This window comes from Chloroflexia bacterium SDU3-3 (genome assembly GCA_009268125.1).
Lineage (GTDB): Bacteria > Chloroflexota > Chloroflexia > Chloroflexales > Roseiflexaceae > SDU3-3.
In genome coordinates this window covers 115,343-171,299 of sequence record WBOU01000014.1, presented here as the reverse complement: position 1 = coordinate 171,299, position 55,957 = coordinate 115,343, and the positions used below count along the sequence as shown (strand labels likewise).

Annotated in this window: 54 protein-coding genes (2 of these 54 cut by a window edge); 39 read left to right on the top strand and 15 right to left on the bottom strand. The window is 66.7% G+C overall.

Annotation, left to right across the window (positions count from 1 at the left end; all coding sequences use genetic code 11):
• Positions 1 to 460, bottom strand: partial view of a MarR family transcriptional regulator gene (locus F8S13_20685; protein KAB8141219.1) — the 5' portion only. Its footprint begins 14 nt before the window's first position; 460 of the gene's 474 nt are visible here — the first part of the coding sequence; the start codon lies at positions 458 to 460; its stop codon lies beyond the left edge, outside the window.
• A 139-nt stretch (positions 461 to 599) separates the two neighbouring features.
• Between F8S13_20685 and F8S13_20680 the strand changes: the two genes are divergently transcribed.
• The 3 genes from F8S13_20680 (at position 600) to F8S13_20670 (ending at position 2,631) form a co-directional block, all read left to right on the top strand.
• Positions 600 to 1,247 (top strand): hypothetical protein, encoded by a 648-nt coding sequence (locus tag F8S13_20680; GenBank protein KAB8141218.1) that lies wholly within the window; start codon positions 600 to 602, stop codon positions 1,245 to 1,247.
• Complete coding sequence (locus F8S13_20675) at positions 1,244 to 1,531, top strand: N-acetyltransferase (protein KAB8141217.1); 288 nt, start codon at positions 1,244 to 1,246, stop codon at positions 1,529 to 1,531. Before F8S13_20680 ends, F8S13_20675 begins: the two co-directional genes overlap by 4 nt.
• A gap of 281 nt (positions 1,532 to 1,812) precedes the next feature.
• Entirely contained in the window at positions 1,813 to 2,631 is an 819-nt protein-coding gene (locus F8S13_20670; GenBank protein KAB8141216.1) for a tetratricopeptide repeat protein, read from the top strand.
• On the opposite strand, the gene F8S13_20665 is transcribed toward F8S13_20670, so the two are convergent.
• Complete coding sequence (locus F8S13_20665) at positions 2,628 to 4,592, bottom strand: hypothetical protein (GenBank protein KAB8141215.1); 1,965 nt, start codon at positions 4,590 to 4,592, stop codon at positions 2,628 to 2,630. The genes F8S13_20670 and F8S13_20665 overlap by 4 nt on opposite strands.
• Before the next feature lie 161 nt (positions 4,593 to 4,753).
• Between F8S13_20665 and F8S13_20660 the strand changes: the two genes are divergently transcribed.
• From F8S13_20660 to F8S13_20645, 4 genes are all read left to right on the top strand, one after another.
• Positions 4,754 to 5,191, top strand: a complete 438-nt coding sequence (locus tag F8S13_20660) for a DUF1810 domain-containing protein (protein ID KAB8141214.1) — start codon at positions 4,754 to 4,756, stop codon at positions 5,189 to 5,191.
• A gap of 192 nt (positions 5,192 to 5,383) precedes the next feature.
• A complete protein-coding gene (locus tag F8S13_20655; GenBank protein KAB8141213.1) occupies positions 5,384 to 5,737 on the top strand; it encodes a TfoX/Sxy family protein in 354 nt (117 codons plus the stop codon).
• 38 nt (positions 5,738 to 5,775) lie between these two features.
• The gene (locus F8S13_20650; protein ID KAB8141212.1) at positions 5,776 to 6,168 is read left to right on the top strand and encodes a nuclear transport factor 2 family protein; all 393 of its coding nucleotides are present in this window, start codon (positions 5,776 to 5,778) and stop codon (positions 6,166 to 6,168) included.
• A gap of 411 nt (positions 6,169 to 6,579) precedes the next feature.
• The gene (locus tag F8S13_20645) at positions 6,580 to 7,053 is read left to right on the top strand and encodes a hypothetical protein (GenBank protein ID KAB8141211.1); all 474 of its coding nucleotides are present in this window, start codon (positions 6,580 to 6,582) and stop codon (positions 7,051 to 7,053) included.
• A gap of 203 nt (positions 7,054 to 7,256) precedes the next feature.
• Here F8S13_20645 and F8S13_20640 read toward each other — a convergent pair whose 3' ends face one another.
• Positions 7,257 to 7,724 (bottom strand): GNAT family N-acetyltransferase, encoded by a 468-nt coding sequence (locus F8S13_20640; GenBank protein KAB8141210.1) that lies wholly within the window; start codon positions 7,722 to 7,724, stop codon positions 7,257 to 7,259.
• 357 nt (positions 7,725 to 8,081) lie between these two features.
• Here F8S13_20640 and F8S13_20635 point away from each other — a divergent pair, with 357 nt between their 5' ends.
• The 19 genes from F8S13_20635 (at position 8,082) to F8S13_20545 (ending at position 24,345) form a co-directional block, all read left to right on the top strand.
• The gene (locus F8S13_20635) at positions 8,082 to 9,641 is read left to right on the top strand and encodes a family 43 glycosylhydrolase (protein ID KAB8141209.1); all 1,560 of its coding nucleotides are present in this window, start codon (positions 8,082 to 8,084) and stop codon (positions 9,639 to 9,641) included.
• A 75-nt stretch (positions 9,642 to 9,716) separates the two neighbouring features.
• A complete protein-coding gene (locus F8S13_20630) occupies positions 9,717 to 10,007 on the top strand; it encodes a hypothetical protein (protein KAB8141208.1) in 291 nt (96 codons plus the stop codon).
• A gap of 173 nt (positions 10,008 to 10,180) precedes the next feature.
• Complete coding sequence (locus F8S13_20625) at positions 10,181 to 10,576, top strand: hypothetical protein (GenBank protein ID KAB8141207.1); 396 nt, start codon at positions 10,181 to 10,183, stop codon at positions 10,574 to 10,576.
• Positions 10,577 to 10,808: 232 nt separating this feature from the next.
• A complete protein-coding gene (locus tag F8S13_20620) occupies positions 10,809 to 11,186 on the top strand; it encodes a hypothetical protein (protein ID KAB8141206.1) in 378 nt (125 codons plus the stop codon).
• Positions 11,187 to 11,401: 215 nt separating this feature from the next.
• Complete coding sequence (gene map, locus F8S13_20615) at positions 11,402 to 12,145, top strand: type I methionyl aminopeptidase (GenBank protein KAB8141205.1); 744 nt, start codon at positions 11,402 to 11,404, stop codon at positions 12,143 to 12,145.
• A 94-nt stretch (positions 12,146 to 12,239) separates the two neighbouring features.
• Positions 12,240 to 12,572, top strand: a complete 333-nt coding sequence (locus F8S13_20610; protein KAB8141204.1) for a hypothetical protein — start codon at positions 12,240 to 12,242, stop codon at positions 12,570 to 12,572.
• Positions 12,573 to 12,588: 16 nt separating this feature from the next.
• Entirely contained in the window at positions 12,589 to 13,332 is a 744-nt protein-coding gene (locus F8S13_20605) for a hypothetical protein (protein ID KAB8141203.1), read from the top strand.
• Positions 13,333 to 13,388: 56 nt separating this feature from the next.
• Positions 13,389 to 13,826, top strand: coding sequence for a hypothetical protein (locus tag F8S13_20600; GenBank protein KAB8141202.1), 438 nt, complete (start codon positions 13,389 to 13,391; stop codon positions 13,824 to 13,826).
• Between the two features lie 48 nt (positions 13,827 to 13,874).
• The gene (locus tag F8S13_20595; protein ID KAB8141201.1) at positions 13,875 to 15,440 is read left to right on the top strand and encodes a hypothetical protein; all 1,566 of its coding nucleotides are present in this window, start codon (positions 13,875 to 13,877) and stop codon (positions 15,438 to 15,440) included.
• A 75-nt stretch (positions 15,441 to 15,515) separates the two neighbouring features.
• The gene (locus F8S13_20590; GenBank protein KAB8141200.1) at positions 15,516 to 16,055 is read left to right on the top strand and encodes a DinB family protein; all 540 of its coding nucleotides are present in this window, start codon (positions 15,516 to 15,518) and stop codon (positions 16,053 to 16,055) included.
• Between the two features lie 120 nt (positions 16,056 to 16,175).
• A complete protein-coding gene (locus F8S13_20585; GenBank protein KAB8141199.1) occupies positions 16,176 to 16,991 on the top strand; it encodes a MerR family transcriptional regulator in 816 nt (271 codons plus the stop codon).
• Between the two features lie 35 nt (positions 16,992 to 17,026).
• On the top strand, positions 17,027 to 17,629 hold the full coding sequence (locus tag F8S13_20580) for a ClbS/DfsB family four-helix bundle protein (protein KAB8141198.1): 603 nt from the start codon (positions 17,027 to 17,029) through the stop codon (positions 17,627 to 17,629).
• 129 nt (positions 17,630 to 17,758) lie between these two features.
• Positions 17,759 to 18,493 carry a hypothetical protein gene (locus tag F8S13_20575; GenBank protein KAB8141197.1) on the top strand — a complete coding sequence of 245 codons (735 nt, stop codon included), beginning with the start codon at positions 17,759 to 17,761 and terminating at the stop codon, positions 18,491 to 18,493.
• Positions 18,494 to 18,532: 39 nt separating this feature from the next.
• Entirely contained in the window at positions 18,533 to 19,429 is an 897-nt protein-coding gene (locus tag F8S13_20570; GenBank protein KAB8141196.1) for an ADP-ribosylglycohydrolase family protein, read from the top strand.
• 153 nt (positions 19,430 to 19,582) lie between these two features.
• Positions 19,583 to 20,110 (top strand): hypothetical protein, encoded by a 528-nt coding sequence (locus F8S13_20565; GenBank protein KAB8141195.1) that lies wholly within the window; start codon positions 19,583 to 19,585, stop codon positions 20,108 to 20,110.
• A gap of 40 nt (positions 20,111 to 20,150) precedes the next feature.
• Complete coding sequence (locus F8S13_20560; protein KAB8141194.1) at positions 20,151 to 20,666, top strand: hypothetical protein; 516 nt, start codon at positions 20,151 to 20,153, stop codon at positions 20,664 to 20,666.
• A 53-nt stretch (positions 20,667 to 20,719) separates the two neighbouring features.
• Entirely contained in the window at positions 20,720 to 21,211 is a 492-nt protein-coding gene (locus F8S13_20555; GenBank protein KAB8141193.1) for a DinB family protein, read from the top strand.
• A gap of 232 nt (positions 21,212 to 21,443) precedes the next feature.
• A complete protein-coding gene (aadA, locus tag F8S13_20550; GenBank protein ID KAB8141192.1) occupies positions 21,444 to 22,289 on the top strand; it encodes an AadA family aminoglycoside 3''-O-nucleotidyltransferase in 846 nt (281 codons plus the stop codon).
• Positions 22,290 to 23,238: 949 nt separating this feature from the next.
• On the top strand, positions 23,239 to 24,345 hold the full coding sequence (locus tag F8S13_20545; protein KAB8141191.1) for a phosphotransferase: 1,107 nt from the start codon (positions 23,239 to 23,241) through the stop codon (positions 24,343 to 24,345).
• A gap of 45 nt (positions 24,346 to 24,390) precedes the next feature.
• Here the strand turns inward: F8S13_20545 and F8S13_20540 are convergent, their stop codons facing one another.
• The 5 genes from F8S13_20540 to F8S13_20520 all read right to left on the bottom strand — a co-directional run bounded on the left by F8S13_20540 (position 24,391) and on the right by F8S13_20520 (position 29,727).
• Positions 24,391 to 24,618, bottom strand: a complete 228-nt coding sequence (locus F8S13_20540) for a hypothetical protein (protein KAB8141190.1) — start codon at positions 24,616 to 24,618, stop codon at positions 24,391 to 24,393.
• A 465-nt stretch (positions 24,619 to 25,083) separates the two neighbouring features.
• On the bottom strand, positions 25,084 to 26,403 hold the full coding sequence (locus tag F8S13_20535) for a Gfo/Idh/MocA family oxidoreductase (protein KAB8141189.1): 1,320 nt from the start codon (positions 26,401 to 26,403) through the stop codon (positions 25,084 to 25,086).
• 54 nt (positions 26,404 to 26,457) lie between these two features.
• The gene (locus tag F8S13_20530; GenBank protein ID KAB8141236.1) at positions 26,458 to 27,285 is read right to left on the bottom strand and encodes a carbohydrate ABC transporter permease; all 828 of its coding nucleotides are present in this window, start codon (positions 27,283 to 27,285) and stop codon (positions 26,458 to 26,460) included.
• Positions 27,286 to 27,332: 47 nt separating this feature from the next.
• Positions 27,333 to 28,199, bottom strand: a complete 867-nt coding sequence (locus F8S13_20525; GenBank protein KAB8141235.1) for a sugar ABC transporter permease — start codon at positions 28,197 to 28,199, stop codon at positions 27,333 to 27,335.
• A 154-nt stretch (positions 28,200 to 28,353) separates the two neighbouring features.
• Complete coding sequence (locus tag F8S13_20520; GenBank protein KAB8141188.1) at positions 28,354 to 29,727, bottom strand: extracellular solute-binding protein; 1,374 nt, start codon at positions 29,725 to 29,727, stop codon at positions 28,354 to 28,356.
• Positions 29,728 to 29,980: 253 nt separating this feature from the next.
• Between F8S13_20520 and F8S13_20515 the strand changes: the two genes are divergently transcribed.
• The gene (locus tag F8S13_20515; GenBank protein KAB8141187.1) at positions 29,981 to 31,252 is read left to right on the top strand and encodes a response regulator; all 1,272 of its coding nucleotides are present in this window, start codon (positions 29,981 to 29,983) and stop codon (positions 31,250 to 31,252) included.
• On the opposite strand, the gene F8S13_20510 is transcribed toward F8S13_20515, so the two are convergent.
• A complete protein-coding gene (locus F8S13_20510; protein ID KAB8141186.1) occupies positions 31,179 to 33,386 on the bottom strand; it encodes a response regulator in 2,208 nt (735 codons plus the stop codon). The genes F8S13_20515 and F8S13_20510 overlap by 74 nt on opposite strands.
• 1,195 nt (positions 33,387 to 34,581) lie before the next feature.
• On the opposite strand from F8S13_20510, the gene F8S13_20505 reads away from it, so the two are divergent.
• From F8S13_20505 to F8S13_20470, 8 genes are all read left to right on the top strand, one after another.
• Complete coding sequence (locus F8S13_20505; GenBank protein ID KAB8141185.1) at positions 34,582 to 35,658, top strand: Gfo/Idh/MocA family oxidoreductase; 1,077 nt, start codon at positions 34,582 to 34,584, stop codon at positions 35,656 to 35,658.
• A 17-nt stretch (positions 35,659 to 35,675) separates the two neighbouring features.
• A complete protein-coding gene (locus F8S13_20500; GenBank protein KAB8141184.1) occupies positions 35,676 to 36,827 on the top strand; it encodes a Gfo/Idh/MocA family oxidoreductase in 1,152 nt (383 codons plus the stop codon).
• 9 nt (positions 36,828 to 36,836) lie between these two features.
• Entirely contained in the window at positions 36,837 to 38,003 is a 1,167-nt protein-coding gene (locus F8S13_20495) for a dihydrodipicolinate synthase family protein (GenBank protein ID KAB8141183.1), read from the top strand.
• Complete coding sequence (locus F8S13_20490; GenBank protein ID KAB8141182.1) at positions 38,000 to 38,821, top strand: sugar phosphate isomerase/epimerase; 822 nt, start codon at positions 38,000 to 38,002, stop codon at positions 38,819 to 38,821. Before F8S13_20495 ends, F8S13_20490 begins: the two co-directional genes overlap by 4 nt.
• Before the next feature lie 243 nt (positions 38,822 to 39,064).
• Positions 39,065 to 39,769, top strand: a complete 705-nt coding sequence (locus tag F8S13_20485; protein ID KAB8141181.1) for a TetR/AcrR family transcriptional regulator — start codon at positions 39,065 to 39,067, stop codon at positions 39,767 to 39,769.
• Positions 39,762 to 42,320: a pyruvate, phosphate dikinase gene (locus F8S13_20480; protein KAB8141180.1), complete on the top strand. Its 2,559-nt coding sequence runs from the start codon at positions 39,762 to 39,764 to the stop codon at positions 42,318 to 42,320. Before F8S13_20485 ends, F8S13_20480 begins: the two co-directional genes overlap by 8 nt.
• A gap of 598 nt (positions 42,321 to 42,918) precedes the next feature.
• The gene (locus tag F8S13_20475; GenBank protein ID KAB8141179.1) at positions 42,919 to 44,151 is read left to right on the top strand and encodes an ABC transporter substrate-binding protein; all 1,233 of its coding nucleotides are present in this window, start codon (positions 42,919 to 42,921) and stop codon (positions 44,149 to 44,151) included.
• Positions 44,152 to 44,164: 13 nt separating this feature from the next.
• The gene (locus F8S13_20470) at positions 44,165 to 45,847 is read left to right on the top strand and encodes a VWA domain-containing protein (GenBank protein KAB8141178.1); all 1,683 of its coding nucleotides are present in this window, start codon (positions 44,165 to 44,167) and stop codon (positions 45,845 to 45,847) included.
• Positions 45,848 to 45,912: 65 nt separating this feature from the next.
• Here F8S13_20470 and F8S13_20465 read toward each other — a convergent pair whose 3' ends face one another.
• Positions 45,913 to 46,095, bottom strand: coding sequence for a hypothetical protein (locus F8S13_20465; protein KAB8141177.1), 183 nt, complete (start codon positions 46,093 to 46,095; stop codon positions 45,913 to 45,915).
• 496 nt (positions 46,096 to 46,591) lie between these two features.
• Here F8S13_20465 and F8S13_20460 point away from each other — a divergent pair, with 496 nt between their 5' ends.
• Both F8S13_20460 and F8S13_20455 read left to right on the top strand, forming a co-directional pair.
• On the top strand, positions 46,592 to 47,443 hold the full coding sequence (locus tag F8S13_20460) for a hypothetical protein (protein ID KAB8141176.1): 852 nt from the start codon (positions 46,592 to 46,594) through the stop codon (positions 47,441 to 47,443).
• Between the two features lie 84 nt (positions 47,444 to 47,527).
• Positions 47,528 to 48,037 (top strand): hypothetical protein, encoded by a 510-nt coding sequence (locus F8S13_20455; protein ID KAB8141175.1) that lies wholly within the window; start codon positions 47,528 to 47,530, stop codon positions 48,035 to 48,037.
• Positions 48,038 to 48,088: 51 nt separating this feature from the next.
• Here F8S13_20455 and F8S13_20450 read toward each other — a convergent pair whose 3' ends face one another.
• Both F8S13_20450 and F8S13_20445 read right to left on the bottom strand, forming a co-directional pair.
• Positions 48,089 to 48,442 carry a hypothetical protein gene (locus tag F8S13_20450; GenBank protein KAB8141174.1) on the bottom strand — a complete coding sequence of 118 codons (354 nt, stop codon included), beginning with the start codon at positions 48,440 to 48,442 and terminating at the stop codon, positions 48,089 to 48,091.
• A gap of 54 nt (positions 48,443 to 48,496) precedes the next feature.
• Positions 48,497 to 49,744 carry a cation:proton antiporter gene (locus F8S13_20445; protein KAB8141173.1) on the bottom strand — a complete coding sequence of 416 codons (1,248 nt, stop codon included), beginning with the start codon at positions 49,742 to 49,744 and terminating at the stop codon, positions 48,497 to 48,499.
• 788 nt (positions 49,745 to 50,532) lie between these two features.
• Here F8S13_20445 and F8S13_20440 point away from each other — a divergent pair.
• Positions 50,533 to 51,741, top strand: coding sequence for a cytochrome P450 (locus F8S13_20440; GenBank protein KAB8141172.1), 1,209 nt, complete (start codon positions 50,533 to 50,535; stop codon positions 51,739 to 51,741).
• 38 nt (positions 51,742 to 51,779) lie between these two features.
• Here the strand turns inward: F8S13_20440 and F8S13_20435 are convergent, their stop codons facing one another.
• A complete protein-coding gene (locus F8S13_20435) occupies positions 51,780 to 52,622 on the bottom strand; it encodes an ADP-ribosylglycohydrolase family protein (protein ID KAB8141234.1) in 843 nt (280 codons plus the stop codon).
• A 140-nt stretch (positions 52,623 to 52,762) separates the two neighbouring features.
• Here F8S13_20435 and F8S13_20430 point away from each other — a divergent pair, with 140 nt between their 5' ends.
• Entirely contained in the window at positions 52,763 to 53,866 is a 1,104-nt protein-coding gene (locus F8S13_20430; GenBank protein KAB8141171.1) for an aminopeptidase, read from the top strand.
• On the opposite strand, the gene F8S13_20425 is transcribed toward F8S13_20430, so the two are convergent.
• The gene (locus tag F8S13_20425) at positions 53,863 to 55,227 is read right to left on the bottom strand and encodes a PAS domain-containing protein (GenBank protein KAB8141170.1); all 1,365 of its coding nucleotides are present in this window, start codon (positions 55,225 to 55,227) and stop codon (positions 53,863 to 53,865) included. The genes F8S13_20430 and F8S13_20425 overlap by 4 nt on opposite strands.
• 116 nt (positions 55,228 to 55,343) lie before the next feature.
• Positions 55,344 to 55,957, bottom strand: partial view of a LacI family transcriptional regulator gene (locus F8S13_20420; protein ID KAB8141169.1) — the 3' portion only. Its footprint extends 436 nt past the window's final position; 614 of the gene's 1,050 nt are visible here — the last part of the coding sequence; its start codon lies beyond the right edge, outside the window; its stop codon occupies positions 55,344 to 55,346.

Here is a 55,957-nt window from a genome sequence, read left to right as displayed (position 1 = left end):
GCTCGCTCTCGGGCAGCGGGGCCAGCGCTAGGCTCTCGCAGAGGGTGTGAAGCAGGGCTGCGGCGTCGTGCAGGCGCTCGGCGCTGTGGGCCGCGCCGAGCTGGTTGGCCCAGGCAGCGTGCTGCCGTGCCACATAGGCGAGAGCATCCTGGCCCTTGGCGGTGATGCGCATCAGCTTGGAGCGGCGGTGGTGGGGGTTTTCCTCGAAGGTGATAAAGCCCTCCTGCGCCAGCGCGTCGGCGGTCTGCTGCACGCTTTGGCGGGCCAGCCCCATGGTGCGCGCCACATGCGGCACGGCAACCGGGCCGTGCTCGACCACGCCCAGCACCTGCCAGCGCGCGCTGCTCAGGCCCACGGGGCGGGTCAGCCGGTCGCCCGCATCGAGAATAGCGCCGTTGATGCGGAAGATCTCAAGCACGAGCGCGCTGAAGGCCTGGCCTTCGGAGGTGAGTGTTTGCATATGACAGTATCCTACCAAATTGACAGGTAGCTGTCAATACATCTCCAGACCTATTTTCCTAACGAAAGCACAGCTTGCGCGATTCCGCTATACTGAGGGCGATGCGCAACCCTTGCGCCAGGGAAGAGAGGATATTTGGATGGACGAGCAAGGAAAGCGCTACCCAGGCGAGGGCGTGGTGGTGCGCTACAACGCCCAGCGCTGCATCCACTTCGCAGCGTGCGTGCGCGGGCTGCCGCAGGTGTTCGACCCACAGCGCCGCCCGTGGATCATGGCCAGCAACGCCGAGGCCGACGCGCTGGCCGAGGTGGTGCGCCAGTGCCCCACCGGCGCGCTGCATATCGAGCGGCTGGATGGCGGCCAGGGCGAGCTGCCCGCCGCCCACGCCACCGCCCACGTGACCGCCGACGGCCCGCTGCATATGCGCGGCACGATCTCGGTGCGCCACGAGGACGGCACCGCGCTAGCCAGCGACACCCGCGTGGCGCTGTGCCGCTGCGGCATGTCGGCCAGCAAGCCCTTCTGCGATGGCTCGCACCGCCAGGGCTTCCGCGACCCGGGCGGCGTGGCCACCCGCCCCCAGGCCGCCCCAGCCGAGGGGCCGCTGGAGGTGACGGTGTGCGCCCATGGCCCCTACCGCACCGCTGGCACCCTGGCCATCCACAGCGCCGATGGCGGCGAGCCACAGATCTGCCGCAACGCCGCGCTGTGTCGCTGCGGCCTATCGGCCAGCAAGCCCTTCTGCGACGGTTCACATACCGCACTAGACCCGGAGGAACTCCCATGAGCAGCGATGAGATCACGATCACCAACAACCCCGAGAAGGGCCGCTACGAGACAACGGTCGATGGCAAGCTGGCCCTGCTGGAATACCGCGACGCAGGCGGCCAACGCTACTACACCCACACCGAGGTGCCGCCCGCGCTGGAGGGGCGCGGCATCGGCAGCAGGCTGGCCTGCGCCGCACTGGATGAGGCCCAGGCGCAGCAGCTCTCAATCGTGCCGCTGTGCCCGTTTGTGCGCAGCTACATCGATCGGCACCCCGAGTACAAGCCGCTGGTGAAGTTCTAGCACTCGCCCAAGGATAGGCGACAGACTATCGTTGGGCGCTATCAGGGCCGATATGCGCAGGGGAGAACGGGCAACGCTGGAGGTATTGCCTGTTCTCCCTGCACAGCATGCTGCCTAGGGAAGCGGTTGCCTTGTTCCCTTCGGGCCTTCGCGTCTTCGTGGTAGAAACCTTCTGGCGAACGAGAACACCTAAATCCTGTGGGTATCATCTTCCCTCTTGACGCGCCTGAACATATGTTCTATGATCGTACGAATATTGGTCGCAAAGAGGGAGACTCGCGGTGAGCCTAGATCTAGCTACGCTCTGGAATTTCGCCAGCCCCGCCGCCAGCGAGGCGCGCTTTCGCGCCGCACTGGCGCAGGCCAACGCCGACGACACGATCATCCTGCAGACCCAGATCGCCCGCACCTACGGCCTGCGCCAGCAGTTTAGCCAGGCCCAGCGCATCCTCGACGCCATCGAGCCACAGGTGGCCGACGCCAGCCCCGAGGCCCGCGCGCGCTACCATCTGGAGCGAGGCCGCACCTTCTGCTCGGCCACCCACCCGCCCGCGCTGCCGACCGCCGAGGCCCGCGACTTCGCCACATCCGATTATGTCCAGTCGTTCAAAATCGCCCAGCAGGCCGCGCTCGACAGCATCGCCATCGACGCGCTGCACATGCTGGCCTTCGCCGCCGCCACGCCCGAGGCCCAGCTCGATTGGGGGCGCAAGGCGATCGCCTACATGCGTGGCTCGGCACAGCCCGAGGCCCAGCGCTGGGCCGGGGCGCTGCACAACAACCTAGGCTGCACGCTCCACCAGCAGGGCCGCTACGCCGAGGCGCTCGACGCCTTCGAGCAGGCGCTGGCCGCGCACCAGCAGCGCGGCAGCCCGCAGCAGGTGCGCGTCGCCCGCTGGATGGTGGCCTGGGCGCTGCGCTCGCTCGGGCGGCTGCCCGAGGCGCTGGCCATGCAGCTGCAGCTGGAGCGCGACTGCGACGCGGCGGGCGCGCCAGACCCGTACGTGTTTGAGGAGCTAGAGCAGATCTACCGCGCCTTGGGCGACGCCGCACAAGCCGACCGCTACCAGGGCCTGCGCGGCATTGAGCGTACCGCCTAACCATCAACCGACCACACGCCCAGGCTGCCGTCGCGGGAGGCACTGACCAGCCGCGCCCCGTCGGCGGTGAAATGCAGCGCCGTGACCGCGTCGCCGTGGCCGCTGACGCTGGCCAGCACTGCCCCATCGGCGGCGCGCAGCAGCACAACCCTGCCCGCCCCATCACCCGCCGCGATCAGCTGGCCGTCGGGCGACCACGCGACGGCGCTGAGTCCCGCCGCCTCCAGCGGTAGCTCGCGCCATCCCTGAGTGGCGATCTCGCACACGAACACACGCGCCCGCCGGTCCTCGTACGCATCGCGCAGAGAGGGCAGGCCGCCCGCCACGGCCAGCGCCGACCCATCGGGCGAGAAGGCCAGAGCCGTGAGGCGGCGGGCAGGCCCCGGCGGGCGCAGCCCCACCAAGCCCTGGGCGAACCTCGCGCCCCACACCACGCTCAGCGTGCCATCCCACGAGCAGAAGCCAAACTTCCCATCGGATGAGGCAGCCGCGCCCACCGCACGGTCGGCAAACGACAGCTTGCGCACCGCGCTCTTCCGCCCGGTCTTCCAGATCGTAGCCGCCGCGCCACACGCCGCCATCTGCTGGCCGTCGGGGTGCCAGGCCAGCGCCTCCACCTGCTTCTGCGGCAGGTCGAGCAGCTCGCCCACTGCGCCGCTGGCCAGATCGACCGCGCCCGCCTCGCCGCTGTGCGAGCGCCACGAGACCAGCGCGGCGTGCTCGTCGGGCGACAGGGCGACGTGGCGCAGCGCTGTGAGGCGGTCGGTGTTCCACTTGGCGCGGCTGCGCACCCTCGGGCGCAGCAGGGTCGGCTGGCCGCCCTCGGCGCTAGGGTAGATGCGCAGGCCGTCGTCGCAGGCGGCGTAGATGCGCCCGCCCGTGCCCAGCGCCAGGCCGCCGACCGCGCCCGTGAAGTCATCCAGCCGCGCCGCCAGCCGCCAGCCATCGGTCGCCCACACCTCCAGCCCGAAGCGGCGCTCCTCCGCCCCACGGTTCACATTGGTGGCCACCGTGGCCAGCAGCTGCGCACCATCGGGCGAAAAAGCCAGGCTATGCAGGTAGCGCATGCGCGGCGGCTCCACCACATCCGGCGGCGCGGCGAGCTGCGCCGCCAGCTGCCAGGTGGCAGTGTCAAACACGTGGATCACCTCACCGTCGCCACCCGCCGCGCACAGCTGGCGCGACGGCTCGTGGGCCAGCGCGCGCATATCGCCGACGCGGTGCCCCGCTTCATTCGGCGTCTCCAACAGATGCACGACCTCGCCGCACGCAGGGTCGACCACGGCCAGAAAGCACTCGGTGTGCGTGATCGTGCCGCCCCCGAAGGCCATGGCCGCCAGCAGCATGCCGTCGGGCATCCACAGCAGGCCCCTGGCCCCGAAGGGCAGCGCCCACTCGCCCATCATCGCGCCGGATGCCACATCCCACACCCACAGCTTGTGGTCGCGGCTGGCGCTGGCCAGCCTGGCCCCATCGGGCGACCACGCCAGCACCTCGGGCTGGCCATCGAACGATGAGGAGGTCTCGGGGTGGGTGAGGCAGGCCCGCCGCTCGCCACTGCGCACATCCCACAGCGTCACCTGGTGGCTGCCCAGGCCCACCGCCAGCGCCTCGGCGGCGGGCGAGAGCGCGGCGGCGTAGATAAGCGACCGCTCGCCAGTGTGAAAGCGCTGCACCATCGCGCCGTCGGCCAGCGACACCAGCCGCACCTCACGTATGGGGGCCTCGGCCACCAGCGCAGCTAGGCCAGCACGCTGGCGCAGGTCCATCCCGCGCGTGCCTGCCTGTACCAGCGGCTTCAGCGTGCCGCCGCGCACATCCCACACCCACAGCTCGGCGGCGGTGGCCACCACCACTCGCCCGTCGTCCAGCCAGCCAGCCTCGCAGAGCCGCCCGCAGCCTAGACGGCGCTCCAGGTTCAGAGCGCTGCCAGGGTCAGCTGATACAGAATAAGCGGTCATAGGAATAGGAGCGCTCCTCTTTTCTGAGAAAACGGCAGAGACGTGGTATAAAATCTGCCCATCAAGAGTATCACAGGCGGGCAAGGCCCTCCATAAAATAATCGACAAGACAAAAGCGCCGACCCAACCTCAGGCGGCATAGCTAGAAAGGAACGAATCCCATGGCCACAGCAGAACCTTTCAACCTCGAACGTTTCGTGAGCGCCCAGGAGCCGATCTACCGCACCGCGCTGGGCGAGATACGAGCCGGGCGCAAGCGCTCGCACTGGATGTGGTTCATCTTTCCGCAGATCGCAGGCCTGGGATTCAGCCCAACATCAAAGCTCTACGCCATCTCCGGCGCGGAGGAGGCCCGCAGCTACCTTGCCCACCCGCTACTAGGGCCACGCCTGCGCGAGTGCGCCGATGCGCTGCTGGCAGTGCAGGGGCGCTCGGCATCGGCCATCTTCGGCTCGCCCGATGACATGAAGCTGCGCTCCTCGATGACGCTCTTCGCGGCGGTGGCAGAGCACGATCCGCGCTTCGAGCAGGTGCTTGAGCGCTACTACGGCGGCCAGCGCGACCCGCAGACCCTGGATCGGCTTGGCGCGAAGCGATAGCGCGTAGGGCATCGCGGTCAAAAAACACCGGCCTGCGACGGAGCCAGCGGGGCCAATCCTGCAAACTCTGCGGGCTGCTGGCCACTGCATTGCGAACGCCTATAACGCAATCCCGTAGGCTTCCGCTCGCGGAACAGCTGTGCTACACTACAGCGAAATCAGAGATGCGACAGGCGGAAGGGAGCGTGTGCCATGGAAAATGCTACCCCAGCGACCACCGACCAGCGGTTCAGCCAGCTTGCCGAGCTATTCAGCGCCTACCCCGAGGTGCGCGGCCCCGCCGAGGCACTGATGCGGCCCATGTTTGGCTGCACCGCCCAGCTGCGCGTGGGCGACAAGATCTTCGCGATGCTGGTGGACGGGCGGCTGGTGCTGAAGCTGCCGCGCGATCAGGTCGCGGCCCTGGTCGCAGCAGGCGAGGCCGAGCCGTTCCGCAACGGGCGCGGCCAGCCCATGAAGGAGTGGGCATCGATCACGCCGCACGCCCAGGCCGACTGGGCCGCGCTCGCGCACCAGGCCATGGCGTTCGTCGCACCCGGGGCCTAGGCCGCCCCCGAGGCAAAAGAGAGGGAGACCACAGAGCAATGTCCACCGCATCCGAGCAGAGCAGGCAGGCCGTCGAGGCCTTCTGGGCGGCCATGAACACCAACGACTTCGCCGCCGCGGCGCTGCACCTCTCCGAGGACTTCGTGCTGGAGTGGCCGCAGTCGCGCGAGCGCATCCGTGGGCGTGCGAACTTCGCTGCCATCAACCAGAGCTACCCCGCCAATGGCCGCTGGCAGTTCACCATCCACCGGCTGGTGGCCGAGGGGGCCGAGGTCGTCAGCGACGTGGGCGTCACCGATGGCAGCGTGCACGCCCGCGCCATCACCTTCTCCACCGTGCGCGACGGCCAGATCGTCCGCCAGATCGAGTACTGGCCCGACGCCTACGAGGCCCCCGCCTGGCGCGCCCAGTGGGTTGAGCGCATGGGCTAGGCCGTGTGCGATCACGCGCGCGGCCTAGCCCTAGCTAGACAAAATGAATGCGCCCGCTAAGCAGAAGGTATGCCCATGAGCGCGTGGCGGCGGTACGCCCTCACGCAGTGGTGCTGGCGGCAGAAGCGGCGGACGCACAGAAATTGTCACCCTCGCGCGGCATCGGCAACGATACGCTGGCGCGAGGAGCACCGTCACTACCACACACTGGCCCAAGCGCCACAGCAAGGGATGGGATAGGGGTCTCGCACGTCATTTTGGAGAAGCAGACCGTAGGGGAGGCGCATTGACGCTGTAGCACCATTGCGATCCGGGCCAAGCCCTCAGCCACTAGTATAAAGTGGCTGAGGGCAGCATCAAGATGATCACACCCGTGAGCTACCCAACGCCACACCCTGATGGGCGCGTGTTATGACCATACAGAACCTCACCAAACTTGTCGCCCTCTTCAGCCAAGCCGACTCTCACAATGCGGAGTATGCGGCTGTGCGCCGCCTCGCCCGCGCCCACAAGCCTATCGCGGCAGGCGCGGAAGATATCGCCATCGGCATTATCTACTATATGCTCGACCCCATGATATGCATGGGCGTGGAGAACGTAGCACATGTCGAGTCATTTCTGCGCCACCCCGCGCTCAGGGAGCAGCTTGACAAGGCCGAGATCCATCTGATCCAATGCTTCATCGCGGCGCACGCGGCAGATATCACGCACATGATCAGGTTCATAGGCGAGATCAACGAGCTAGACCCAAAGACCACCCTTGAAAGCGAGGCGAAGACCATGATCGGCGCGGCGCTGCTGCGCCACTGCGCCGCCATCGGCGATGATTTGGCGAAGATCATCGTGGATGATGTGTACACAAAAAACAGCTGGCTCTGGGGCTAGCAGTCTCGCTCTCGGCCTTCGATCGGATGTATTGATAACCCTCTAGCTACGAGCCTCGCCGACTATCGAAGCATGCTGATCGACGCCGCGAGTACAACTACTACTTCGAGTCGATCGGCTCCGACCAGAACCTGATCGGCCTCTTCCGAGGCATCGGCTAGAGGCGCAGCCTCTCCATATGAAAGTAGTAATGGCGGGCGCGCTCACATCGCGCGCTGATAGTGCGGCTCGCCGTGGATCTGCTGGCCAGCTGGCGCGAAGCCCAGCCGCCTGTAGAGCCGCTGGGCGGAGTGGTTATCGGGGTGAACGGTGAGGTGCAGCCTGCGGCACAGCGGGTGCTCGCGGCGGATGTGCGCGAACAGCGCGCCGAGCGCCGCCGCCCCATAGCCCTGGCCCTGGTGGCGCTGATCGATAAAAAAGTGGTAGAGCCAGTAGGTTTCGCTGCTGCCCGGCTCGTAGGCGAGTGCCAGCATCCCAACGAACACCTGATCGGTCGCTATCGCGTAGGGCACCCAGCGCAGCCCGCCGGGGCGCACATAGGCTTTGGCCAGCACCAGCGCAGCGATTGGGGTGTGGCCGGCGATAAACGCCTGCTGCTGGGGGTGGACCGCCAGATCCAGCGTCGCGCGCCAGTTGTCCGCATTAATTTCCTGCAGTGCGACATGGGGCATGGGCTATCCTTCAGGTGCTACGCGCCAAGAGCTGGCCGCAATAGCACCTTGATATCACAAACGAAAGCAGGGCAGATCTGCCGCCATACTATAGCATCCACCGTCAAACGCTGTTTGGGTACTATCCTTCTCGGCCGGAGCTCACGCGATCGATCTGTCTGTTGTATCTGTAAAGCGTTCTCTCTTATCCCCTTCGCGCCTTCGCGTCTTCGTGGTAAAGAATGCTGACCGCAAACACATCATGGCCGCACTTCCGGTATAATCGCCCTGTCATCTGCACGAGGGTGGCGGCTGAACAAAAAAGTTTAGCATTAAAATACGGCGCAAAGCAGCGCTTTTCTCTCTGGCCAGGGCGGGATGCACCGCAAGGGATCAACTTTTATGTCCAGCGACACACACAGCGAGCACACGGCGGATAGCCACCCGTGGGGGGTAGGCATCGAGGGCCAGCGCAGGGCCGACCTGGGCGACGGGCGCTTTCTCAACCCCATCGTGCCCGGCGACCACGCCGACCCGACCATCCTGCGGGATGGCGACGACTACTACATGACCTTCTCCTCGTTCCTCACCTACCCTGGGATCGTGATCTGGCACTCAACCGACCTAGTGAACTGGCAGCCGATCTGCACCGCGCTGCACCAAAACATCGGCTCGGTCTGGGCGCTCGATCTGGTGAAGCACGAAGGCCGCTACTACATCTACATCCCGGCGGTCGGCGACGCGACCAACATCTACGTGATCTATGCCGACGACATCCGCGGGCCGTGGAGCGACCCGATCGACCTGCGCATGCCGGGCTGCATCGACCCCAACCACGTGGTGGGCGAGGATGGCAGGCGCTACCTGTTCGTGAACGGCATCCGCTCGATCGCGCTGAGCGACGACGGCCTGGCAACGGCGGGCGAGCTGAAGCAGGCCTACGATCCGTGGCGCTACCCCGAGAACTGGGATGTGGAGATGTTCGCGCCCGAGGGGCCGAAGATCTTCCGGCGCGGCGAGTATTTCTACCTGGTCTCCGCCGTGGGCGGCACCGCCGGTCCGGCCACCAGCCACATGGTGATCGTGGCGCGCTCGCGCTCGATCCACGGCCCCTGGGAGGACTGCCCGCACAACCCGATCGTGCACACCGCCTCGGCGGCGGAGCCGTGGTGGTCGCGCGGCCACGCCTCGCTGGTGGAGGCCCCCGACGGCGGCTGGTGGATGGTCTACCACGGCTACGAGAACGGCTTCCGTACGCTGGGCCGCCAGACGCTGCTAGAGCCGCTGGCATGGAGCGACGACGGCTGGCCGGTGGCCCAGGGCGGCACGCTGGCCCAGCCGATGGCCAAGCCGGGCGGCGGGCGCGCTGGCCCCGCTGGCATGGCGCTTTCCGACGACTTCTCGACCGACAAGTTTGGCATCCAGTGGAGCTTCTTCAACCCGCAGCAAGGCGAGATGGGCCGCGTGCGCTACGACGATAGGCGGCTGCACGTGGCGGGCAAAAACGCCACGCCCGAGGTCTCCTCGCCGCTCACCTGCGTGGTGGGCGATAGGCGCTACCAGGTGGAGGTGACGGTAGACACAGAGGGGGCGGCGCAGGGCGGCCTGCTGCTGTTCTACAGCGAGAAGATGTACTGCGGCCTGGGGCTGGGCGCGGGCGAGCTACGCACCTACAACTACGGCGAGGAGCACCGCTGGATGCGCATGGGGCTGGGCGCGCAGAGCATCCGGCTGCGGCTCACCAACATCGACCACGTGGTGACTTACCACTACTCGACCGACGGCGGCACGACCTGGCTGCGCCACCCCTGGCAGATGGAGACCTCGGGCATCCACCACAATGTCTTCGGCGGCTTTACCAGCCTGAAGCTGGCGCTGTTCTCCTGCGGCGACGGCTCCTGCACCTTCCGCGACTTCACCTACCGAGGCCTTCGCTAGCCCTCCTTGGGCGCACCCGCCCAGATTGTACGGCGGGTGCGCTCAGGCAGGCACCGAGATTATTTTGGCGGATGTATGGCCCAGCAATCAGCACCGCATCGCGATATTGACATGGTAATCGCCGCCGTACGAGCGGCGTTGCCCGAAATCCGCGTGCGTCAGCACCACAGGATACACCCCGCCGACGACGATGGGATCTGGTGGTTCTCGCTCCCCGCTACGAGCGAAATCCATGTGGAAAACTCTTATGGCATGTGCCCCTTTCTCATCGAGACAGACGAGTATTCTTCCCACAATGCGCGAGAAACCGCGACCGTTGAAACGACAGTCCAGATCGTGGTCGACTATCTGCGAGCGCAGCGCTAAGTTTTACCCGGCTCGCTAATTCGTTGGGCAACGTATAAGCCAGTAGCTCACCAGTCAGCTATAATAATCAAACGCACAAGCCCGCCGCCCGCCGTGGTCGGCGGGCGGCGGCGCGGGTGAGCCGTATGCTTTATCATGCCATCTGACACATCAACCGGGAAAGTACTAAACCCATGGGGAACCAGCGTGAAATCCAGCAAGTATCGCCCGCCCAACGGCTGGGTGTGGTGATCCCGATCCGCGAGGGCTGCGCGGCCTCGGTCGCGGCTATCCTCGCACCTCATGATCGGGGTCGCTTCTACACCTACCTGATCGAGCCAAACACAGCTGACTCAATCCCCAATCTAGATGGCGATGACATCCATGTAGGCGCACAGCAGGCGGCTCAGCTCGTCATCCAGAGCGGCGGCAAGATGTGGTGCGGCTACGAGGCGTTTGGCCAGCACATCGCCCAGCTCGCACCATATCTGAGCGATGCGCTGTTCTTTGTGGGCGATGATACGGGAGAGATCGATAGATTCCAGATCGCGCAGGGCAAGCTAAGCATCTGCCGCGTGCACACAGGGTGATGGATAAGCGTTGAAGAGTATCTAGAACAGGCCACAGCTGACGGCTCGCTCTCCACATGCCTTAGCTCGCCAACGCATCATGCGTAAGGCCAAACGGCATACCATGATCCGGCAGGCCCTTGGGGCGATCATGATACGCGGCTTGGCAATCCTGCTAGTGCAGAAGATCGCACGGTAGCACTCCTCGGGCCGCACCATTTCTACGCGCAGCCTATGCGCAGGAGCAACACCTATGAGCATCACCCTCACCGACGCCGACGGCGCATCGCTGGATGTCAACGCCTGGAACTGGGGCGTGCTCCACTACACGCTGGCATGCTGCACGCCCCCGCTGCTCCCCGACGAGGAGCTGCTCGACCAGCTGCGCTTCGGCGGGGTCGAGCTGGCAGCCGCCGAGGCGGCGGAGATCCGCCAGTATCTGCTGGCGGTGGTGCTGCCGAGGATCGGGCCAGGGGAGCGCATGCTCGCCGACCTGAGCGTCACCAATGTACCGGATGACGGCACTTTCTACCGCGATGATCCGGCCAAAAACTACAGCCTCAGCCACGAGGTGCTGGTCAGCGTGATCGAGTTCCTCGGGCGCGCCAGGCCGCCGATCCGGGTGGGCTAGATTATGGCTTTCAGATGATGCCTGCATTTGCCCTTGGCGTCTTGGAGCCTTGGTGGTAGAGGCTGCTACGCGCAGCCCGCGAGCGAATCGGCCCTTCTTGTTGTGATCTCGCCGCCCTGCCACCGCCGCGCTATAATACCCGCAGCCCCAGCCACCCCCTGTCGGCTTCGGCGCAGCCGCCCGCGTGTGCACGGGCATTCAGAGAGGAAAACCTTATGACCGTCGAGACCGAAGAGGACATCATCGCGCTGCGGCGCATCGGCAAGATCGTGGCGCTGGTGCTGCGGGAGATGCTGGCCGCCGCCGAGCCGGGCATGACCACCCGCGAGCTAGACGCCATCGGCGCGCGGCTGCTGGAGCAGCACGGCGCGCGATCCGCCCCCAAGATCACCTACGACTTCCCGGGCGCAACCTGCATCAGCATCAACGAGCAAATCGCCCACGGCATCCCGGGCGACCGCGTCATCCAGCCCGGCGATGTGCTGAACGTCGATGTCTCCGCCGAGCTGGGCGGCTACTTCGCCGACACCGGCGGCACCACCGTGGTGCCGCCGACCAGCGCGCAGAAGACCCGGCTGTGCCAGGCAGCGCAGAGCGCCCTGGCCCAGGCCATGCGGCAGGCCCGCGCAGGCCAGCCGATCAACGGCATCGGCGCGGCCATCCAGCGAACCGCAAACGCCCACGGCCTCAGGGTGATCGAGAACCTGGGTAGCCACGGCATCGGCCACGCGCTGCACGAGGCCCCCGAGTACATCGCCGGCACCTTTCGCCCTGCGGACAAGCGCACCCTGCGCAACGGCATGGTGATCACCATCGAGCCGTTCCTCTCCACCAAGAGCCGCATGGCGATGGAGACGGCAGATGGCTGGACCTTGGTGGGGGCGCAGGGCAGCCTCTCGGCGCAGTTCGAGCACACGATGATCATCACCAAGGGCGAGCCGATCGTGCTCACCCAGTAGCGGTGGATAGCGATGTGGGCGGCGGGCGCAGGGCCTGCCGCCCGCTGGCGGCACCACATCCCTCATAAGCTCCCATTTCTACAAAAGAGGCTGGATGGCACCTATCGAGCAGGCAATCACCAAAGGCTGCGTGGCCTACTTCAACGCCATTGAACATGACGCCGAGCGGCGCGAACGAACGCTGCGCTGCCTACCTAACCCACCTGGGCCGACGGTCACGCGCTCGGTCATCTTTCACGCTTTGGCTGACCTACATACCGAATGGCTCAACGGCGCAGCCCCCGATCCCGCTGTCATCAAGACGCTGATTGGCGCAGACTCGTACAGCAGCGAGGATGCGGGGCTGGTTCGCTATGGGATCCAGACCGATCTGCGGTGCCTGATCTTCGCATCTTGGCAGCCACCCGAGGTTGTCAAGTATACCTAGCACCACAAAACTCCTTATGACAAAGACAATGAACACCGACACCAGCCCCATCGCCGCGCTGTACGCCGCATTCGCCCGCTACCCGCTGCACGCGCGCGTGGCGGGCTGCCCCTGCTGCGTGGGCGACGCCGACCAGCGGCGCATCCGCAGCCGCTCGCTGCGCGCGCTCTCCGGCGCAGACCTGGGCCGCTACGCCTTCAAGGCCATGACCACCTGGGGCGACGCCGACGATCTGCGCCACTTCCTGCCGCGCATGATCGAGCTGCTGGCCACGGGCGACCCCGACATGCCCCTCGCCGAGATCGTGCTGAGCAAGCTGGCGATGGCGGAGTGGGGCGCGTGGCCCCCCGCCGAGCGCGACGCGGTGCGCAGCAGCCTCATGTGGCAGTGGGGGCAGGCACTGGCGGGCGGGGATGTCGACACATGGCTGTGCGCCATCGCGCAGGCCGAGGATGTGCTGCGGCCCTACCTGGCGCGCTGGGAGAAGGGCTTAGGCGGCGAGGCGACCCTAGCGCTGCACGGCTACATCGCGCAGAACATGGCCGCAATCCTGCGGGGCAGGCTGGCCAACGCGTTCTGGGCTGGCAGCCCCCGCCAGCAGGCCGAGGTGATCGCGTGGCTGCGCGGGCAGGGCCTGCGGGGGCGGCTCTACGCCGCGTTCGCCGCCGACATCGCCGCGCCCCAGGCCGACACCATCGCAGAGTGCGTGGACATGCTTGACATGCTGGACACCATGGCACCGCTGGGCGAGGCCAAATAGCAAGGAAAGACACACCCATAAACAGCGAAGAGACCGTCACAACCTACCTGGGCCTGATGGGCGTACCATGCGCTGCGCCCCATGCGCCGACCATCTATCTTGAGCAGACCAATCTTCAGGAGATTTGGGCCGCATTCCAGATCTTCGCGCGCATCCCACTTGTGTGCGAACATCAGATCTTTGGCTTTGAGTATCACTACAGCGCCGATCAGCAGTGCCTATCGATCTGCTTCCGGCGCAATTTCTACATCCTATTCGAGGAATATGAGGATGAGCCTGAGATCGAGGGTTCTGAGGGCGCGCTTCTCCCGCTCTGCTTCGAGGTGGCGGCGATGTACCGCATCCCCAGGCCCGAAGCGTATGAATACCGCTTCTTCCTCACCGAGGTGGCGGGCGATCTCGCGCAGGCATACCAGGATGAGGTCGAGCGCTACCGCCCGATCTGGGGACCGCTGCTGGATGAGGAGCCGTCGGATGTGTGGGTATTCCAGTAGGGGTCGCAACCAACAACTGAGCATGCGCCCGTTGGGAAGAACACACATATGCGGTTGACAGCAGCCAGCGGCTGTGAAACAATGCCTACATCCATTTTGATGGAGAATACAGCGATAACCAACATACAGGTGGCGCGCGTGCAGCGCATCCTCAAAAAATTAGCACAAGTCAAAGCAACTCATATCCCAGATAAGAAGTCCAGCCCCGACCAGTTTCAGCTCGTGCCGCCCCTGAGCGAAGCTGAGGTGCAGGCCTTTGAGGCCGAGCACCGCATCCGGCTGCCAGAAGACTACCGCGCCTTCCTCATCCACGCGGGCAACGGCGGCGCGGGGCCGATCTACGGCCTCTATAGCCTCGACAAGTACAATGACTTTGCCGATTGGGTAGAAGATGAGATCCCAGATGACTTCCTCGCCCGCCCATGCCCGCTCTCCCCAGGCATGCCACAGACGCCCGATTGGCGCGAACCTTTCGGAGACACATCGCCCTATCAGGGCACGCTAACGCTAGGGTCACGCGGCTGCACCTTCGAGACTCAGCTTATTGTCGCTGGCCCCTACGCTGGGCGAGTCATCTACGTCGATGCGGATGAACATGCGCCGCCCTATTTCGTTCGCGAGCCAGATTTTCTGGCCTGGTACGAGCGCTGGCTCGATGAGCTGATGCTGGGCTACAATCAGCTCCAGTTCGGCTATGGCCCAGGCGGCGGCGAGCTAGAGCTGTGGCAGATCTTGGATGACCCGCAGGCCGACGGCGAGCTCAAGGGCGAGGCGGCGGCGGCCTTCTGGCGGCTGCCGCGCCTTTCCGATGAGACCATCCGGCGTTTCCCAACGCTCTTAGAAAGCTCCTCTGCAGAGGTACGGTCGAACACGCTCATAGTGGCGAGGAAATTCAAGCTCAAAAGCCTCGCGCCCCACGCCATAGTGGTGCTCGACGACGTATCGGCAGACGTGCGAAAACAGGCGGTTTACACCATGGAAATGCTCGCCCCCCAGCGCTGGGTCGAGCCAGTTCGCAAGCTGCTCTGGGAAGACCCCGATAGGCATGTCGCATCCACAGCATTCTATCAACTTAAAAAAGCACGTGCGCTCATCAAGCCAGATCTGCTGCGCATTGTCACCACAGCGCCCCCGCACCTGTGCCGCGCCCACGCAATCGACGCAGGCTGGTGGGGAGCTGCAGATGCACCAATGCTCATCAAGCACCTGGAAGATGAGGAGCAGCATGTGCAATACAGGGCGCTTGTTGCGCTACAGCGGCTACACATCCGCAGCCGATTGCCCGCTATCATCAATCTGCTCTCGCATGAAGCAGTCAATGACATCACGAACATCATCCTAAAGCTGCAGGGAAAGAGCGGCCAAGCAGCGACCGTGCCTGTGCTGCTGAAATGGGCACGATGCGGCGATGATCTCAGTCGGCTCGCGGCGATGGATGCGCTGGCCAAGATCGGCGATGAGCGCGCCATACCCATCGCGCAGCGCATGCTGAGGGAAGAGCGCCCACCCATGCAAAAAAAAGAAAAAAGCACCCACGGCAAGACCATCGCGGCGCTGGTGCGCGCCAGCCTAGAGCAGTCGCCGAACCCCAGGCTGCGCGCGCTGGCCCGCTAGGGCGGTGCGGGCGGCTCGCCCGCAGCGCGCTTTTCACCCCGCAGGCCATATGCTATACTCCTCTCCTCACCCGCCATGCAAAGGAGCGCGCCCATGTTCTCGCTTTCGGATCGCCCCTCCGCCGAGGAGGCATCGCCCTACTTCTTCCGCTACATCCAGCTGGTCCCCGACGGCGACATCCTGCACACGCTGCGCACGCAGCACGGCGACATCCACGCCATGCTGCGCGGCATCGCCGACGACCGCGCATCCGCCGCGCCCGCCCCTGGCGAGTGGAGCATCAAAGAGGTGATCGCGCACGTGAGCGATACCGAGCGGCTGTTCGCCTTCCGCGCGCTGTGGTTTGCGCGCGGCGAGCAGGCCGCGCTGCCGGGGATGGAGCCGGACCCGTGGGTGGCGCTGGGCAACGCCAACGCGCGGTCGGTGCCCGACCTGCTGGCCGAGTTCGACCAGGTGCGGGCGGCCAGCCTCTGGCTGCTGGACAACCTGGACGCCGCAGCCTGGCAGCGCCAGGGCGTCGCAAGCAGTTCGGTGCTGAGCGTGCGCGCGCTGGCCTGGATAATCGCGGGCCACGAGCTGCACCACAACCTCTCGCTGCGCGAGGTCTACCTCTAGGCGCGCGGTATCGCAGGGCGGCGAGGATGCCGCCCGCTCCCACATGCCGAAATCCCCCTTGACTCTCACCCTACCTGAGGCGCTAGAGTACGCACATCGCAGCAAACCCGGAGAGACGCCATGATCAAGATCGGAGACTTTGCCCGCCTAGGACAGGTGTCGATCGTGACCCTTCGCCACTATGATGAGATCGGGCTGCTGAAGCCAGTCGAGGTAGATAGCTTCACCGGGTACCGCTACTACTCGGTGAGCCAGCTGCCGCGTCTCACCCGCATCCTGGCGCTCAAAGACCTAGGCTTCTCGCTCGACCAGATCGAGGCCGTGCTCGGCGGCCTGACCCTGGATCATCTCCGTGGGATGCTGCAGCTCCGCCACGCCGAGGTCGAGCAGCAGATCGCGCAGGAGCAAGGCCGGCTGCTGCGCATCGCTGCTCGGATCAGGCAGATTGAAAGCGAGGATGCTATGCCTTCCTACGATGTCGTGCTCAAGACCCTGCCCGCCCAGCTGATCGCATCGCGCCGCGTGACCATCCCGACCAACGACCAGGTGCCGCAGTACCTCGATGCGGCCTACATGGAGACCTACACCCATCTTAGGGAGCGCGGCGCGAGGGACACCGGGCCGTGCTTCGCCATCTGGCACCAGCCCGCCGAGGTTCTCACCAACGAGGATGCCGAGGCAGCCGTGCCGATCGACCGCAGCATCGCCAGCGGCGAGCGCGTGCAAGTCTACGAGCTGCCGCCGCAGCAGGTGGCAGCGGCGGTGCACTACGGCGGGTTCGATGGCCTGGGGCAGGCGCATATGGCGCTGCTCGCGTGGATCGAGGCCAACGGCTACCGATCGACCGGCACCTACCGCGAGGTCTACATCCACCACGGCGACGGCGACATGCACGAGACCGCCACCGAGGTGCAGTATCCGATAGAGCGGCCATAGCCCTCGCGCAGCGAGGAGCGCGGAGGGCGGGCCGCATGGCCCGCCCTCCTGCGATTCATCCAGTGCTATACTCTCTCTCGTCGCCGATGGCGGCTATCTGCCGCAATGAGTCGAGGTATATCGCTATGACAGCACCCGAAAGCATGCCCGACATCCGCGCCCGTATTGAGCGTGCGATCCAGCGGGTCGTCCGCGCCACCGCGCCGCTCTCGCCCGATCAGCTCCTGCTGCCCTGCCTACCCGACGGCTGGACCGTCAAAGATGTGCTGGCCCACCTCACCTGGTGGGATCAGTGGCTCCTAGCGACGCTGCCCGCCGATGAGGCGCTGGACGGCCCGCGAATCCTGCCGCCGCTCTTCGACCAGACATCCGAGACCCAGGACTCGATCGACGCGATGAACGCCAAGGTCTTCGCACACTATCGGTCGCGCAGTGTCGCGGATGTCCTAGAGGGATTCGCGGCCACCCGGCAGCGGGTCGCCGCCCGCGTGGCGCGCCTCAGCGAGGAGGATCTGTTTGCCCCCGAAGGGCTCTCAAAGCAGCTAGGCTTCCCTGCCGCTCCGCTGATCCAGGGCATCTACGAGCACTACGAGGAGCACGCAGATCAGCTGGAGCGGCTGCCCTTTGTCTCACGCTAGCAGGCACGGCATAGTGCACAGGGGGCTGTACGGTCGGCCCTGCATGGGTGCACTGCTCCTCGGCGCGCTGCAACACTCTCGCGCGGATCGGCGTAGCATGGCAGGGCTGCAGCACCCTTCGCACATCACATGATCCCGAGGAGGCATACCCTGGACGACAATAGCCTACAGCAGGCGCTCAGTGCGCTGGTTCAATCTGGATCGCGCGCCAACCCTGCCTACGACACCCTTCTGGGCGACTATACGCTGTTTCACGCCGTGCTTGCGATCGAGGGCGGCATCTTCGCCCTGCTGCTGGGGCTGCTCTGCTGGGGCTGCTGGCGGCGGCTCGGCCAGCTGCGCCGCGCCGAGGCTGGCAGGGCCGCGTTTGAGCAGTGGGTCGTCATTGGCTTTGGGCTGGCCAGCGCGGTCGCAGCGCTCGCGCTGGTGGTGGTGGTGGCGGCAAACCTCAGCAATGTGCTCGACCCCCAGGCCGGGTTTGCCCAGGCCATCCCCGAGCTGGGCACGCCCCATGCTGGCACACGCCAGGCCGCGATCCACCGCGAGGTGGCCGCGTGGGCGCGGTCGGGCGCGGCTGCCATGCCAGCCGCGCTGCGCGACGCGCTGCGCGACCGGCTGGCATGGCAGCTTCCCAAGGCCATCGTATGCAGCGGCCTGCTGGCGGTGGCTGCGGCGCTCACCGCCGCGCTCTGGCGGCGCTTGATCCGTAGGGCGGCCCAGGCCACACAGTGGGGCCCGAAAGCGTATGCGGGCATCGCAGCAGGGGTGCTGGCCGCGCCGACCACGCTGCTGCTCATGCTCATGGCCATGGCCAACACCCAGGCCTCATTCGCGCCGATCACGCTGACGCTGCTCTTCGGCTAGGCGCGGGCAGCCACACCCGCATCGAAAGGTCGCAAACCCATGGACCCGCTCGCGCTCGCACACCTATCGCTCGACGGCCTCTCGATTGGGGATGCATTCGGCCAGTGCTTCTTCCAGCTGGAGGACGCAGACGCCCAGATCGAGCGGCGGCAGCTGCCGGATGCGCCCTGGTACTACACCGACGACACCGAGATGGCGCTGTCGGTTGTGTCGGTGCTGGCCGCGCGCGGGGCTATCGACCAGGATGCGCTGGCCGCCAGCTTCGCCCGCCGCTACGACTACAACCGCGCCTACGGCCCATCCATGCACCGCGTCCTTGACCGCATCCGCCATGGCGAAAGCTGGCGAGAGGTCGCGGCCAGCAGCTTCGCGGGCCAAGGCTCGTGGGGCAACGGTGCCGCGATGCGCGCCGCACCGCTGGGGGCGTTCTTCTCCGCCGATCTCACCATGGTGGCGGCGCAGGCGGCGCGCTCGGCGGAGGTGACGCACGCCCATCCCGAGGGCGTGGCCGGGGCGGTCGCCGTGGCACTCGCCGCCGCCATAGCGGCCCAGTCCGCCGCCTCTGGCCCGCGCCCGACCCCGCAGCAGTTCCTAGCCCATGTGATCGCGCAGCTGCCGCCCAGCGAGGTGCGCTCGAAGCTGCTGCGCGCCCAGTCGATCGACGAGGCTAGCTCGCTGCCGTTTGCGGTCGCAGTGCTGGGCAACGGAACCGACATGTCGGCCCAGGACACCGCACCGTTTGCGCTGTGGTGCTGCGCCCAGCATCTGGAAAGCTACCCCGAGGCGCTCTGGCTGGCCGCGCGCGGCGGCGGCGACCGCGACACGATCTGCGCCATCGTTGGGGGCGTCGTCGCCTGCTTCGTGGGGGCAGGCGGCATCCCCGATACGTGGCAGAGCCGCCGTGAGGCGCTGCCGACATGGCACCTGGGCGGCTAGCCTCGCCCGCCGCTGTGGCGCGCAGCTTGATGGTCTGCCTACCGGCCTGGGCTCTTGACGCAGGCTCTATACTGATAAACACCCACCGTTATGATCAAAACCACCGCCATAGCAATCGGCTAGGGCACGGTAGCCTCTGCGTGGAGACACCGCATGAAAGTCGATGAGATCAAGCTGCTGTACGCGTTCAGCGACTGGGCCGACGCCCGCATCCTTGCGGCCTGCGCCAGGGTAGGCCCCGAGCAGTACGCCGCCCCGAGCGCTGGCGGCACCGGGCGCGGCGGGCTGCGCGAGACCATGGTGCATATCCTAGACAGCATGTGGCAGGACCGGATCACGCTGCAGGGCTACTACCAGCACCCGCTGGCCGATGAGGCCGCCTACGACGCCACCGAGCTGCACGAGGATGCCTTCCCGACCTTCGCCGCGCTGCAGGTGCGCTGGGCCGCAGAGCAGCGGGAGATGTGGGCCTACCTGGATGGCCTAAGCGAGGAGAGGCTGAACGGCACCATCCGCTATGTCATCCCCGGCGTGGTGCGCGAGCGGGTGGTCTGGCAGTTCCTGGTGGCCGCGCAGCTCCACATCATGCAGCACCGCAGCGAGGCCGCCGTGCTGCTGACCGCCTATGGCCAGTCGCCCGGCAATCTTGAGTTCACCCTGTTCCTAGACGAGCGCGCGTGAGAAGGGGCCTTAGTAACATCAAGCGGTGAGGGGCAAAGAGATGGTTCGCTTGTTCATCCTTTTCGCTTTTGCTGCTGCGACTCTCGTAGGCTGCAGCCCGATTGTTCAAAATGTAAGCCAAGGAACCCCAAAGCCACTACCAGACGGCACCGTGCTGCTGCTGCGTCAAGGCACCACCTATGGCGCAATCGTGCTCGATAGGCAACAAGAGATTCCTGAGCAGGTCAGCTTCACCTGGTACTATCGAAACGACGGCGGTAGCATCCTCGACCCGAATGATCCCAAGGTCACCACAGGTCAAGCTCTATCTCGTGGCCCATCTATTCCAGAAATGCGGTTTGGCACCTTTGTGGTACCGTGGTCTATCGCTGCAACAGGCTTAGGGTATGTATACTATGACCGACTGACGAGCGCGCCTGCACAGCCGAACCAGCTAGAGATAGCAATCACCGATCTCTCAGCGGTGGTTGCTGTTGATGCGGCAAACGCGCAGTGGCACTATCGCTCTGCGCCACCTGCCTACTATACCTATGGCGGCAACTGGTACTTTGATTAGGCCCCGTCGGAAACATAGCCTGTCTGCACGCGGGCAAGGTTGTGCAACACCACATGCATCCGACAAATGGAAGAAAGAGAGCAGCGCCCATGACACGAGCAGCAATCGCGGAGGCCCGCGCCTTCGCAAGCTGGCAGGACTACCAGGATGCCCTCATACGCGCCATCGCGCCGCTCAGCGACGAGCAGCTGCGCGCGCAGGTCATCCCCGGCCAGCGCACGCCGGGGCAACTCGCCGAGCACATCGTCTTCGGGCGGGCGCTGCACCTGCGCCGCACCCTGGGCGAGCAGGCGGCAGCGCTCGCGCCGCTGCTGGCCTGGGAGGAAGGCCCGCCGCGCAGCGCCGCCGAGATCATGCGCGGGCTGGAGCAGACTTGGGGCGTGATCGCGGGCCTGCTGATGCGCGGCTCGCCCGCCGACGCGCTGGGCGAAGAGGACGCGGTGGCCGTGCAGACGATCTGGGGGCTGCTCGACCACGACCTGCCCCACGCGGGCGAGCTGTCGCTGCTGCTGGGTGCGGCGGGGTGGGGCGAGGTGGAGATCTAGCGCGGCGGGGCCTGCATTCTTGACTCACTGGAGATTCTTTACCGCGAAGATGCGAAGGCTCGAAGGGCTGTATCACATTTTTCCTTGAATCTTCGTGCCTTCGCGGTGATTGGTTAGCTTTTTCTTGCTGTCTTGGCGTCTTGGTGATAAACGAATCGGCGCTCGGTCGAGAACGCCTAGACCCTGCCTAGCGCGATCGAGACGGTAGACCGAATGATGGAGGGTTGATAGTATGACAAACACTGTGCCAGCCGAGATCGCGGCTCAGATCGCCCAAACCCTCGGTGTGATCGAGCGCCATCTCGCGCCCAGCCTGCTGGCGGTGCACCTGTATGGCTCCGCGCTGGATGGCGGCCTGAGGCCCCAGAGCGACATCGACCTGCTGGTGACGCTGGGCGCGCAGCCCGACGATCGGCTGCGGCGGGCCGTGATGCGCGACCTGCTGGGCGTCTCCGCGCCGCCCGGCCAGAGCGCAGAGTACCGCGCGCTGGAGGTAACGGTTGTCCTGCGCGATGAGCTCGTGCCGTGGCGCTACCCGCCCCGGCGAGAGCTGCAGTTCGGCGAGTGGCTGCGCGGGGATATCCAGGCGGGCAACATCACGCCAGCCGTCGTCGACATCGACCTGGCCATCCTGCTCACCAAGGCGCGCCACAGCAGCATCGCCCTGGTTGGCCCGGCGGCGGCGAGCCTCTTCGAGCCTGTGCCCGAGGCCGACTTTCGCAGGGTGCTGGCCGACACGCTGGGCACGTGGAGCGCGCCGCCCGACTGGGCGGGCGATGAGCGGAATATCGTGCTCACGCTGGCGCGCATGTGGTACAGCGCGGCCACCGGAAAGATCGCGCCGAAGGACGCCGCCGCCGACTGGGCGCTCGCGCGGCTGCCCGCCGAGCACCGGCCCGTGCTCGCCGAGGCGCGGCTGGCCTACCTTGGCCTCGGCGAAGATCGGCTGGCATCGCGTGGCGATCTGGTGGCGGCGTTCATCCTCTTCGCAAAGCGCGAGATCGCCGAGGTGCTCCGATCTGCGCCAGCCACGCCGAGCGATTTGCCCACGCCGCCATCATCGCGTGGCGCGGCGTGATCAGCTATCGCTGCATGTGCGCACTGTCCTCAAGTCGCATAGGAACCATAAGCGAAACTAACCGCCCCACCCACCCGGCCCATGCGGCGAAGGTGCCGATCACGCAAGCTGGCCCTATGCACGAACACCAGCCACCTGCGGACAGCACGGGAACGCCTCAAATTGGGGGTTCAAAGGGGGCGATGCCCCTTATATGGTGTCACGTTGTACCACGTTTCAAGCCTTTTTTGGCACCCATACCCGATCGATGGCCGATGCACCGCATTGCGATCATCGTACCCGAGCCGATGATCGCAATGATTGACAACGGATGTAGGGGCGGACCTGGTGTCCGCCCCAGCGCGATGCGCCGCGTTCATCAGAACGCGACTCGATGCTCACGGCGCGTTCCGATACGCGCCGTGAGCATCGTATCATCGAACGACCCCCGATGGGCACGATGACCACGGCGTGGGCGGACACCAGGTCCGCCCCTACGGCAATGATCCCATCGTGCGCACGCCTAACCATTACTCGTAATAACCACCGATCATCCCCGGCACGCGGTCTTGCCCCGCATGCCGCATCCCAATGCCCCGCTCATGAAAGTGACACCTGTTGAGGGCATCGCCCCTTTGCGGGGCATCCACCCACCAACCACAAGGAACCGCTATCGTGCATGGCACCCCAACGCAGCAACACCGCCTTTTTGCCAAAGGCGCGCAAACACGGCGAGAACGTAACACCATCCCAAAACCACTGTGACGATAGGCTGATTTCCATCCCCAGGCCGATTCTCGCCCGCCCCACCCCTGCTATACTCCGGCATGTTCCTTCCAGGTGTTCCATCTATCTCGAAGGCGTGATGATGCCATCACAGCATCATTTCTTTAAGCGTGCCCACGCGCCGCAGCGCTCTGCGCGCAGCGCTGCTGGTGGGTTTTGATTTCGACCGTGCTAGCTGGGGCTGATGGCACAGCCGCTGGCGCGAAACACAAGGAGATTGCCTATGGTAGATAGGGATCAGGCGCTGAGCTTTCTTCAGCAGTCGCTCCAGACCCAGGCCGAAAAGTTGTATGGCATCGCGCTAGAAGACCTGCACCTGCGCCCGGCGCACCAGGGTGGCCAGAACATCGTCTACTCCTACACCAAAGATTCCCGCGAGTATATCCTGCGCATATCGTTCCGCAGCGACCGCCCGCCCGAGCAGATCCAGGCCGAGCTAGACTTTGTGCTGTTCCTCTCCGACCACGGCGCGCGCGTCAGCACCCCGGTGCGCTCGCGGCAGGGGCGCTACAGCGAAGTGCTGTGGCTGGGCGAGCGCCCGCTGTCGCTCGTTGTCTTTGAGAAAGCCCCCGGCGACCGGCTGGCGGACCGAGGCTACCAGTACCGCGATGGCGCGCCCATCGAGGAGTACTTCGCCAACTGGGGCCAGACGCTTGGCAAGATGCACCGGCTGGCGCGGCGCTACGCCCCCGACCCATCCAGCGCGCGGCGGGCGCTCCTGGTCGACACCCTGGCAGATCAGACCATCCCTCGCTATGTCCCCGCCTCGCAGCGCCGTGTGCGCGAGCGCTGCGCGCAGCTTATCGAGCGCCTGCGGCAACTGCCCCGCGACGAGGGCGCGTTTGGGCTGATCCACGGCGATTTTAGCGATGGCAACTTCTGCATCGACTACGCGGACGGCACCATCACCGCGTTCGACTTTGATGATGCGGCCTACTGCTGGTTTATGTACGACCTGGCCGACGCATGGCGGGCGGGCACGGGCTGGATCGCCCACGAGGCCGACGCCGAGAAGCGCCGCGCGTTCATGGAGCGGTACTTCGCGACCCTGCTCCAGGGCTATGCAAAAGAGCACACGCTCTCGGGCGAGTGGCTGGGGCGGCTGCCGCTGTTTGTCGAGCTGGTGGCCATAGAGGCCGTGATGAACGAGTTTCGCGCGATCGCCGAGCAGGGCGAGCCGTACGACGACGAGGGCCTGGCCTTCGCGCTGCGGTGCATCGAGGAGGGCATCCCCTTCCTGGGCTTCTTCGACCCCATCTACTCGCACGAGCACCCCTTCCAGCTGCGGTAGCGCGCGATGTCCGCTCAGAGCCTGGCGAACCAGACGCGTGCCAGATCACCAGGCTCTGAGCATCACCTTCTCGCAGCACCCCGGCGGCGCTCGCCCAGCCCGCGCCATAGTCGCCTCGCGCCGCGCCACTACCTGCGCAGGCTGCGCCACATCCTCCTCGCACCGCGCCGCAGCCTGGGTGACATGCGCCGCTACCTGCGCAGACTGCGCCACGATCTCTTCGCACCGCGCCACTACCTGCGTGACATGCATCATGTCAGAATCACGCTGCAACAGGGCATTTCTTAACATTTCTCGCACGCTATCGCGTTGCAGCAGGTTATATGCGCACTGCGGCAGGTCATTTATGAGAAACGGCGAGTCATTTTCAGGCTGCACAAGGTGCGTTCTGACATGAATCAGGTCAGGGCGCAGCGCGGCAAGTCGTGTTCAAACATATTTATGTTGTTTTCCAATTGTGCGAGGTATGTTCTGACATGTTTCATGTCAGAATCGCGGCGCGTGAGGGCCTTTTTGTCACGCGGCACGTCATCTCCTGACATGGGCAGGCATGCGCTCGGCGCGGGGGCAATGGGCGGGGCCTGCGCGCGCCCGGCCCACAGCGCGATCATCCTTTTCCACCGTAGGGGTAGCCCTGGTGGCCGCCCGACATGCGTTCTATGATGAACCCAATGCATGCAATGTGGGCGGGCATAAAGCCCGCCCCTACGGTGCCCGCCTTTTGCCTCGCGCTCGCGCCTAGAACCGGACCAGATCGCCCACGCGCACGGGCAGGCCGGTGGCGAAGGCCTGATTGGCCGCGATGCCGGTGAGGATGGACATTGCGCCATCGACGTGGTTGGCGGCGCGGCCCAGCGGGTCGCTCTGCACGCCCTTGAAGATATCATCGAGCATGCGGCGGTCGCCGCCGCCGTGGCCCGCCTCGCTGCTGTCGCCCAGCTCCACCTCCACCGGCCTGCCCCACAGCGGGCGGATGACCAGGCTGGCCGTCTCGCTCAGCTCGGTGGAGGGGCTGTCACGGATCTCGGGCAGGTTGCTGTCGTCGCTGGAGCCGCTGACGTACGAGTTCTCGTGCACATCGTACTCCAGCCGCCCCTTGGTGCCGTTGAAGGCCACGCGGAAGCCCTCCCAGGGCGCGTAGGCCGTCAGGTGGTAGCTCATCTGGGCGCGGCTGCGGTAGCGCACCAGCACGGCCATATCGTCCTCGATCGAGATGCCATCGCCGAACACGCTCTGGTCGCGCACGTAGCCATCCTCGGCCTCGGCCTCCAGGTACATGCGGCGCAGCGCCTCATCCGACTCCAGGCGGATGGCGAAGGGGTCGCGCTCGGCCACGGGGCGACCGTGGGCGCGGTCGTAGAAGGCCGTCGCGCCGCGCTCCTCGGCGTTCTCGCGCCCGTAGAACAGCAGGTCGCCCATGGCGTACACCGTCTCGGGCTGGGAGCCGAGCCACCAGTTCACCAGGTCGAAGTGGTGGGTGGCCTTGTGCACCATCAGGCCGCCCGAGTTGCGCTTGTCGCGGTGCCAGCGGCGGAAGTAGTCGGCCCCGTGGACGGTGTCGAGCAGCCACTCGAAGTGGACCGAGCGCACCGCGCCGATCGCGCCGCTCTGCAGCACCTCCTTCACCTTCGAGTTGCGCGGGGCGTAGCGGTAGTTGAAGGTGACGCGCAGCTGGCGGCCCGTGGCCTTGATCGTATCGAGGATGTCCTGGCAGCGCGGGGCCGTCATGGTCATCGGCTTCTCGCTGATCACATCGCAGCCCAGCTCCATGGCGCGGATGATATAGCGGTGGTGGGTGCGGTCGATCGACGTGACGATCACGCAGTCCACGCGCTGATCGCGCACCATCTCATCGAACTGGTCGGGCTTGTAGGTAGGCACCGGCGGCGCGGCCAGCGTGGAGGCGTAGTAGTGGTTATAGTAGTCCATGCGTGTCTGGTTGACATCGCAGAAGGCCACCAGCTCGGAGGTGTCGGCGTAGTCCTTGAGCAGGGCCGTGGTGAACATGCGCGACCGCGAGCCAAGGCCGACAACCGCATAGCGCGTGCGTACTGACATTGTGTGGAACCTCCTCCTTGCGCCAGGGGTGCGGCGGTGGGCAGCGCGCCCGCATCAGCCCTTCAGGCCGGTGGTGCTGATCCCCTGCACAAGGTAGCGCTGAAAGAACACGAACAGAATAAGCGACGGCAGCAGCGAGAGCGACGACATCGCGAAGATCGCGCCCCAGTTGGTGGCCGTCGAGGGGTCGGCAAAGTTGCGCAGGGCCAGCGAGACCGTGAACAGCCTCGGCTCATTCAGGTAGAGCAGCGGCCCAAAGAAATCCTCCCACGTCCAGTAGAACGAGAACAGCGCCGACGTGATCAGGGCGGGCAGGATGAGCGGCAGGATGATACGGAAGAAGATGCCCACCTGGCTGCAGCCATCGATCTCGGCGGCCTCATCCAGCTCGCGCGGCAGGCCGCGGATGAACTGCATCATCAGGAAGATAAAGAAGGCCTGGCCAAAGAACTTGGGGGCCACCAGCGGCAGGAAGGTGTTGACCCAGCCGATGCTGCTAAACACGATGTACTGCGGGATGATCTGCACCTGGGTGGGCAGCATCAGGGTGAGCAGCATGCACACGAACCAGAAGCGCCGCCCCGCGAAGGGGATGCGCGCGAAGCCGTAGGCCACCAGCGCCGAGGAGGCGACCACACCCACGGTGGATGCCACGGCGATAGTGAGCGAGTTGAGGAAGAACGTGCCGAAGGTGATGCCGCCGAAGCCCGCCCAGCCGGTGCGGAAGTTCTCCCATGTGAAGGGCTGGGGGATGAGCGAGCCGACATCGGTGAAGATCTCGGTGCCTTCCTTGAACGCGCTAGCCAGCATCCACAGCAGCGGGTAGAGCATCACCACGCCCAGCGCGATGATCAGCAGCTGCATGGCGGCCCGGCGCAGCATACGGCCCACGCGGCGGCGCGTGCGGGGGGCGGTGATCGCGGCGGCCATCAGCTCTCCTCCTTCGAGTCGTCGTAGTAGACCCAGCTGTTCGAGGATGTGAAGATTATAGCGGTGAAGAAGGCCACGATCAGCAGCAGCACCCAGGCCATGGCCGAGGCGTAGCCCATCTCGCGCTGGCTGAAGGCCTTCTGGTAGAGATAGACCGAGTAGAACAGCGCGCGCTGCAGCGGCCCGCCGTTGGGAGCGATGATAATACCCTGGGTGAAGACCATGAAGCCGCTGATGATCTGCATCACCAGGTTGAAGAAGATCACCGGGCTGAGCATGGGCAGCGTGATGTGCACGAAGCGGCGCACCGGGCTGGCCCCATCCATTGAGGCAGCCTCGTAGAACTCGGCGGGGATCTGCTTCAGCCCGGCCAGGAAGATCAGCATGGGCGAGCCGAACTGCCAGACCGCCAGCAGGATGAGCGGCACCAGCACGGTGCGCGGGCTGCCCAGCCAGTTGGGGCCGTCGATGCCCAGCGGGGCCAGCATGGTGTTCACCAGGCCATCGCCGCCGAAGATCAGCCGCCACATCACCGCCACCGCCACGCTGCCGCCCACCAGCGAGGGCACATAGTAGACCGCGCGGTACAGGCCGATCAGGCGGAACGAGTGGTTCATCAGCAGGGCCACGCCCAGCGCGAAGATCAGGCGCAGCGGCACCGAGAAGAACACGTAGAAGAGCGTGGCCTGGGTCGCGTTCCAGTAGCGCTTGTCGACAAACATCTGCTGGAAGTTCTCGACCCCGACCCAGCGCGGCGGCGAGAAGATGTCGTAGCTGGTGAAGGCGAGGACGAAGGAGACCACAATCGGGACAAGCGTGAACACAAAGAAACCAATCAGCCACGGAGAGATAAACAGGTAGCCCATCACATTGTTGAAGCGCGCTCGGCGACCCGCCTTGCGCCGCCCTCGCACGGCGTCGCTGGCGTGTGGGACAAGGATACTCATCTCGTGCCTCGTGTCTTCTGGCGCGCTGGGGCCGCCGGGCAGCCCCAGCGCGTCCGGCTTGCTATGGGCCTACCTACTTGCCCGCCAGGATGGCGCTGACCTGGGTGCGGAGCTGGGCCGCCGCATCCTCCGCGCTGATCTCGCCGTAGAGCAGCTGGTCGATCAGCGGGTTGTAGACCTCGGCCACGATCTTGGCGTGGGTGGGCGGGTCGGGCGGGTTGATCGGCGCGGCCACCGCCTCGACCTCGGCGATGTACTTGAACACCTGCTGCTGCATGGGCGGCAGGTCGGTCTTGATCGCCGTGCGCACGGCCGGGATGATCGGCACGCCGCGCTCGGCGGCCAGGATCTGGTTGGCCTCGGGCGAGTTGAGGAAGAAGTCGATGAACTGGGCGGCGGCGGCGGCATTCTTCGACTTGGCCGGGATGGCGAAGAACATCGACGGCTTGAGGTAGAGGCTCTCGCTGCCGCCATCGAGGCGCGGGGTCTGCACCAGGGCCAGCTCGCGACCCTTCACCGCATTGGCCACAGCCACGGCCTGGTTGCTCCAGGTGAACAGCATGGCCGACTTCTCGCTGACGATCAGCGACTCCTCAAGCGAGGGCGTGCCACGGGCGGCGTCGAACTCGCGGGTGGGCATCGCGCCGGAGGCCTGCATGTCCAGCAGCAGCTGGAAGAACGCGGCGACCTGGCTGTCGTCGGTGTAGCCAAGGCCGGTGCCCTGGTCGTTGTAGATCCACTTGCCGCGCTCTTTGAGGTAGAGCTTGAGCATCTCTATGTTGTAGAAACCCTCGACGCCATAGATGCCGAGCTTCTGGTGGATGGTGTCGGCGGACTTCTGGAAGTCGGTCCATGTCCAGTCGGCGGTGGGGGCCTCAAGGCCAGCGGCCTTGAACTTGGCGGGGTCGTAGAGCACCGTCAGGGCGTTGGTGCCCAGCGAGATGCCGTAGATCTTGCCGCCCACGCGACCGCCGGAGAGCTGCTCGTCGGCCACATCCTCCAGCTTGATCGTGCCGTCGGAGACGTAGGGGTCGAGCGGCAGCAGCAGGCTCTGCGAGACCCACTCGCCGATGCGCGAGTAGTCGTGCTGCACCACATCGGGCAGGTTGCCGCCCGCCGCCTGGGTGGACAGCTTGGTCCAGTAGTCGTCGAAGTTGCTATATTCAGAGACGATCTTGATATTGGGGTGCGATTTCTCGAACAGCTCGATCACTTTGAGCGTGCGGTCGTGGCGGTTCTGCGAGCCCCACCAGGCCACGCGCAGCTGGATCTGGTCGCCGCTGGCGGTGGTCTCGCCAGCCGAGGTGGCGGCGGCGGCGGGGGCCGCGGTGGCCTGGGTGTCGGCGGGGGCTGGCTGGGCCGAGGGCGAAGCCCCGGTGCCAGCGGTGCCGCATGCGGCCAGCAGCCCGCAGACCAGCAGCACCATGCTGTGCTTGATCAGCTTCATCAGACGCCTCCTTGCAGTATAATAGTATCTCCATTGACGATGTTGTCAGGCAGGGCCCATCCTGGCGCTCTGCTCAGCCGGGACGAGCAGGAACTGGTTCTCGCCATGCCGCGCGGGTGCGCATGCAGGAGCTTACTGCCCCAGCCGCCCCATGTCGCAGTGGGGGCGCTCGGGCAGACCGTAGAGTGGTGGCGTTGTACATGGCTACAATAGCACACCAGCGCGCGCGGTGATAAGTGCTCAAGTCCACTCCATGTCCCCTGCAAGTCCACAAACGCCTATGCCGACAAGCCCACCCCCGCCCACCCGAGAAGCCTTCGCCCGCTGGGTCCAGGAGGCGCTGCAGCGGCTCTACGACCTGCCCTACCTGCAGAAGCACCCGCTGGCCGATGTGCTGGCCGCCGCCGAGCCGGATCGGCTGCAGCGCGTGCCGCACCTGCGCCGCGCGCTGCTCGACGCCATCCACTCGCTGGCCCCGGCCCAGGGCGCGCAGGCCCAGTCGCCCGACTGGCGGGCCTACCGCATCCTAGAGCTGCGCTACATCGAGGGCCTGACGCCGCCAGAGGTGATGCAGCAGCTGGCGCTGAGCCGAAGCTACTACTTCCGCGAGCAGGCCCGCATGCTGGATGCGCTGACCACCACGCTCTGGGAGCGCTGGCAGCAGAGCGCCCAGGCGGCCCCAGCCGAGGAGGCCAGCCCCTCGCGCGAGCAGCTGGCCTACGCCGAGGCCAGCAGGCTGGCGGCCCAGACCAGCGGCGAGCATGTCGACCCGGCGGATGTGCTGCAGCAGCTCGCACCGCTGGTCGAGTCGCTGGCGCACAGCCAGGGCAAGCGGGTGCAGGTCGACATGCCCGCGCAGCTGGTGCCGCTGCGCGCCGACCGCGTGCTGCTGCGCCAGGCGCTGGTCACCGCCATCACCTACGCGCTCGACATCGCCACCGATCAGGCGGTGCGGATCACCGGCTTCAGCGAGCGGCGCGCGGCGGGCATTGCCATCCATGTGGCCGGCGCGCCCGAGGCCGCGCAGCCGGGGCGCGGGCTGGAGGTATGCGCGCAGCTGATGCAGGCGCTGGGCGGCGAGCTGCAGGTCGAGCACACATTTGGCGGGCTATGGCAGGCCCGCCTGGCCTGGCCCACCGAGGCCATCCACACCCTGCTGGTGGTCGACGACAACCAGGATTTCGCCAACCTGTTCCGGCGCTACCTGGCCAGCCACAGCTGGCGCGTGGTGGGCGCCGCCGACGGCGAGCAGGCCCGGCAGGCGATCGCCGAGCACCTGCCCACCGCGATCATCCTGGATGTGATGATGCCGCGCGAGGACGGCTGGGAGCTGCTGATGGCGCTGCGGGCCAGCGAGGCCACGCGCACCACGCCGGTGATCATCTGCTCGGTGCTGAACGAGCCTCGGCTGGCCCAGGCGCTGGGGGCCGACGGCTACCTGACCAAGCCGGTCAATCAGCAGGCGCTGCTGCGGGCGCTGGCCCCCTTGGCCCAAGCTGCTGCCAGCCAGGGGCCAGCGCGCTGAAGGCCGCGTCGATCAGCCGCACCAGCTCGCCCAGGCCAAACTCGGCCTGGCGGCGCAGCTGGATGGCCCCGCCCAGCGGCACGCTCAGGTAGTCCTGGCCCTGCCCGGCGATCGCCACCACCGGCGTGGCGGCCAGCTCGCCCGACTGCGCGATCTGCTCCAGCAGCGCGTGGCCGTCGGCCCGCTCCATGTGCAGGTCGAGCAGCACTATATCGGGGCGCTCATCGCGCAGCACGCGCATGGCCTCGGCGTGGTCGTGGGCGGCCAGGCACGACTCAGCGGGGATGTACGAGTGCAGCATGCGCTGGAGCAGCTGCACCATCTTCGGCTCGTCATCCACGATCAGCACGCGGCGGATGGGCCGCTGGATCTGCTCGATCACGCGCACCAGATCCTGGCGCGCCACCGGCTTGGTCAGCAGGGCGATCGCGCCCATAGCCAGGGCGGCGTGGCGGCTGCTGGGCAGCGTGCAGCGCAGGATCGGCAGCGCCTCGGGCGCGCCCTCAAGCTGCAGCTCCGCATCCACCACCACGCCGATCGCCTGGACATCGCGGGCCAGGGCCAGGCCCTCGGCGGCGGTGCGCGCGCCGACCACGCGGTAGCCATCCAGGTGGCGCTGCAGCAGCGCCACCACCTGGGCATCCTCGTGCACCACCACTAGGATGCGCTCGGTCGAGGCCAGCGGCACCAGCGGGTGCCAGCGGGCCTGCTCGCCCGATGGGGCGTCGTCGGCAGCGGTGGCCTGCAGCGGCAGGCTGATCCAGAAGGTGGTGCCCCGCCCCAGCTCGCTCTCCACCCCCATCTCGCCGCCGTGCAGCGCCACGAACTTGCGGCTGATCGGCAGCCCCAGGCCGCTGCCGCTGTGCCAGGCCGAGACCGGCGGCGCGCTGGTGCGGAACTCCTCGAAGATCATGGGCAGCTCGTGGGCGGGGATGCCGCGCCCGGTGTCGGACACCCGCAGCACCACGCGCTCGCCCTCGCGGGCGGCCTCGACGGCCAGGTGGCCGCGCTCGGTGAAGCGGGCCGCGTTCACCAGCAGGTTGAGCAGCACCTGGCGGATGCGCAGCCTATCGATGTGCAGCCGAGGCAGGTCGGGCGCGATCCGCACGCGCAGCCCGATGCCCTTGGCGCTGATGTAGTCGCGCATGGTGTCGACCGCATCGCCGATCAGGCCGGGCAGGTCGACATCCTCGCGCACCAGCGTGATCTTCCCCGCCTCGATCCGGGCCAGATCCAGCACATCGTCCACCAGGGCCAGCAGGTGCTGGGCGCTGCGGTAGATCGCGTTCAGGTCGCTGCGGTAGGGGCCGGGCAGCGGCATGCCGTAGCTCTCGGGCGAGGTGATGATCACCTCGCTGAAGCCGACGATCAGGTTCAGCGGGGTGCGCAGCTCGTGGCTGACATTGGCCACGAACTCGGCCTTGAAGCGCTCGGCCTCCTCGGCCTGGTTGCGGGCGGCCACCAGCGCCACGTTGGCCCGCTCTAGGCGGTAGTAGGCGTGGTCAAGCGCCTTGAGGGTCTGGGCCAGCTCGGCGCGGTGGCTCTGGGCGGCGGCGGCGTGGCCGCGCGCCTGGTCGTAGCTGGCCAGCGACCACTGGGCCACCGTGGCCAGCGAGCGCGTGGCCGTCCAGCCCAGCAGCCCGGCGATGGCCGCGCCCACCACCAGCCCCGCCACGCTGGCGGGCGGCAGCGGCGGGGCCAGCAGGCCCGCACCCGCGAGCGCGGCCAGGGCAACCACTAGCGCCAGCGCGGCCAGCCCAGCCGCCCAGCCAAACGAGATCACGGCGATTAGAGGCAGCAGGGCCGCGAGGAGGGCCACCTGGGGCTGCTGGAACAGCGCCACAGCCAGCGCCAGCAGGGCCGCGAGGCCCACCTGCCACAGCGCACACGACAGCAGCGGGCGACGCGGCAGCAGGCGCAGCGCCGCGTAGCACAGCGGCGCGAAGCCCAGGCTGAGCAGCCAGACCCTGCCCCCGATCTCTAGCGGCCAGAGCACGGTGGCGACCAGATGCCAGGCTAGGTAGATCGCGGCCAGCATCGACATCACATCGTGGGCGGTCGAGCGCAGCAGCTCGCGGGTGGAGACCGCCAGCTCGGGGCTAAGCGCCGCCGTGCGGTCTTGTGACTGCCACATAGATGCCTCGCTTCTCTGCACGCGCTGTTTGGTCCTCTGTCGGCGCTGTATCTTAGCACGCCCGCCCGATCTCGACAATCGCGGGGACGGGAGAATCGTTTACCACGAAGGCACGAAGGCACGAAGAGAACAAAAGAACCGTTTTACCACCAAGACTCCAAGACACCAAGGCAACAAAAGGTCTCGGAAAACGCGCAGCGCCAACCCTTCCCACCCGGCCCATGCGGCGAAGGTGCTACTCCTGTCAACTGGCCATATACACCAACACCAGCTGCCAGGAAACAGCGCAAAGACGCCTAAAATTGGAGTCCAGGGGCCAGCCCCTCAACAGGTGTCACGTTTTTGTGCGGGACTTCTCGATGCGGCATATGACGAAAGAACGCGTGCCAAGCTATGCACCGCATGTGAGATTGAGAATCTCATCCACCTGGCCCATACGGCGAAGGTGCCGCTGATGTTTTGCTGGCCATATGCACGAACACCAGCCGCCAGCATTCGGCATAGGAATGCTCAACATTGGGGTTCCAAGGGGGCGTAGCCCCTCAACAGGTGTCACTTTTTGTGCGGGGCTTCTCGATGTGGCATATGACGAAAGAACGCGTGCCAAGCTATGCACCGCATGTGAGATTGAGAATCTCATCCACCTGGCCCATGCGGCGAAGGTGCCGATAGTGTTTTGCTGGCCATATGCACCAACACCAGCCGCCAGCATTCGGCATAGGAATGCTTCAAATTGGGGGTTCGAAGGGGGCGACGCCCCCTCGCGGGGTTGCTAGGGGCAGGCCCCTAGCCGCCGCCCGCGTAGGGCATCCACCCACCGAACACGTACCACCGCTATCGCTGATGGGAAACACCTCGAAAAAGTGACACCATGTGAGGAACCCTCATGATCGAAGCCGCAGGAGATCAGTCCGATCTTCCGACCTGACGCAATCCCCTTCCGACCTGACGCAATCTGGCTCCGCGATGCTTTTAGTGAAAGATTTCTCATCCCCAGCCCTCCCCCAGCCCCAAAACAGCCAGTGGACTAAGAGCGGACTTTATTGAGACTTGCGCCCTTCCCCGCATTCCCCCCAACCTGCTATGATAGGCCGCACAACCTCTCTTTCAACTGAGCTATGCCGAGGGGCCAGGGCGGCTGCGACGCCGGGAGCGCCGGGGGCGTGGCACGGCCTGCGGCACAAGGAGCGCGATGATGGGCAGACCTTTGCGGGTCGCGGTGGTGGGCAGCGGCATCGGCCAGCATCACATCGACGCATACCAGCGGCTCGCGGGCGACTTCGAGGTGCTAGCGCTATGCGATCTGGATGCGCAGCGCGGGCAGGCCGTGGCCGCCAGCCATGGCATCCCCCGACTGACGGGCGACATCGCCGAGCTCTACGGCATGGAAGACATCGACGTGATCGACCTCTGCACGCCGCCCTATCTGCACTTCGAGCAGATCCGGCGCGGCCTGGCGGCGGGGAAGCACGTGATCTGCGAGAAGCCGCTGGTCGGCTCGCTGGCCGAGGTGGATGCGCTGCGCGCCGCCGAGGCCGAGTCGGGGCGGCGCATGATGCCGATCTTCCAGTACCGCTACGGGCGCGGCCTGCAGCGGCTGAAGCATCTTGTGGATGCGGGCGCGGCGGGGCAGGCCTACCTGGCCACGGTGGAGGTGGCGTGGCGGCGGCGGGCCGAGTACTACGCGGTGCCCTGGCGCGGCAGGCTGCGCACCGAGCTGGGCGGCACGCTGGTGAGCCACGCGCTGCACGCGCTCGACATCCTGCTCTACATCCTCGGGCCAGCCCGCCGCGTCTACGCCCGCACCGCCACTATGGTCAACGCGGTGGAGGTGGAGGACTGCGCGGCGCTCACCATCGAGTTTGCCAGCGGCTGCCTGGCCAGCGTGGGCGTCACCGTCGGCTCGCCCGCCGAGATCACGCGCCACCGCTTCAGCTTCAGCGGCCTCTCCGCCGAGAGCAACGACCGCTCGTACTCGAACACCGGCGAGCCGTGGGTGCTCACCCCCGACACGCCCGAGCGCGGCGCGCAGATCGAGGCCGCGCTGGCCAGCTTTGTGCCCCAGCCCGAGGGCTTCGACGGCCAGTTCGCGCGCTTCGCCCAGGCCCTGCGCGAGGGCGGCGAGCTGCCAGTGAGCCTGGCCGACGCGCGGCAGGCCCTGGAGCTGATCACCGCTATCTACACCTCGGCGCGCAGCGGCAGCCCGATCGACCTGCCTATCGACAGCGGCGACCCGGCCTACCACGGCTGGGTCGGCGGGCAGCACGAGTGATTGGAAAGGCGAGAACGATGACAACGACGACCATCGGGATCATTATGAACGGCGTGACGGGGCGCATGGGCACCAACCAGCACCTCATCCGCTCGATCGTGGCCATCCGCCAGCAGGGCGGCATCGCGCTGCCGGGCGGCGACGTGCTGTACCCCGAGCCGGTGCTGCTGGGCCGCAGCGCCCACAAGCTGCAGGCGCTGTGCGCGGCCCACGGCATCGAGCGCTGGAGCACCGACCTAGATGCGTGCCTGGCCGACCCGGCCAACACCATCTACTTCGACGCGCAGACCACCGATAGGCGCGCGGCGGCGGTGAGGGCCGCGATCGCCGCTGGCAAGCACATCTACTGCGAGAAGCCGATCGCCGCCGACCTGGGCGTGGCGCTAGAGCTGGCGCGGCTGGCCCGCGCGGCGGGCGTAAAAAACGGCGTGGTGCAGGACAAGCTGTGGCTGCCCGGCCTGCGCAAGCTGAAGCGGCTGGTGGACAGCGGCTTCTTCGGCCAGATCCTCTCGGTGCGCGGCGAGTTCGGCTACTGGGTGTTCGAGGGCGACTGGCAGACTGCCCAGCGACCCTCGTGGAACTACCGCGCCGAGGACGGCGGCGGCATCATCATCGACATGCTCTGCCACTGGCGCTACGTGCTGGACAACATGTTCGGCCCGGTGCGCGCCGTCTCGTGCCTGGGCGCAAACCACATCCCGCGCCGTGTGGACGAGCAGGGCCAGCCCTACGCCGCCACCGCCGACGATGCGGCCTACGCCACCTTCGAGCTGGATGGCGGCATCATCGCCCAGATCAACTCCTCGTGGTGCACCCGCGTGTACCGCGACGAGCTGGTGGTGTTCCAGGTGGATGGCACCGAGGGCAGCGCCGTGGCCGGGCTGCGCGACTGCAAGGCCCAGCACCGCGCCCACACCCCCAAGCCGGTCTGGAACCCCGACATCGCCAACCCGATCGACTTCCGCCAGACTTGGATGGACGTGCCCGACAACGCCAGCTTCGACAACGCCTTCCGCGTGCAGTGGGAGCTATTCCTGCGCCACGTGGCGCTGGGCGAGCCGTTCCCGTGGGACTTCCTAGAGGCGGCCAAGGGCGTGCAGCTGGCCGAGCTGGGGCTGCGCTCCTGGCAGGAGCGGCGCTGGCTGGATGTGCCCGAGCTGGCGCTGTAGGAGGCCGCAATGTCACTGACGATACAACTCCCCCGCTCCGGCGGCAGGCTGGAGCCATATACGCTGAGTCCGCCAGCCTCGTTCCCCACCCCCGGCAGCCCGCCGCGCTCGCGGGTCGCCTACGCCGCAGCCCACGTGGTCTGCGACCCGCTGGCGGACTCCAACCCCACCACCGACATCCGGATCGACTGGGATGCCACGCTGGCCTACCGCCACCATCTGTGGGGCCTGGGCTTCGGCGTGGCCGAGGCCATGGACACCGCCCAGCGCGGCATGGGCCTGGACTGGCCCGCGACCCGCGAGCTGATCCGCCGCTCGCTGGCCGAGGCCCGCGCGGCGGGCGGCCTGATCGCCTGCGGGGCTGGCACCGACCAGCTGGCCCCCGCCCCCGGCGTGACGCTGGATGCGGTGCGCGCCGCCTACGAGGAGCAGTGCGACTACGTGGAGGGCCAGGGCGGGCGGGTCATCCTGATGGCCAGCCGCGCCCTGGCCGCCTGCGCCAGAGGGCCGGAGGACTACCTGAGCGTCTACAGCCACATCCTCGGCCAGCTGCGCCAGCCCGCCATCCTGCACTGGCTGGGCGACATGTTCGACCCAGCGCTGGCGGGCTACTGGGGCGCGCGCGATCTGGACGCCGCCATGGACACCTGCCTCCAGCTCATCCGCGAGCACGCCGACAAGATCGACGGCGTGAAGATCTCGCTGCTGGATGACCAGCGCGAGGTGGCCATGCGCCGCCGCCTGCCGCCCAGCGTGAAGATGTACACCGGCGACGATTTCAACTACCCCGCGCTCATCCAGGGCGACGAGCAGGGCCACAGCCACGCGCTGCTGGGCATCTTCGACGCCATCGCGCCCGCCGCCGCCGCCGCGCTCCACGCGCTCGACGTGGGCGACACGGCGCGCTACCAGGCCATCCTCGCGCCCACGGTGCCGCTCTCGCGCCATATCTTCCAGGCCCCCACCTACTACTACAAAACCGGCGTGGTATTCATGGCCTACCTGAACGGCCACCAGTCGCACTTCCGCATGGTGGGCGGGATGGAGAGCGCGCGCTCGCTGGTGCACCTGGCCGAGCTGTTCGTGCTGGCCGACCGCGCCGGGCTGCTGCGCGCCCCCGCGCTGGCCGCCGAGCGCATGCGCCGCGTGCTGGCCGTGGCGGGGGTGGTGGAATGAGCGCGCTCACCGACCTTAGCAGGCTGAGCCTCAACCAGGCCACCACCCAGCGCTGGGGCGTGCGCGAGGCGGTGGAGGGCTGCGCCCGCGCTAGCATCCCGTGGCTGGGGCTGTGGCGCGACAAGGTGGCCGCCGCCGGGCTGGCCGAGAGCGCCCGCATGGTGCGCGACGCAGGCCTGCGCGTCTCTAGCCTGTGCCGGGGCGGCTTCTTCCCCGCGCCCGGCGCCGCCGAGCGCGCCGCGCGGCTAGATGACAACCGCCGCGCCGTGGACGAGGCCGCCGCGCTGGGCACCGACCTGCTGGTGCTGGTCTGCGGCCCCGCCCCCGACCGCGACATCGCCGCCGCGCGCGCCATGGTCGAGGAGGGCATCGCCGCGCTGCTGCCCTACGCCGCCGAGCGCGGCGTGCGCCTGGCCATCGAGCCGCTGCACCCGGTGTTCGCAGGCGACCGCTCGGTGATCGTCACCCTGGCCGAGGCCAACGCCCTGGCCGAGCGGCTGCGCTCGCCCTGGCTGGGCGTGGCCATCGATACCTACCATGTCTGGTGGGATCCCGAGCTCTACGCCCAGATCGCGCGGGCCGCGCCGCACCTGCTGGCCTTCCACGTCAACGACTGGCTGGCCCCGCCGCCCGACCCGCTGCTGGGGCGCGGCATGATGGGCGACGGCGTGATCGAGATCCGGAAGATCCGCGCCGCCGTCGAGCGGGCGGGCTACCACGGCCCGATCGAGGTCGAGATCTTCAACCAGGCCATCTGGGACACCCCCGGTGACGAGGTGCTGGCCACCATGTGCCAGCGCTATCTCGCGCACGTCTAGCAGATCGCGGCATCGCCGTGCGGAAAAGAGGGGCGGCAGCTGCCCCTCTTTTCCTATGCCCGCGAAGGCGCGAGAGATTTTTCTGCCTTCGTCATAGTGTCCCTTGGTGTCTTGGAGCCTTGGTGGTAAAGAATCTGCTGTCTGAGACAGCGCACCTCTTGACATTCGCCCCACCACGCAGTACCATGCGTGAACGATATGACCGTTTAAGCAATTTTAGTCATATCGTTCAAAAGAGGAGCTATGGACGAAGACACCACCGCCGAGCTAGGCAAGCGCAGCGAGCGCGAGCAGCGCATCCTGGATGTGGCGGCCACACTGGTGCTGCGCTGGGGCTATAACAAAACCAGCATCGACGACATTGCGCGGGCGGCAGGGGTGGCCAAGGGCACCATCTACCTGCACTGGAAGACCCGCGAGGAGCTGTTCGGCGCGCTGGTGCGCCGCGAGCGCCAGATCATGAGCGCCGACTTCCGCCGCGCCATCGCCGAGAACCCTGGCCACGCCAGCCTGCACGGCATGATCTACCACAGCGCCCTGGCCCTGCTGCGCCGGCCTCTGCTCAAGGCCATCCTGCTGGGCGACGCCGAGATCCTGGGCAAGCTGGTGCACACCGAGCAACACAGCACGCTCTACCACGAGCGCATCGAGGCGTTTGGCACCTACCTGCGCCTGCTGCGCGAGCACGGGCTGGCCCGCACCGACTTGTCGCTCACCGAGCAGATCTACACGCTCAGCGCCATCTTCATGGGGCATCTACAGATCGGCCCGCTGATGCCCCAGGGCTTCGAGCTGGGCGACGAGACACTGGCGGGCCTGATCGCCGAGGCGGTGCGCCGAACCCTTGAGCCAGCCGACCTGCCCGCCACAGCGGCGCGGGATGCGGGCGAGGCCCTGCAGGTCTACTTTCGCCAGCGCGCCGCCAGCGAGGGAGAACATCATGGATGATCGATTTATCTTTACGCTTGGGGCAGGCCCGCTCAGCATCGAGCAGGCGGGCGGCAAGGGGGCCTCGCTGGCGCGCCTGTGCGCGGCTGGCCTGCCGGTGCCCGAGGGCTTTGTGGTGGGCACGGCGGCCTACGCACAGTTTGTAGAAAAAAATGGCATCGGCGCGGCCATCCAGGCCGCCGTCGCAAGGGTAGCTGCGGGCGATCTTGCGGCGCTTGAGGCGGCTGAACGATCAATCTCAGCGCTATTTACCCAGCCGATGCCCGAAGGGATCGCCCAGCCCATCCTAGCCGCCTACGCCGCGCTGGGCGAGCACGCGCCCGTGGCGGTGCGCTCCTCGGCCACCGCCGAAGATCTGGGCGACCTCTCCTTCGCCGGGCAGCAGGAGTCCTTCCTGAACATCGGCGAGGCCGAGGCGCTGCTGGATGCCATCCGGCGCTGCTGGGCCTCGCTCTGGTCGGCCCGCGCCATCGGCTATCGCGCCCAGCACCATGTCGACCAGGCCCAGCTGCGGCTGGCCGTGGTGGTGCAGCGCATGGCCCAGGCCGATGCGGCGGGCGTGCTGTTTACCGCCAACCCGCTGAGTGGCGCGCGCGACGAGCTGGTGATCAACGCCGCATGGGGCCTGGGCGAGAGCCTGGTGAGCGGGCAGGTGACGCCCGACACGCTGGTGGTGCGGCGGGCCGACTTCACGGTGCGCGAGCGCAGATTGGCCGCCAAGCAGACCATGGTGGTGCCCGACAGCAGCGGCACGCGCCAGCAGGCCGTGCCCAGCGATCAGCAGGGCAGCGCATCCATCAGCGACGCGCAAGCGGCCCAGCTGGCGCGGCTCGGCGCACAGATCGAGCAGCTGTACGGCACACCGATGGACATCGAGTGGGCCATCGGCGGCGGCCAGATCGCGGTGGTGCAGGCCCGCCCGATCACCACGCTGCACGGCCCCGCGCCCGAGGTCTGGAACGACAGCCTCGCTATCGACGCGCTGTGGAGCAACGGCAACGTGGGCGAAGCCGTACCCGACGTGATGACGCCCGCCACATGGTCGCTGGTGCAGATCTTCATCCGCGACACCATGGCGATCTCCGACGTATCGGGCTACCGCCTGATCGGCAACATCGGCGGGCGCTTCTACATGAACATGAGCGTGCTGGCGACGCTGGCCAGCACCTTTGGCATGGGCAGCGACGCCTTCCACGAGGCCAGCGGCCAGACCTTTGGGCGCATCCCCAGCGGCGTGACCACGCCCATCCTGCCGATCGGGCGCTGGCAGATCATCCGCGAGATCCTGCCGATCGCCATCCGCATGCGCCGCCGCGTGGCCCGCAGCAAGCCGCTGCTGCCCGGCTTCTTCGCCCGCGCCCCGCAGCAGTGCGAGGCGCTGCGCCAGGCCATCGCCGCCGCCCAAAGCCCGCAGCAGCTCGGCCAGATCTGGCACCAGCGGCTGATGCCGTTCTTCCACGAGGCCAGCCGCATGCTGGAGTCGGCGGCGCGCAGCGACGGCGGCGTGCTGGTGTGGGTGCGCCGCGAGCTGGGCAAGCTGGCCAGCGAGGCCGACACCAACGCCCTGCTCTCCGGCCTGAGCGCGGGCAGCGCCGAGCTGGCCAGCCTGGGTCTGCTGGTGGGGCTTGGCAAGCTGGCGCGCGGCGAGATCGACCGCGCCAGCTTCGCCCGCCAGTACGGCCACCGTGGCCCCCACGAGCTAGAGATCAGCGCGCCGCGCCCCGGCGAAGACCCGGCGTGGGTGGATGAGCAGCTCGCGGACATGGGCCAGACCGATCTGGGCGAGCTGCTGCGCAGGCAGGAGCAGCGCCAGGCCGAGGCCTGGGCGCGGCTGGCCCAGGCCCACCCGCGCCGCGCCCGCCGCATCCGCAGGCGGCTGGCCCAGGCCACCGAGGCCTTCCGCAGCCGCGAGCTGGCGCGCAGCGAGGTGGTGCGGGTGTTCTGGGCGCTGCGCGATTTTGCGCTGCGGGCGGGCGAGCTGTGCGGGGTGGGCGAGGATATCTTCTACCTAACCATCGATGAGATCCTCGCGCTGCTGGGCGGCGACCAGGCCGCGCTGGACCGCATCCCCGCGCGCCGCGCCGCCTACCTGCACTACCGTGCGCTGCCTGCCTACCCGGCGGTCATCCGCGGGGCCTTCGACCCCGACGCCTGGGCCGCCGACCCCAGCCGCCGCAGCGATGTGTACGACGCAACCCAGCAGGCCAGCCAGCCCAGCGCCGAGGTGCGCGGCTTCCCAGGGGCGCAGGGCGTGGTGGTGGGTCGCGCCCGCGTGCTGCACCAGGCCGAGGAAGGCGGCCAGCTGCAGAGCGGCGAGATATTGGTCACCACCATCACCAACGTGGGCTGGACGCCGCTGTTCCCACGCGCCGCCGCCGTGGTGACGGACGTGGGCGCGCCGCTCTCGCACGCCGCGATTGTGGCCCGCGAGCTGGGCATACCGGCGGTGGTGGGCTGCGGCAACGCCACCATGCGGCTGCACACCGGCGACCTGCTGCGGGTGGATGGCGCGCGCGGCACCGTGGATGTGATCGAGCGCGCCGGGGCGTAGGCCAGCAGCGCCGCCATATGTTAGGCAGAGAAGGCAGATGAGAGTGTCGACGCACCTTCGCCGTTGCACGCAAACCATGCAGAAAACGAGCACCGCGCCCACAACGCACATGAGCCATAATCACTGCTCCACCTTCCCCAGTCGGCCCATACGGCGAAGGTGGCGCTCGTGCACACTGGCCATATGCACGAACATCAGCCGCCATTTCTCAGCACGGGAACACCCTAAATGGGGGTTCGAAGGGGGCATCGCCCCATCGCAGGGTTGCTCGGGGCTGGCCCCTAGCAACCCTGCGATGGGCACACACCCAGCAGCCAAAAGGAACCCTCATCATCGAAGCCGCAGCAGGCCGGGCCGACTAGGCATTGCCGACGGCCAGCTCATCCTAGCTCTCGTCCTCTTTTCACTTGGAGTCTTGGTGGTAAAGGAATATACGAGCCTCCCACTGCTCTACCCCAAGGCCGATTTCGCCCCGCCTAATCCCCCGCCGCACAAAAGCACAACACAACGATAACCCCAGCTTAATACAAGCCGCCTACACTACCTCAACAATTCTGGCCCGAAACGAACACGTATGCGGGCAGCCTATGAGGTTGGTATGCTGCAACTCTCGCGCCTGATCGGCGCACTCTTTCTGTCTATCGCTCTGATTGCCACGGTGGGCAAGGTGCTAGGTGCGCCTGTGGGAAATGGGATTGCGAATGTGCCTATCGGCCCCGCCGCCGAGCCGGTGACGATCACGATCTGGTATGGCACCGAGAAGCGCGACTGGCTGGAGGCGGCCAAGCAGCGCTTCGAGGCGAGCGGCGCGGCGGTGGGCGGCCACCCCATCCAGATCAAGCTGGTGGGCAAAGGCTCCGCCGAGATGGCCGAGCAGATCGGGCGCGAGCAGTTTGGCAGCGTCGACGGCCAGCCCACCGTAGCCAGCCCCGCCGCCAGCATGTGGCTGCCCGTGATGGATCAGGAGTGGCAGGCTAGCCACAGCGCCAGCATCCTGGCCGCTGGCGAGGCCGCGCCCAGGCCGCTGGTGCTCACGCCGCTGGTGCTGGTGGCTTGGCAGGAGCGCGCCCAGGTGCTCTGGCCCGGCGGCGCGCGCGACGGCCAGTTCTGGGATCGCATCCACCAGGCGCTCACCGCGCAGAGCTGGGCGGCCATCGGCGGCAGCCAGAGCTGGGGCCAGGTCAAATTTGGCCATACCTCGCCGCTGCTCTCCAACAGCGGCGCGCAGGCCCTAGTGCTCATGGCCTATGGCTACCACCACAAGGCCAGCGGCCTGAGCGTGGCCGATGTCACCGACCCCGCCTTCATCACATGGCTCGGCCAGATCGAGTCGACCGTACCGCAGTTTGGCGAGAGCACCGGCACCTTTATGAATGAGATGGTGCTGAAGGGGCCAGGGGCCTACGACATGGCCTTCGTCTACGAGAATCTGGCCATCGGCCAGGTGGACGCGCAGACCAGCAACGGGCGGATCGAGCAGGCCGAGGGGCGGCAGGGGCAGCCGCTGCACATCTACTACCCGCCCGCCACCATCCTGAGCGACCACCCCTACGCCGTGCTGAGCGCGCCCTGGGTCACGCCCGATCAGCAGGCGGCGGCCATCCAGTTCCGCGATTTCCTGCTGGGCCACGAGCAGCAGCAGCAGGCGCTGATCTACGGCTTCCGTCCGGCAGACCCGAACGTGGCGATCAGCAGCAGCGACCCCAGCAACCCCTTCACGCGCTACCAGAAGTACGGCGTGCAGGTGCAGATCGATCAGCAGGTCGAGTCGCCGCCGGCCCAGGTGATCAGCGAGCTGCTGGAGGTCTGGCGGCGCGGGCGATTTGAGTAGAGGGAGCACCAATATGCGAACATTGCAACACTGGCTGTGCGCCTTGCTGCTGGCCAGCCTAGCCGGGTGCGGCGGCAGCAGCGGCGGAGCGGCGGGCGATGCCCCGCCGAGCAACGCCCTAACGATCACCATGTTCTACGGCAGCGAGAAGCAGGCCTGGATGGAGGATGTCACCCAGCAGTTCAACAGCCAGCAGGTACAATCAACCAGCGGCAGGCCGATCTACGTCAGTGCCACCCCGCTTGGCTCCGCCGAGTCGATGGAGCAGATCCTCAGCGGCGCGGCCCAGCCTACGATCTGGAGCCCGGCCAGCGGTGTGCTCATCCCCGTGGCCAACGAGCGCTGGGCCGCATCGCACAGCGGCGCAAAGCTGGTGGAGGGCAGCCCCACCGCGCTGGTGCTCAGCCCCGTGGTGATCGCCATGTGGCAGCCGATGGCCAAGGCGCTGGGCTGGCCCGAGCAGCCGATCGGCTGGGCCGACATCGCGGCTATGACCAGCAGCGGCAAGAGCTGGGCCGACTACGGCCACCCCGAGTGGGGCGCGTTCCAGTTCGGCCACACCCACCCCGGCTACTCCAACAGCGGCATTGCCAGCATCCTGGCTACCGTCTACGCCGCCGCAGGCAAGACGCGCGGCCTTACCGCCGACGATGTGCGGCAGCCCGCCACCGCCGAGTTCCTAGGCAAGGTCGAGAGCGGCGTCATCCACTATGGCGAGAGCACCGGCTTCTTCGCCAACCAGATGTTCACGCGCGGCCCGGCCTACCTCTCCGCAGCGGTCATGTACGAAAATCTGGTGGTGCAGTCCTACGATACCACGCGCTACCCCAGCAAACCCATGCCCGTGGTCGCGATCTACCCCAAGGAGGGCACCTTCTGGAGCGACCACCCCTACGCCGTGCTGAGCGCGCCCTGGGTGGATGACGAGCAGCGCGCCGCCGCGCAGTCTTTCCTCCAGTTCCTGATGGAGCGGCCCCAGCAGGAGAAGGCGCTGGCCTACGGGTTCCGCCCCGGCGATGCCAACCTAGCGGTCGGCGCGCCGATCACCGCCGCCAACGGCGTCGACCCCGCCCAGCCCAAGACCCTGCTGGAGGTGCCCAGCGCCGAGGTGATCGAGGCCGTGCAGGCGGCCTGGAAGCAAAACAAGAAGCGCGTGGATGTGATGGCCGTCCTGGACACCTCGGGCAGCATGCAGGATGAAAACCGCATGGAGCTGGCCAAGACCGCGCTCAAGACCTTCATGGCCCAGCTCGACGACGAGGACGGCCTCGGCCTCACCACCTTCAGCACCGAGGCCACCGTGGTCAGCCCGATCTCGCCGCTGGGGCCGAAGCGCCAGCAACTGGCCGACACCATCGGCGGCCTGTTCGCCCAGGGCGACACGCGGCTCTACGACACGGTGGGCGAGGCCTACACCCCGCTCCAGGCCGAGCCGCCCGGCGACCGCATCCGCGCGGTGGTGGTGCTGACCGATGGGCAGGACACCCAGAGCCAGCGCTCGCTGGAGGCGCTGCTTCAGGAGTTTCGCAAGGACACCGAGGGCCGCAGCATCAAGGTCTTCACTATCGGCTTTGGCGCGGGGGCCGATATGGGCATCCTCACGCAGCTGGCCGAGGCCACCGGCGCGAAGAGCTACCACCCCGACGACACCACCACCATCGAGAAGATCTACAGCGACATCGCCACTTTCTTCTAGGCACCCAGACGCACGATGCCCCGCCCACGTCTTCGTTGGGCGGGGCATTGTGCGCTCGGCAGCGCTCAGATCTGCGGGCGCTCCAGCCAGTAGCGCGGCGGCGGGCCGTGCTCCTGCTCGGCCTCGAAATAGCCAAGCCTGCCAGCGATGCAGATCACGACGCTGGGCAGCCCATAGCCCACCACTCGCTCAAGCGCATGGGCAAGCGGCAGCTCGCGGCCATCCAGCTCGGCAATGCTCGATAGCACATAGCATGTGCGCGGTGCTCCCCTGCCGAGAAGCGCGCTTAAAGTGGCACGATGCCCCGAGATCGCCCCCTCCAGCGCTATGAGGTAGCGCGTATCCAGCACATCTGCATACTGGTGGCACAGGCGGCTCAGGAACGCCCCGCGCCTCGCGGGCGACGCCAGCTCGAAGCGGGCGCGCCCGTCGCTCGCGGCGCACAAAGGCTTGGATAAAGCTCGTCTCAATCTCGCTATTCACAAATATTTCTCGCTCACTAGCCCTTATTCTATAGATATTATCTCGATTGATCACAGTATATACAAAAAACAAGCGTATGAAATAAACCCTCTATTTTGCAGGTAAGCGTATCTCCCAACATACCACCGGTCCACGCTACCAATACAGAAAGGCTGGCAGCACATCCAGCTATCCGCTATTTCAACAGTTTTAAGTTGACAAATAGGGGATATTAGCCTATGCTAACCAGCGGCACGAACGCTCTGGTCAAGGACGCTGATTATGTCACATCAAAACGAGACAGCCACGCCGCTGGAGGCCACGCTGGCCCATATCAACAGCCTCAACCCCTACTTCCACTTCTTCGCAGGCCCCCAGCAGGGCGAGGAATGGCTGCCCGCCGCCGACCTCTTCCGCGCGGGCAGCGCCGCCAGCGCCCTGCTCGACCAGATGATCGCCGCGCGACCCGACCGCTACTACGCCGCCGCCAGCATCCTCAGCTTCTACATCACCCAGCCCATGTGCGCGGCCATCGGCGGCTACCTGAGCAGCCAGGTCATCCCCGACCTGACCCTTGAGAACATCGCGCTCTCCATCCGCCCAGCCGAGCACTACGTAGCCGTAGCGTTCCAGCGCGGCGCATTCGCCACCGTGGCGGGCGGGCAGGCCGCCGCCCACCCCCACGCCGCCGCGCTGCCCAGCCCCGAGGCGCTGCGCCAGCACTTCGTGGCCCAGCTGACCGAGAGCTACATCCCGCCCATGATCGCGCTGCTGCGCGCCCGCACATCCATCGGCGAGCGGGCGCTGTGGGCCAACGCCGCCGACCGGCTGGCCGGGCTGTTCCTGTGGATGGCCCAGATGATCGGCCGCGAGGACTGCAGCGAGCACGAGATCCCCGCGCTGGTGGGCCAGCCGCCGCTGCGCGGAAAGACCGGTGTGGCCCGTGAGCAGCACGGCGCGTACAGCGAGCTGTTTGTGCGGCGCGGCTCGTGCTGCTACAGCTACCGCCTGCCCGGCCAGGAGTACTGCCTCAACTGCCCGGTGCAGCCCAAGGAGACCCAACGCCAGCGCATGGCCGAATACATGCAGAAGACCGCGCAGGAGATGCTCGAAAAACAGGCCGTGGAGGCATAGCGCACCCAGCAGCATATGGCCCCGTTTGGCATGGGTGCGTACGCTGCAGGCGCTAACGACACCCTGTAGTATAATAGCCGCCATATGCAGATCGAGCTACTGACCACCGCCAACATCCCAGCGGTCGCCGCGCTGATGCATCGGCTGCGGCCCGACACATGGGAGGTCGATGACGCCATCGCCCACCTGGGCACTGGCATCGGCTGGGCTATCACCAATGATAGCCGCCACCCAACCGGCTGGGTGCTCTGCACCTGGCACGAGACGTACCGCATCGGCGAAATCATCGGGCTGGGGGCCGAGGAGCGCGGCCACTACACCATCGGCCCCGCGCTGGCCCCGCTGCTCAACCAGTGCGTGCTGTGGGCGCAGGAGCGCCAGGCCCGCTACCTGAGCTACATCATCGGCTCGCGCGGGTTCACCTGCCACCTGCGCCCGCTCGGCCCGATCGGCGAGGAGCTGCAGAAGCTGAAGGCCACCAACCGCCCCGAGTACCAGTGGTGGAGCGCGCAGGGCTTCAGCCCCGTGGGCATGCTGCCCGAGATCCATGGGCGCGGCTACCACGGCATCATGCTGATCCGCCCTATTAGTTAGGAAGCAAACAGCCGCCGTGGGCGTGCGACCCATGGCGGCTGTTGCTGTGCGCTAGCGCGGCAAACGCATGCCCTTGCTGCGCACCACCGGCAGCGCAAACATCACCCCATTGTCGGGCCGATCCAGATCGCCCACCTCGCGCTCGGTCGCCGCGATCAGGCGATCGATCAGATCCTCGCTGCCCACCACCGAGAACAGCGTGTAGTGGTCGAACTCATCGTTATCGAACAGATCGTGCATCGATGGGAACAGCGGCAGATCATCACGGTTGCAGCGGCTGGTCTGCTGGATCATGCTCTTGCTCTGTAGCACCGTTATGTCTTCTACCCCCACGCCGCGCCACGCGTCCAGCACCGCATCGAGCAGATCGGACTGCGGCAGCACCAGAAAGACCATATAGCTCATAGCTTCTCCTCTTCACAGTACACCACTGTATACGTATGGTTGCCGCACCAAGTCTCACTCGGCGGCGGGCACCGGCGTATCGGCGCCCTCGCTGCGTGGCGGCTGCTTGGAAGATGGCGAGGCCGCTCGACCAAACACCGCACGCAGCAGCAGCGGCGTCACCAGCGTGGTCACCAGCACGATGATCACGGTCATGGCGAAGATATCCTGGCCGATCAGGCCCGCCGAGATGCCCACCGAGGCCACAATCAGGCCCACCTCGCCGCGCGAGATCATGCCCACGCCCAGCTGCAGCGACTCGCGCGCCGGGAAGCCGCCCAGCCGCGCGCCCAGGCCGCAGCCCACCACCTTGGAGATGACCGCTACCAGGCAGGCCAGCACGGTGAACAGCACCATGGAGCCATCCAGCGCGCGGGCGTCGGTCTGCAGGCCGATGCTGGCGAAGAAGATCGGCACGAGGAAGCCGTAGGCCAGGCCCTGGATGCCACGCTCGATCTGGCCGCGCTGGGGGGTGCGCGCGAACAGCACGCCCACCAGAAAAGCGCCGGTGATCGCCGCCACGCCGCCTAGCACCTCGGCCATCCAGGCGAACAGCAGGGCCACCACGACCGCCAGCGTCACCACCGGCTGGCTGATCGGCCAGCGGGCCACACGCTGGGCCAGCCAGGGGATGAGCCGCCGACCGATCAGCAGCGTGCCGCCCAGGAACAGCACCATGCGCACAAAGGTCCACACGATGCTGATCGCCCCGCCGTCGCCGCCGACGATGGCCAGAAATACCGACAGCACCAGGATGACCAGCACATCATCCAGCACAGCAGCCCCTAGCAGCGCCACGCCCACCCGCGAGCGCAGCACGCCCAGCTCCATCAGCGTCTGCGCCGAGATGCTGACGCTGGTGGCCGTCATCAGCACGCCGATGAACAGGGCGTGCTGGGTGTCGTAGCCAAACAATGCGCCCAGGCCCCAGCCCAGCCCCAGCGGCACCAGCACGCCCAGCACCCCGGCAAACGAGGCTACCTTGCCCGATTTGCGCAGCTCATCCACCTCGATCTCCAGCCCGGCAATGAACATCAGGAAGATCACGCCAAACTCGGCCAGCTCGTGGATGGTCGTATCCAGATGGCTGCTAGTAAAAAACGGCAGATGCACCACGTTCAGCAGGCTCGGCCCCAGCAGCAGGCCCACCAGCAGCTCGCCCAGCACGGCGGGCTGGCCCATCCGCGTGCTCAGCAGGCCCGCCACCTTGGTCGCGCTGATCAGGATCGCAAGCACCAGCACCAGCTGGAGAAAATCTGACATCACCCACCTCCTCTAGCACTGCCTAACTTCTTTCCAGCAAAAAAGGCAACAAAAAAGAGGCAGCACAAATTCTGTGACAGCCTCCACCAGTGCGCGGATGTCCTTGGAGCCGCGCCTCCTCTTGGGTTGTGGTGCAACTATACTAAAAGGAGCTCAAAAATGCAAGCACGAGCATCTATCTATCGCTGAGAACGGGCACTGCACGCACATCGCCTATGATGCGTTATCGTCGCTCCACTCTACCCACCCGGCCCACCCGGCGAAGGTGCTGCCCGTGCAAACTGGCTCTATGCACGAACACCAGCGGCCAGAGAACAGCAGAGGAACGCTCAACATTGGGGGATCGAAGGGAGTGAGGCCCTCAACATGTGTCATTTTTCTATGGCATTCCTCTGCTTTTTTGGCAAAAATAGGCGGTCGACTACCGATGATCACCATTGCCGACATCGCATCCGATCCGATGATCGCAATGCCTCGCCAAGATGCAGGGGCGGGTCTGGTGCCCGCCCCATCGCAGCCCACCGCAGGCATCGAGCGCCAACCGATGATAACGGCGCGTGGCGATGCTGATCCGCTTCGCGTGCATCGGCGTCATCGAACGCCCCTGGGATGCATACGATGCAACACGGCGCGGGCGGGCACGAGACCCGCCCTTACGCCCATGATTGCATCGTGCACATGCCCAACTGCCAGCGGTATATTGCTCATTTTTGCACAATCTGCTATAACCAACCCAACATCCCTAACTGCGCTGCACCACCCGACTCTTCTAGCAGGGAGGAGCACCCATGACCGCAACCCAGCTGGATTTCTGGAGCGCCGAGGCCAAGACCCGCATCCACAGCATCTACGCCCACCTGCGCGACGAGCAGCCGATCTGCCGCGTGTCCGCGCCCGACGGGCGGCAGTTCTGGCTGATCACCCGCTACGACGATGTGCTGGCCGCCATCCACGAGCCGCGCCTGGTGAAAAACTGGCGCAGCATCCTCTCGCCCGCCGAGCTGGCCGAGCAGAAATCCTCGCCGCTGACCCGGCTGGGCCAGCACATGCTCTCGCAGGACCCGCCCGACCACACCCGCCTGCGCTCGCTGGTGAGCAAGGCCTTCACGCCGCGCATGATGGAGCAGATGCGCCCGCGCATCCAGCAGATCGCCGACGGGCTGATCGATCAGGTACAGGCGCGCGGCAGCATGGATCTGATCGAGGACTACGCCTTCCTGCTGCCAATCACGGTAATCGCCGAGCTGCTGGGCATCCCGGTCGAGGACCGCGACCGCTTCCGCGCGTGGTCGGATGTGGTGGTGGCCAACGAGCCAACCCCCGCCCGCATGGCTCTGCTCACCAAAGTCTACACCGAGTTCAGCGCCTACCTGGGCGATCTGGTCGCCAAACGACGCGCCGAGCCACAGGAAGACCTGATCAGCGCGCTGGTGCGCACCGAGGAGGCGGGCGACCGGCTGAGCGAGGACGAGCTACTCTCCATGGTCTTCCTGCTGATCGTGGCTGGGCACGAGACCACGGTCAACCTGATCGGCAACGGCGCGCTGGCCCTGCTGCTGCACCCCGACCAGCGCGAGCTACTGCGTGAGCGGCCCGAGCTGCTGCCCAGCGCCATCGAGGAGTTTCTGCGCTACGATGGCCCGGTCGAGACATCCACGCTGCGCTTCGCCAAGGAGGATATGGAGTTCCAGGGCGTGCCGATGCAGCGCGGCGATATCGTGATCGTGGTGCTCTCGTCGGCAAACCGCGACAGCAGCCGCTTCGCCGACGCCGATGCGCTAGACATCACCCGCGGCGACAACCGCCACGTGGCCTTTGGGCACGGCATCCACTACTGCCTCGGCGCACCGCTGGCCCGGATCGAGGGCCAGATCGCGATCGGCACCCTGTTCCGCCGCCTGCCCGACCTAGCGCTGGGCATCTCCATCGAGGAGCTGCGCTGGCGGCCCAGCACGCTGGTGCGTGGCCTGCAGCGACTGCCAGTCACCTTCAGCTAGCGCCCAGGCGTGCGGCCAGCGCCGATCGCACGCCCCGATCACCCCCCGACAACCATGGCCAGCAGCCTGCGGTCGATCTGCTCTAGATAGGCGCGGCCATACGGCCCCTGCTCCAGCCCATCCAGCAGCGGCGCGGGCAGGTCGCGCGTCACCTCTTCGCAGCAGGAGGCAACGCCCAGCGCGATCGCGGCCACCGTGTCGGTGTCGCCAGTGAGCGCCACACACGCGCGCAGCATGGCGCTCATGCTCTCACGCGAGAGCACCACGCCGATGGCGGCGCGCGCCGTCTCCACGCCATTGGTCGAGACCACACCAGCCCAGGGCTGGCCCCAGCCGTAGCCCGGCACGTGCGCATCCAGAAAGGCCGCCGCCTGCGCCCTCGGCCCGCGCCGATACAGAAAGTAGTGGGCCAGCAGCGCTACGGCCTGCGCCGATGCGATGCCGCCGGGCGTATCGTGCGTGACGGCGGCCTGGGTGCGGCTGTAGGCCAGGACGGCGGCCACATCGGGCAGCACGCCCAGCGGGCATGCGCGCATGGCCGCGCCGTTCTTGTCGCTGGTGGGCCGCAGCGCCGCCAGCAGCTCGCCGCCGCTGGCGCAGCCCATCAGCAGGCGGTAGAAGCCCTCGGCATAGCCCTCGCGCACATCGCGGCGGAATGCGGACAGCATGTGGTCGGCCAGCAGCTGCGGCTCCCACGCGCCACCCGCGAGCAGCGCCTCGGCGATGGCCAGACTCATCTGGGTGTCGTCGGTGTAGCTGCCGGGCGCGCTGGCGTAGCGCGGGTGCGGCAGGTAGCGCTCCAAGGTGTTCTGCGCCGCCCGCTCGGGCGCGAACTCGAACCCCGCGCCGTAGGCGTCGCCAATCGCAAGCTCCAGCAGCATCTTGTCACCCTTCTCATTCAAAGGCTCCACCCAACGAATGATAGCACAGCGCTGCCCTGCGCAGAGAGAGTGTGGTACTATCACACCCGAACGAACCCGAGCTGCCCTGTGCGGCGGCGCTGCGCAATAAGGAGAAGGCAATGGCAGACCCACGGATGGAAAAGCTTGCGGCGACGCTGGTCAACTACTGCGTCGCGGTGAAGCCAGGCGACTGGGTGGTGGTCAACGGCGACGTGATCGCGCTGCCCCTCGTGACCGAGGTGGTGCGCGAGGTGGTGAAGGCGGGCGGCAACCCCACGATCACCCTGAGCGACAGCCGCCTCACCGAGGCGCGGCTTGAGCACGCCAGCGACGAGCAGCTCAGCTGGATCTCGCCATTTGAGGATATCATCGCCGAGAAGGTCGACTGCACCATCGGCATCAGCGCGCCATCCAACACCCGCGCGCTCACCGGCATCGACCCGCGCAAGATGCAGATCTACCAGAAGGCCGCGCGGCAGGGCAGCGGCAAGCGCATGCAGCGCTCGGCGGAGGGCACCTGGCGCTGGACGATCACGCAGTACCCCTGCGAGGCCTTCGCCCAGGATGCCGACATGAGCCTGCGGGCCTACGAGGACTTTGTCTACGCCGCCACCTTCGCCGACCAGCCCGACCCGATCGCCTGCTGGACGGACATACGCCAGTCGCAGCAGCGCCTGGTGGACTGGCTCAAGGGCAAGCGCGAGGTGGTGGTGCGCGGCCCCAACATCGACATGACGCTCTCGATCGACGGCCGCAGCTTCATCAACTCCGACGGCAAGCGCAACATGCCCAGCGGCGAGATCTTCACCGGGCCGGTGGAGCAGTCGGTGAACGGCTGGGTGAACTTCACCTACCCCGCGATCCGGGGCGGGCGCGAGGTGGAGGGCGTGCAGCTAGAGTTCAAGGATGGCAAGGTGGTGAGCGCCAAGGCTAGCAAAAACGAGGACTACCTGATCAGCCAGCTGGACAGCGACGAGGGCTCGCGCTACCTGGGCGAGTTCGCCTTTGGCACCAACTACGGCATCAAACAGTTCACCAAGAGCATCCTGTTCGACGAGAAGATCGGCGGGTCGCTGCACATGGCCGTGGGGGCGGGCTACCCCGAGACGGGTAGCCGCAACCGCTCCAGCGTCCACTGGGATTTCATCTGCGACATGCGCCAGGACAGCGAGGTGCTGATCGACGGCGAGCTGTTCTACAAGAACGGCGAGTTCCAGATCTAGTTGCGCGCCGCCGCCCCGCGCTGGGCCGGGCGCAGCAGCGCAAGGCTCACGCCGGTCTGCAGGGTGCTCTGGGTTACGATCCCGCTCAGGTCGACGCCCAGGCCGATCAGGGTCTGGGCCACCTCGGGGCGGATGCCGGTGATCATCACCTGGGTGCCCAGCAGCTTGGCGGCCTGCGCGGCCCGCACCAGCGCGCTGGCCACCTGGGTGTCCACCACCGTCACGCCGGTGATGTCGAGCAGGGCGATGCTTGCGCCGTGGGTGGTGATGCCCTCCAGCAGGGTGTCCATCACCCGCTGCGCCCGCCGCGAGTCGAGCGCGCCCACCAGCGGCATCACCACCACCCGATCGTTCAGCGGGATGAGCGGGGTGGAGAGGGCCTCAAGCGCGGTCTGCTGCGCCAAGATCGTCTCCTCCTGCTGGATGTTCTGGCGCAGCATCTCCTCGGCCCGCTTGCGCTCGGTGATGGTGTCGAAGATGATGCTGACGCGGTGATCGGGCAGGGCCACCGCCTTGATGCTGACCCACTCGTGCTGGCCATGGATGACGGCGGGGAACTCGCCTACAAAGGCGCTCTTGCCCGAGGCGGCCACCTGGGCGTAGGTGGCGGCGCGGCCATTGACCACAGCATCCGGGAACACCTCGGAGAAACGAGCGCCGATCTTGTGCTGTAGATCCAGCTCGGTATAGTACGAGGCCTGCTGGTTGGCGGCGATGATCGTCAGGGACTCTGGGTTATCGGGGGCCGTAAGGTGCAGCACCACTACCCCGGTCTCCATATTCCCAATCGTCTCCTCATACACCCGAATGCGATCCTCGGCGCGCTTGCGCTCGGTCACATCCTCAAACAGGATCGCCACCTGCATCTCGCCGATCGCCACCGCCTGCACCGAGTAGAACGCATCCAGCCCCAGCTGCTCGTCATAGTAGGGCAGATCGCCCATGTCCTGCGACACACCCGTGGATGCCACCAGCGAGTACTGCCGCAGGCTCTCGGGGTAGGCGCTGATGTTGGGGAAGATCTCGGTGATGCGCTTGCCCACATGGGCCAGGATGTCGAAGCCGCCCACAAACATGCGAGCCGCCGGGTTGGCGGTGATCAGCTGCAGCGAGCTGTCATCGTTGGGGTCTTCGAGCTGGTAGATGATAATGCCCAGGTGCATGTGCTCAAACATCGCGTGCATCGTCTGGGCGCGCAGAGCGCCCTGCTGGCAATCGGCAAGCTGCCGCTCCAGGGCGGCGATCCGCTCCTGCAGCGATTCCACAGAAAGAGGGGCGGAGGATCCCGCCATGGGGGTGATGGCCATGTGGCATCTGCTTTCGTATGTGGCTCGGATAGCGATAGGCCGTTGGGGTGGCATGCAAGATGCGATGTGAAGACTAATGGGAATTATAGAGGGGAAAAGCCCGCACGCCTATAGGATGGCGGTCCTACTGACCGATGGGAATCTGATCAGGGGTGCGGGCTGGTATGCGACTAGGCGCGGTGGCCCAGCTCGGCGGGCACTGGCTCGGCGCTGCTGCTAGCGCGCACCACCAGCTCGCCGTAGACAATGCTCTTCACCGGGATCTCGGCCTCGCCGGTGATCAGGCGGTGCAGCTTCTGCATAGCCAGGATGCCCATGTCGGCGCGCGGGATGTGGAAGCAGGTGAGCGGCGGGCGCGTGTAGGCGCTCTCGGCCACATCGTCGATGCTGACGATCGCGATGTCCTCGGGGATGCGCAGGCCGGCCTCCTTGATCGCCTCCATCGCGCCGAAGGCGGTCTTGTCGCTGATCGCCACCACAGCGGTGGGGTAGGAATCCTGCTGCAGGATCGACTGCATCTGGATGTAGCCGCGCTGGAAGGGCTTGCCATCGGGGGGCGGCATCCACTCGGGCAGCGGCAGCAGGCGAGACTCGGCCAGGGCTGCCAGCGAGCCGCGCAGGCGATCGACCAGGCTGCTGTACTTGCTGGCCCCGCGCAGCACGGCGATCTTGGTGTGGCCCTGATCCATCAGATGGCGCGTGACAGTGTAGCCCGCCTGGAAGTTGTCGCCCACCACGCAGGGCACGTGCTGGCCGGGCACCGAGCTCTCGATCAGCACCAGCG

What these genes read in the sequence shown, in the direction of transcription:
- F8S13_20680 (KAB8141218.1), top strand. Translation starts at nt 600, where the DNA reads ATGGACGAGCAAGGAAAGCGCTACCCAGGCGAGGGCGTGGTGGTGCGC.
- F8S13_20675 (KAB8141217.1), top strand. Translation starts at nt 1,244, where the DNA reads ATGAGCAGCGATGAGATCACGATCACCAACAACCCCGAGAAGGGCCGC.
- F8S13_20665 (KAB8141215.1), bottom strand. Translation starts at nt 4,592, where the DNA reads ATGACCGCTTATTCTGTATCAGCTGACCCTGGCAGCGCTCTGAACCTG.
- F8S13_20660 (KAB8141214.1), top strand. Translation starts at nt 4,754, where the DNA reads ATGGCCACAGCAGAACCTTTCAACCTCGAACGTTTCGTGAGCGCCCAG.
- F8S13_20655 (KAB8141213.1), top strand. Translation starts at nt 5,384, where the DNA reads ATGGAAAATGCTACCCCAGCGACCACCGACCAGCGGTTCAGCCAGCTT.
- F8S13_20650 (KAB8141212.1), top strand. Translation starts at nt 5,776, where the DNA reads ATGTCCACCGCATCCGAGCAGAGCAGGCAGGCCGTCGAGGCCTTCTGG.
- F8S13_20645 (KAB8141211.1), top strand. Translation starts at nt 6,580, where the DNA reads ATGACCATACAGAACCTCACCAAACTTGTCGCCCTCTTCAGCCAAGCC.
- F8S13_20640 (KAB8141210.1), bottom strand. Translation starts at nt 7,724, where the DNA reads ATGCCCCATGTCGCACTGCAGGAAATTAATGCGGACAACTGGCGCGCG.
- F8S13_20635 (KAB8141209.1), top strand. Translation starts at nt 8,082, where the DNA reads ATGCACCGCAAGGGATCAACTTTTATGTCCAGCGACACACACAGCGAG.
- F8S13_20630 (KAB8141208.1), top strand. Translation starts at nt 9,717, where the DNA reads ATGGCCCAGCAATCAGCACCGCATCGCGATATTGACATGGTAATCGCC.
- F8S13_20625 (KAB8141207.1), top strand. Translation starts at nt 10,181, where the DNA reads ATGGGGAACCAGCGTGAAATCCAGCAAGTATCGCCCGCCCAACGGCTG.
- F8S13_20620 (KAB8141206.1), top strand. Translation starts at nt 10,809, where the DNA reads ATGAGCATCACCCTCACCGACGCCGACGGCGCATCGCTGGATGTCAAC.
- map (KAB8141205.1), top strand. Translation starts at nt 11,402, where the DNA reads ATGACCGTCGAGACCGAAGAGGACATCATCGCGCTGCGGCGCATCGGC.
- F8S13_20610 (KAB8141204.1), top strand. Translation starts at nt 12,240, where the DNA reads ATGGCACCTATCGAGCAGGCAATCACCAAAGGCTGCGTGGCCTACTTC.
- F8S13_20605 (KAB8141203.1), top strand. Translation starts at nt 12,589, where the DNA reads ATGACAAAGACAATGAACACCGACACCAGCCCCATCGCCGCGCTGTAC.
- F8S13_20600 (KAB8141202.1), top strand. Translation starts at nt 13,389, where the DNA reads ATGGGCGTACCATGCGCTGCGCCCCATGCGCCGACCATCTATCTTGAG.
- F8S13_20595 (KAB8141201.1), top strand. Translation starts at nt 13,875, where the DNA reads ATGCGGTTGACAGCAGCCAGCGGCTGTGAAACAATGCCTACATCCATT.
- F8S13_20590 (KAB8141200.1), top strand. Translation starts at nt 15,516, where the DNA reads ATGCAAAGGAGCGCGCCCATGTTCTCGCTTTCGGATCGCCCCTCCGCC.
- F8S13_20585 (KAB8141199.1), top strand. Translation starts at nt 16,176, where the DNA reads ATGATCAAGATCGGAGACTTTGCCCGCCTAGGACAGGTGTCGATCGTG.
- F8S13_20580 (KAB8141198.1), top strand. Translation starts at nt 17,027, where the DNA reads ATGGCCCGCCCTCCTGCGATTCATCCAGTGCTATACTCTCTCTCGTCG.
- F8S13_20575 (KAB8141197.1), top strand. Translation starts at nt 17,759, where the DNA reads ATGATCCCGAGGAGGCATACCCTGGACGACAATAGCCTACAGCAGGCG.
- F8S13_20570 (KAB8141196.1), top strand. Translation starts at nt 18,533, where the DNA reads ATGGACCCGCTCGCGCTCGCACACCTATCGCTCGACGGCCTCTCGATT.
- F8S13_20565 (KAB8141195.1), top strand. Translation starts at nt 19,583, where the DNA reads ATGAAAGTCGATGAGATCAAGCTGCTGTACGCGTTCAGCGACTGGGCC.
- F8S13_20560 (KAB8141194.1), top strand. Translation starts at nt 20,151, where the DNA reads ATGGTTCGCTTGTTCATCCTTTTCGCTTTTGCTGCTGCGACTCTCGTA.
- F8S13_20555 (KAB8141193.1), top strand. Translation starts at nt 20,720, where the DNA reads ATGCATCCGACAAATGGAAGAAAGAGAGCAGCGCCCATGACACGAGCA.
- aadA (KAB8141192.1), top strand. Translation starts at nt 21,444, where the DNA reads ATGACAAACACTGTGCCAGCCGAGATCGCGGCTCAGATCGCCCAAACC.
- F8S13_20545 (KAB8141191.1), top strand. Translation starts at nt 23,239, where the DNA reads ATGGCACAGCCGCTGGCGCGAAACACAAGGAGATTGCCTATGGTAGAT.
- F8S13_20535 (KAB8141189.1), bottom strand. Translation starts at nt 26,403, where the DNA reads ATGTCAGTACGCACGCGCTATGCGGTTGTCGGCCTTGGCTCGCGGTCG.
- F8S13_20530 (KAB8141236.1), bottom strand. Translation starts at nt 27,285, where the DNA reads ATGCTGCGCCGGGCCGCCATGCAGCTGCTGATCATCGCGCTGGGCGTG.
- F8S13_20525 (KAB8141235.1), bottom strand. Translation starts at nt 28,199, where the DNA reads ATGGGCTACCTGTTTATCTCTCCGTGGCTGATTGGTTTCTTTGTGTTC.
- F8S13_20520 (KAB8141188.1), bottom strand. Translation starts at nt 29,727, where the DNA reads ATGAAGCTGATCAAGCACAGCATGGTGCTGCTGGTCTGCGGGCTGCTG.
- F8S13_20515 (KAB8141187.1), top strand. Translation starts at nt 29,981, where the DNA reads ATGTCCCCTGCAAGTCCACAAACGCCTATGCCGACAAGCCCACCCCCG.
- F8S13_20510 (KAB8141186.1), bottom strand. Translation starts at nt 33,386, where the DNA reads ATGTGGCAGTCACAAGACCGCACGGCGGCGCTTAGCCCCGAGCTGGCG.
- F8S13_20505 (KAB8141185.1), top strand. Translation starts at nt 34,582, where the DNA reads ATGGGCAGACCTTTGCGGGTCGCGGTGGTGGGCAGCGGCATCGGCCAG.
- F8S13_20500 (KAB8141184.1), top strand. Translation starts at nt 35,676, where the DNA reads ATGACAACGACGACCATCGGGATCATTATGAACGGCGTGACGGGGCGC.
- F8S13_20495 (KAB8141183.1), top strand. Translation starts at nt 36,837, where the DNA reads ATGTCACTGACGATACAACTCCCCCGCTCCGGCGGCAGGCTGGAGCCA.
- F8S13_20490 (KAB8141182.1), top strand. Translation starts at nt 38,000, where the DNA reads ATGAGCGCGCTCACCGACCTTAGCAGGCTGAGCCTCAACCAGGCCACC.
- F8S13_20485 (KAB8141181.1), top strand. Translation starts at nt 39,065, where the DNA reads ATGGACGAAGACACCACCGCCGAGCTAGGCAAGCGCAGCGAGCGCGAG.
- F8S13_20480 (KAB8141180.1), top strand. Translation starts at nt 39,762, where the DNA reads ATGGATGATCGATTTATCTTTACGCTTGGGGCAGGCCCGCTCAGCATC.
- F8S13_20475 (KAB8141179.1), top strand. Translation starts at nt 42,919, where the DNA reads ATGCTGCAACTCTCGCGCCTGATCGGCGCACTCTTTCTGTCTATCGCT.
- F8S13_20470 (KAB8141178.1), top strand. Translation starts at nt 44,165, where the DNA reads ATGCGAACATTGCAACACTGGCTGTGCGCCTTGCTGCTGGCCAGCCTA.
- F8S13_20460 (KAB8141176.1), top strand. Translation starts at nt 46,592, where the DNA reads ATGTCACATCAAAACGAGACAGCCACGCCGCTGGAGGCCACGCTGGCC.
- F8S13_20455 (KAB8141175.1), top strand. Translation starts at nt 47,528, where the DNA reads ATGCAGATCGAGCTACTGACCACCGCCAACATCCCAGCGGTCGCCGCG.
- F8S13_20450 (KAB8141174.1), bottom strand. Translation starts at nt 48,442, where the DNA reads ATGAGCTATATGGTCTTTCTGGTGCTGCCGCAGTCCGATCTGCTCGAT.
- F8S13_20445 (KAB8141173.1), bottom strand. Translation starts at nt 49,744, where the DNA reads ATGTCAGATTTTCTCCAGCTGGTGCTGGTGCTTGCGATCCTGATCAGC.
- F8S13_20440 (KAB8141172.1), top strand. Translation starts at nt 50,533, where the DNA reads ATGACCGCAACCCAGCTGGATTTCTGGAGCGCCGAGGCCAAGACCCGC.
- F8S13_20435 (KAB8141234.1), bottom strand. Translation starts at nt 52,622, where the DNA reads ATGCTGCTGGAGCTTGCGATTGGCGACGCCTACGGCGCGGGGTTCGAG.
- F8S13_20430 (KAB8141171.1), top strand. Translation starts at nt 52,763, where the DNA reads ATGGCAGACCCACGGATGGAAAAGCTTGCGGCGACGCTGGTCAACTAC.
- F8S13_20425 (KAB8141170.1), bottom strand. Translation starts at nt 55,227, where the DNA reads ATGCCACCCCAACGGCCTATCGCTATCCGAGCCACATACGAAAGCAGA.